Source organism: Chryseobacterium sp. GM_Chr_2 (assembly GCF_026540445.1).
GTDB lineage: Bacteria > Bacteroidota > Bacteroidia > Flavobacteriales > Weeksellaceae > Chryseobacterium.
Genome location: NZ_JALNUD010000009.1, coordinates 57,672 through 115,342, shown reverse-complemented (window position 1 = coordinate 115,342; position 57,671 = coordinate 57,672). Strand labels below are relative to the sequence as shown.

The following is a 57,671-nucleotide window of genomic DNA, read 5'->3' as shown; positions in this document are numbered from 1 at the left end:
TATTGAGCTAATTTCCCTTTTTTAGCTTCAAAATTATAACGGTAATGAGAAGGCGCGATGATTGCCAGTGTTCTTGCGTGATCGATTCCGAAATAAGCCGTTAATTCGTGCCCCATTGTATGAACTGCCCAATCCGTAATAACTCCTTTCTGAATCAGTCCGTTCAAAGCCATGGTACAACACCACATGAAGTTTCCGGCCGCGTCATAATTAAAATCATCTGCCAATACTTTTGGTGCCGTTTCCTGTAAGCTGATCAAAATACTTTCAGCAATTCTTTCTTGCAAATCTGCAGAAGAAGGTGCCGTCATATACTGTTCCAAAACGTGAGTGTAAGCATCTGTAAGGCCATTTACCACTTGGTTTTTAGGAATAGTTCTTACCACTTCAGGGTCTAGTACAGAAAATTCAGGGAAAAGTCCGGGACCGCCTGATGATAATTTTTCATTAGTTTCTCTTCTGGAGATCACATATCCTGAATTCATTTCAGAGCCTGTTGCAGGCAATGTTAAAATACTTCCAAAAGGCATTCCCTCACCTTCAAAAGTTCGTACGGGTTTTTTAAGGATTTCCCAAGGTTCACCGTCATAATTGGCTGCAGCAGAAAGGAATTTCGTTCCGTCGATCACAGAACCGCCACCTACAGCCAGAAGATAGGTGATATTATTTTCTTTAATGAAGTTTAAAGCATTAATTAGCACTTCATATTCCGGATTGGCAGGAACTCCGCCAAATTCATATAAATCGTGATCTTTCAAAGCTTCTTTTACTTGATCATAAACGCCATTGTTCTTGATGCTTCCACCACCATAGATCATTAAAATTTTAGCGTCTGTAGGAATCTCTTTTGAAATTTTAGCAATTTCACCTTTCCCGAAAAGTATTTTTGTTGGATTTTTAAATTCGAAATTAAGCATTGTTCTTAAATTTTTGTAAGCCAAATTTACGGAAAGCTTCATGAAATTTAAGTTAAGAAAGTTTTAAAATTAATATCATTGATTTTTATTAAAACAATTGGCTTTTTAATCAATGCCGACCTATTTATTTTTAGGGAAAATTGCCGTGAAAATTTGTTTTACATTTTAAAGTCGGTTTAAAAAATTAATCAAAATTAATTTTAGGTTGGTTTTTCACAAAGGGCAGAAAGCTATTTAACCAAATAGTACGCTTTAAGGCACAAAGATTTTATCTGAGATAAGATTGATCATCAGTATTATAAAAGAAAATCTTTGATTTTCTCGTTGCGTCTTAAAAACAGCACATTTTTATTAAACCTTGAGCCTTTGCGCTTTTCCAATAAAACTTAAAGAAACTTTTATCTTATTACAAATTTTTTATTGTTACAATCTAAAATTAAGGTTGAATTGATAAAGATTTTATTTCCCAACATTCCTTCCATTCCGGAACTTTTCATCAGGAGCTTCTGAATTTTAGAAGTACCTTCGATATATGTAATTTCTGAAAGTTGTAAAACAGAATTGGCAATTTCAAGTTTTTGGTTTGCAGCCGATGTTTTTATTGTTAAAGTATTTCCCCAGGCATTTCCTTTTTCATGCTTTTCCGGGCTTTTCGGAATTCTGTACTGATTCCAGCCTTCTAAATTAGTGATGAGCTCATAGCCGCTTGTTCCGGAATCATACAGGAGTTTTAGTGTTTTATTTCCAATTTTTGCAGGAAGTAAAATTTTTCGTTTTTTAAATTCAAAGTCAGAAAATCCCTTTTCATTGATGATTTCTGTAAATGAGCAAACTGTATTCTTAAAATCTAAAATCACAATTCTTTTTTCAAGCAAATCACTGCCGATAGTTCCAATGATAGGAATAGCTTTTGGATCTTTAAAATTAATTTCATTTCCATAATTTATCACTGAAAAATCAGAAGACGTAATTTTCATTTTGTTTAAATTAAAATCTGAAAATATTTCATTAAATTTTTTATTCGGAAAGAATTTTTTCTGAATAGATTCTAAGGGTTTCTGATAAAAAACAGTCGTCGGCGTTCCCGTATCGAGCTGCATATAAAATGTATTATCAATGTTTTTTAAATTAACAGGAAGCAGCAAAGCAGAGTAATTATTCTCACCATCCTTAATCCATTTTATAGGAATATTTCCTGAATTTCCTGAAACGGTAAGTGTGTTGATCGGCGGCGTAAATTTTTGATTAAAATAAATATATCCGCCAATGAACAGCAGACTAAAAATAATGAATACAGTAAGAGTAATTTTTTTGAAAGTTTTCATTTCGCTTTTTTATGCAAGATTCGCTTTTCTGAATAGGTTTTGCAGCAAAAAGGATATGACAATCATATGACAGTTCTGTGACTTTAATTATAAGAAGTTGATTTTTAGTTTAATATGTAAGTCGTTTTTCTTGTTCAGGCTTATTCCATTTATCATCACAATCGCGACTTTCAAACATAAAAACAGAAGTAAAGGAATTATAAAAACAGGAATTTTTAACGAAAATAATTTTTGGATAAACGGACTGATGATCATCATAACTGACATTACAATCGCCAGAATAATCTGAACAGCAACAATGTTTTTGCCCAATTCTTTATTTCTGGGTTCCGTCGTTTTATATGTTAAAATCATCGGGAAAATAATGCCGCCAAACGGAATGATTATTCCAGCCAACGCAGAAAAATTAATCAATTTTGCTCTGGAAACATTAATAATTTCTTCTTTTATAAAAATGTGTTCGGTAGATGTTTCTAAAGCTTTTGCCAGAGATTTTAAGGTAAAGCCTTTGGGAATATTTCCAGATTCAATTCGTTGGACGGTTCTTAAGGAAATTCCTGCTTTTTCTGCAAGCTCAGTCTGAGTTAAGTTTTTACTTTCTCTCAACAATTGAACTTGATTTTTCATGGCAAAAATAATTAGTTTTTAATTTAAATTTTTAAACTTATGGTTCTTTTTATCAAACGTCAGCTCGAGTGATTTTTCGTAACAAAGTGAAGAAAAATTGTATCGAGAGCTTTTAATAAATTATGGATTTACACATTCTTCATTTTTGAAATAAATCCCATTGCTTTTACTTTCTAATTTTCCAGTTTTTCTATTGATTTTAATTAAAAAAGATTCTTTGGTCTGAGGACAACTTTTGGCTTTAGATAAATATAGCGTAATATTCTGATTATCTATTTTATAAGAACCTCCCGTTTTATCTGTTGAATCGAAACTGAAGCCATAGGTTTTGGCGACCAGAAGTGCTTCGGGAAGATTATTGATAGTTCCTATAAAATCTCTCAATTGCTGATCGCTGGAAAAATACTTAGATTGACTGTTTTCACAGGCCAAGATGTAAGAAAAACATCTGTTGCCTATACATTCCTGAAAAAAACCTTTTTCGGGTGCAGGGTCATTGAGCGTCATAAAAACAGGCATCTGGCTTTCATAAATAATGGATTTATCGGGATCCGGATCGCTGTCATTACGAAGAACCGACCAATATTCATATTTTTTATCCGGAACAATGAAAGGGTAGAGCAGATCTACATTATCCAGGATTTCCGGAATTTTTTTGAAATCAGAAGGAATCGTTTGCTGCCCGAAAACAAAACCTGATAACAGCAAGGCGATCGGAAAAAATAATTTCATGCTTTTGTTTTTGCAAATATACCCATGTCAAAATTTATTCCAATACGATTTTATAATATCCTTTTTCGTCTGTTACGTCAATGCCCACGCCGGTAAATGTCAGTTTATTGATCTGGTAGCCGTCACAACCGCCTTTAAATTCAGAAGATTGAATGGAGAAATTGAAATTTTTAACGTTAGAATGAAAAGTATAGTTTTTTGTTCCGTTATAAGCACCTACGTTTTCTAAAACAACTTTATCATCAGATGTTTTGGTCAATTGTATTCCCGATTGATTTTCTTCAATGGCGGAAAATGTGGTAAGCGTCCCATTGGTAATTAAGTTTTCATCATTGGCATTCACGAATTCAAAAATGATAGGAAATGGAGCATTGTAGCAAGTTTCGCCACAGGCAGAGAGTAGAAAAGTAGTGATGAAAAATAGGAATATTTTTTTCATTGGAAATGGATTGATGGAATAAAATTAATCATTAAACTTTTGTGAGCAAAATTATAATGTATTTGAATTATAACGATTTCTAAATATTTTTAAAACTTGAGCAAGCTGAAAATCGGTAATATCAAAATCGTCTATATTGAGTTCTATTTTTTTATATTGTGGAAGAAATACAAATAATTAATTTCAGGTCTATAATCATGTTTAGATTCACGACTTACCAAATGCTTTACAATAATTTTTTCAAGTTGGATTTCATTCCATAAATATATTGGGTTGTCTTTTATTTGAATTCCTTTTCCATTAATAGAGATCATAATTTTAGATAATTTTTTTATTTCTAAAATAATTTTAAAAATAAAGTAGCCAATGAATCCGATAAGTACAATTAATATGAATATTGTTGGTCCATTCAATTTGAATCTAAAACCTAAAAGGAAAAATAATCCCAAAATTACAAAGATGCTATAAACGGAAATAGAAATAATTCTGCCTGAACGTGAATATTTAATGATAATTTCATCAGGAAGCGTTAGTTCGTCATATTGAACTGAATCATTTTTGTGAATATTATATTCTTTATGAATGAAAAGCCCATTAATAAAGGCTCCGATAAAAAAGATAATAGAAAGAGGAAAAGAATACTGTAGTAAATATGTCCCTATTAGTAACGCTAAAATACCTAAAATAGCATAAAAAATAATTCCGAATTTCATCTATGTTTAAAGTTTTTAAAAGGTTATCTTTTAAGATGTCGCATGAGAATTTTTAAGATTAATCTTAATTGATCTATTTTCAAATTTATTATTTTTATTTAATACTTTATACTGTAATAGTATAACATTGTCATGTATTTCAATTTTATCGAAAATATTATCAATCGTTAAATAGTTATTTTGTGACATTACCTTTTCCAAAAGCCCTTTTTCTATGTGGTATGGATAAATTTTATTTGTATTTAAATCTGTATATAAAATTGTAGTGAAATTTTGTAAGGTTAATATAAATGGGGTATTGTGTTTAGTTTTATGACGATATAAAAATGATCCAAGTTTTCCAATAATATCTGCATTGTTCTTATTATGCAAAATATATTCGGATGGTTCGCAACATCCTGAAATAGTTCTATATTCTGCCAAAAAAGTACTTTTACATTCTTCTATGTTACTATAACCTAGTCTCGTTGTTAAATCCATGAAATCTTTATCAAGACTGAAAAGGATTTTCTTTATTTTTTTATTCTGAAAAACTAACCATGAAGAATCACAGTTATACTGCCAAAAAATTTGAGCTCCATTTTTTAAAATCTCAGGTTTACAAGAAATAATATTCTTTAATAAAGGTTTTTTATCACAATTGCATTGTTGAGTGAAAAAAGATTGAAATAGAAGGATAAAGGTTAGAATTAAAACTTTTTTCATGATTTTACAAAATTATATTTTTTGAATAATATTTCATATTAAATTACATAATTAATTATTTTTAAACTAAAGTTCATTTGAATTCAAAACAAAATCTCCTACATTTGTTATATGAGACACGACCAACGCGCAGAAAAATTCAGGCAGATTGTGGAAAATAAGTTCCAGATATATAATTCATTATTTATGAGCCTGCCTTATGATAAAATGACGAATATCGGGATGCTTCTCCCGTTTCTTTGTGAGGAAAGTAAACTCGGTTACGAAGCCGGAAAAACGCCCGAAGAAATTGTAGAAGAATTCTTTAAAAACCATACCGATTTACAGACCGAAGAGCAGAAACTCGAACTGCTTTTTAAAATCATACAATATATTGAAAGACAGGTGGTTTTATTTGATAGTATTGAAGATGCCGCTTTCCCTAATCTTCACTCTGAAAGTGATAACGGAACGGTAACCAATCTTTTCGAACGTTCACATCAGGATCATAAACTGGAGAAAGTGCGTGAAAAGCTGAAAGATTTTGCCATCAAAATTGTTTTCACCGCTCACCCGACGCAGTTTTATCCAAATTCTGTACAAAGAATTCTTCATGATCTCAGAAATGCGATCACGACAGATTCCATCACAAGTATCGATATGCTCTTGCAGCAATTGGGAAAAACACCGTTTGTAAACAAAGAAAAACCAACTCCGATCGATGAGGCGTTAAGCATTATCTATTATTTGAGATATGTATATTACGACACAATTGGCGAATTGTTTACCAAAATAAAAACAACATTCGGAAGCGATCATTTTCATCTGCATGAAGATGTGATTCAGCTGGGCTTCTGGCCGGGAGGTGACCGCGATGGAAATCCTTTTGTAACGGCTAATGTTACTAAACGAGTAGCCGAAGAGCTGCATTCCGCGATTTTAAAAGCCTATTATAATAACCTGAAAACAGTCAGAAGAAGGCTGAGTTTCAGAGGAGTTTCAGATGTTCTAAAAAAGCTGAGCGATGAACTGTATGGTGCCATTTTCAGAAATGAAAAGATCACAGCTGAAGATATTATCAAAAGAATTGATGAAGCCGAAAAGATTTTGGTGGAAGAGCACAATTCTTTATTTATTGATTCCTTGGTTAATTTCAGAGACCGTGTGAAGATTTTCGGAACGCACTTTGCGACACTGGATGTTCGTCAGGACAGCAGAATTCATCAGAAAGTGATTGATAATGTTTTTGCCAAAATTAACGGAACTGCTGATGCCACGTATGAGGAAAAATTCAATCAGTTAATTCAAATCTCAGAAAAAGTAAATCCGGATGATTTTGAAGATATTGTAAAAGATACGTTGTTAACAGTTTCTCAGATCACCGAAATCCAGCAATTGAATGGCTTGAGAGGAATGAACCGTTATATTATTTCTAATTCTGATGCGGTAAAAGACGTGATGAATGTGTATGCGTTTTTCAAGGTTTGCGGCTATCAGGATGAAGAAATTAATATGGATATTGTTCCGCTTTTCGAAACGATGGAAGGTCTTGCCAATGCTGAAAATGTAATGAATGAGTTGTATCAGAATCCGGTTTACAAAAAACATCTGGCGAAAAGAGGAAATCAGCAGACCATAATGTTAGGTTTTTCGGACGGAACAAAAGACGGAGGTTATCTGAAAGCCAATTGGGAAATTTATAAAGCGAAGGAAGTTTTAACACAGCTTTCCGAACAAAACGGAATTAAAGTCGTGTTCTTTGACGGTAGAGGCGGACCTCCTGCAAGAGGTGGTGGTAAAACTCATGATTTCTATGCTTCACAAGGGAAAACAATTGCCAATAATAAGATTGAATTAACCATTCAGGGGCAGACGATCACCAGTATTTTCGGAAATAAAGAACAGGCAAAATATAACTTTGAGCAGTTGTTGACCGCGGGAGTTGAAAATGATGTTTTCAAAAATGCAAAGAAAGATTTAACAGAAAAAGAAAGAGCGCTAATCATTGAATTGGCAGAGATCAGTTATAAAAAATATTCGGATTTAAAGGCGCATCCGATGTTTGTTCCTTATTTGCAGGAAATGAGTACGCTGGAATATTATGGAAAAACAAATATCGGGAGCCGACCTTCGAAACGTGGTGGCGACAGCGAGTTGAAGTTTGAAGATTTAAGGGCAATTCCGTTTGTGGGATCTTGGTCACAACTGAAGCAGAACGTTCCGGGATTCTTCGGTTTCGGATTTGCCATGCAGCAGTTGAAAGAGCAGGGAAGATTTGATGAAGTGAGAGAACTATATAAAGGTTCGGACTTCTTTAAAACATTAGTTCTGAACTCTATGATGAGTATGAATAAAACGTACTTTCCGTTGACGTATTATATTAAAAACAATCCGAAATTTGGTGCGTTTTGGAATGTTTTATTTGATGAATATACCTTGTCAAAGGAAATTATGCTGGAACTGACTGGCTTTAAAATGCTTCAGGAAGAAGATCCGCTTTCCAGAAAATCGGTGAAAATCCGTGAGAGAATTGTGTTGCCGCTGCTAAGTATTCAGCAATATGCTTTAATGAAAATTCAGAAAGGAGAAGGCGATCTGGAAGCATATGGAAAGTTGGTGACGCGTTCGCTGTTCGGAAATATTAATGCGAGCAGGAATTCGGCTTAATAGTTATATATGAGAAACTTACTGTATTTACCATTTGTGGCGGCTGGATTATTTTTATCAGTTGCCTGTAAAGATTCAAAGGAAAATAAACTGCCTTCTTCGGCAAAAAACGAAGCTTTGTCTTTAGAGAAGGTAATAGAAGATCATGTTGAAACAGTAAAAACAAATAAGGAGCCCAATAGTTTTATTCCGAAAGGCTTTGTTCTTTTTGAAAAAGTGAACGGTGATCTCAATAATGACGGACTTGAAGACTGTATTTTAATCATCAAAGGAACAGAAAAAAGCGAAATTATTCAAGATGAATATCGTGGAAAATTAGATAGAAACCGCAGAGGAATTATCGTTCTTTTGAAAACTAAAAATGGAGATTATCAGTCGGTTACTGAAAATGACAAATGCTTTTCATCGGAAAATGAAGAGGGTGGTGCCTACTATGCTCCAGAATTGATGGTATATGTGGAAAAAGGAAATTTATTTGTTCATTATGCGCACGGAAGATATGGTTTCTGGAAATATACTTTTAGATTAAAAGGTTCAGATTTTCAGTTGATAGGTTATGACGCAAGTGATAATAACGGACCTGTGGTGAATAATGAAACAAGTATTAATTTTTTAACGGGAAAAAAGCAGGATAAAGTGAATACAGATCCAAATGCTGAAAGTGGAGAAGAAGTTTTTGAAGAAACATGGAGCAAAATTCAAGCTCAGAAGCCCATTATGTTATCAGAAATTAAAGATTTTGATAATTTAGAGTTTTAAAAATATTTTTAAAATAAGAAAACCTCTCAATCCGAGAGGTTTTTCAATTTATTCCTTGATAAATTTTTCATAATACATTTTATCTTTGGTCTGAACTTTCAAATAATAGACTCCATTTTGGAAATAATCTACCTTAACAGATTTTTCATCTTTACTTTTCAGAATAAACCTTCCAAGATTATCATAAATTTCAAGGGAAATAATATCATTTTCGGAAGCGATATTTAAAATATTTTTAACAGGATTCGGAAAAATGCTTAATTTTTCTTTTTTAACTAATTCTGAAGTATTTAAAACACCATTATAAAAATTTCCAAAATTAAGAATTCCGTAGCCCATCTGATTGGTGTGGTTTGGATAAAGAGAAGCGGTTTGCTGTAATCTGGCTCTCATCTGATCTCTGTTCATAGAAGAAAAAGCCTGAAGAAGACAGGCAACGCCACCTGCAGCAATAGGTGTGGCGATGGAAGTTCCGCTTACTGACACCTGAGAATTATTATTTACCGTAGCCGCCGCACTTCCTCGAACGCTTCCGTTGGGTTTAATTATGCCTAAAGAATTTGGTCCGAAAGAAGAAAAATTAGAAGGATTTCCGCTGGAATCTACAGAACCGATGGAAAAAACTTTTGTATTATCTGCCGGAGTTGTAATATAATGCCACGGCTGAGCCCCCGAATTTCCTGCGGCAATAAGCACAAAAATTCCCTTGTTAACTGCAATTTCTGATGCTCTTGCGATAAATGATTTTGTACCATTCATATCAGAATAGGTATAATTATACCTCGAATCATCAAAAGTAGAGTAACCCAACGAAGTTGTTATTAAATCAACCCCTTTCCGGTCGGCTTCTTCCGCAGCTTCAATCCAATACAGCTCTTCTTCTGGAACTTCAACAGTAGCATTTTCGCTTCGGTACAAATAAAAATCGGCATCGGGCGCAGAACCTACGAAAGTATTTTCAAGATAACCGCCAATTGCTCCTAAAACAACGGTTCCATGGTCAAGCAATGTGGGATTGTAGATATTGGAAGATTTAGCTACGAAATCATAACCGCCTTTGATCTGATTATTATTTCTGATTCTTGAAAACGCCGAACCTGTATCTACAGTTGGGAATCCGGCATCAATCACTGCAATGGTAACGCCAGTTCCTGTATAACCTGCCAGATGTAACGGTCTTAAATTAATCTGATCAATTTGTGCCGAACCATTTCCATAATCAAAAAGGGTTTGGGTTTTATTGGTAGCTGAGGTTTCTTGCCATTTATTTTGATGTGCAATTTTGGTTCCTCCATTAGAATTTTTGGCAAAACTTTCAACACTCTGAACATAAGGCTGAGATTGAAGTGTGGTAATTTGAGCAGTGGTTGCATTCACAGCGACTCCATTTAGCCATTTTGAATAATCCGTTACGGTAAAACCTAGATTCTGAATATTTTGAATGTATGATTGTTCAATCGGAGCATCCTGATCATTCAATGAAATTCCTAATGTTGAACGTCTGTTGAGGGATTTTTGAGACAGCTCAGAAAGCGGGTTGGCATAGAACGCAGCCTTGTTTGGTTTATCATTAAAATAAACAAAAACCAGCTGTGTTTGCGCAAAAGAAGTGGAATAACCCGCTAAAAGACAAAAGAGTAAAAGTTTTTTCATATTTTTCTTTTGTATAAAGATAAAACAAAATCAATAAAATTTTTAAAAGGATTTTAAATTCCCTATTTTTACACAAATATTTATTTATGAAAAAAATTCAGATGGTTGACTTACAAAGTCAGTATTACAAAATAAAGAATGATGTAGATAATGCAGTTTTAAATGTAATGGATTCGGCGGCTTTTATTAACGGCCCTGAAGTAAAGTCCTTCCAGAATGAATTGGAGTCTTATTTAGACGTAAAGCACGTTATTCCTTGCGCAAACGGTACCGATGCTCTTCAAATTGCTTTGATGGCTTTGGATCTGCAGGAAGGTGATGAGGTAATCACTGCAGATTTTACATTTGCTGCAACAGTTGAAGTTATTCATTTATTGAAACTTAAGTCTGTTTTGGTGGATGTTGATTATGATACATTTACGATTTCTACTGAAGCGATTAAAAAAGCAATTACTCCAAAAACAAAAGCAATTATTCCTGTTCATATTTTCGGGCAATGCGCCAATATGGAGGAAATTTTAAAAATTGCAGAAGAAAATAATTTATTCGTTATTGAAGATAATGCACAGGCTATTGGTGCAGATTATACTTTCCCGGACGGAACAGTAAAAAAATCAGGAACCATGTCTACAGTTGGTACCACTTCTTTTTTTCCGTCTAAAAACTTAGGCTGCTATGGTGATGGTGGTGCTATTTTCACCAATAATGATGAACTTGCTCACCGTTTGAGAGGAATTGTAAACCACGGAATGTACGAAAGATATTATCATGATGAAGTTGGTGTGAATTCTCGTTTAGACAGCGTTCAGGCGGCAGTTTTAAGAAAGAAACTTCCTCATTTGGATACGTATAACGAATCAAGAGGAAAAGCTGCTGATTTTTATGATGAAGCTTTTGCAAATCATAAAGATATTTTAACTCCGAAAAGAGACGAAAACTCAACGCACGTTTTCCACCAATATACTTTAAGAATTTTGAATGGAAAGCGTAATGATTTGCAGAAATTTTTAGCTGAAAAAGATATTCCGGCAATGATTTATTATCCGGTAGCTTTAAGAAAACAAAAAGCATATTATCAGGAAAGTAATGATGCCGATTTTGTAAATACAGATAAGCTTTTGGATGAGGTAATTTCTCTTCCGATGCATACTGAGCTTGATGAAGAGCAGTTGAAGTATATTACGGATGCTGTACTGGAGTTTATGGGATAAGCTATGCTTCATGACGAGAGAATATTAAAAAATAAATTTGCTTACTTTTTTACAATTATTTTTGTTTTAGGTTGGCTGATTTATTATAGTGCAGCTATCATTAATATATTATTTAAAAATTATGGTATAGTTGAGCAATATAGAATGCTTCAAATTCCAATTTACCTTCTAATTTTTTTAACATTTATATTATTAATAATAACATTCATAAATATTTTTAAGGAGGCTAAAAGAATGTTTTTATGTTTAAATATTTCGATTAGCTTAATATGTATTTTATGGTCAATAAGCTTTTTTAATAACTATAAAGAAGGTATGGATCGTTATTTATATTCTTTTTTAATATTTATAGCTTTGCTTATAGGTTCCGGATTATTAATAAATTACTTTAAGCATTCTCCGTCTAAAAATGAAATAGATTCAATAGGAACACATAATGATTAAAAAAATAATAATTAAAACATGGCAATATTAGTCACAGGAGGGCTTGGATATATTGGTTCTCACACCGTTGTAGAACTTTTGAATAACAATTTTGACGTTGTTATTGTTGATGATTTATCAAATTCAGAAAAATTCATCTTAAAAAATATTGAGGAAGTTGCAGGTAAGAAGCCTGCTTTTTATCCTTTTGATTTAAAGAGAAGAGATTTACTGACTCAGGTTTTTGATGCTTATGAAATTGAAGGCTGTATTAATTTTGCAGCGTCAAAAGCAGTTGGTGAAAGCCAAGTGAAGCCTGTTGATTATTATGAGAATAATTTATTTTCATTAATCAATATTCTTCAGGAATTTAAAGAAAGAGGAATTTCGAATTTTATTTTCAGTTCATCATGTACAGTTTACGGGCAGGCAGATACAATGCCAATTGATGAAAATACACCGTTAAAAATGCCGGAAAGTGTTTACGGAAAGACCAAACAGATGGGTGAAGAGATTTTAATTGATTTTGCGAAAGCATATCAACGTAAAATTTCGTTATTAAGATATTTCAATCCTATTGGGGCGCATCCGTCGGCAAAATTAGGCGAATTACCGATTGGAATTCCAAATAATTTAGTACCTTACGTTACCCAAACGGCTGCGGGCATCAGAGAAAAGCTGAGCATTTGGGGAGATGATTACCCAACGGTTGACGGAACGGCTGTTCGTGATTATATTTATGTGGTTGATTTGGCTAAAGCTCACGTTGCAGCTTTAAAAAAATTAATTGAAAATCAATCAAATGAAACAACCGTTGATATTTATAACTTGGGAACAGGGAAGGGGTCTTCTGTTTTAGAGGTTGTAAAAGCTTTTGAAGTGGCGAATAATGTTGAAGTTCCTTATCAGATTTGTCCGAGAAGGGAAGGTGATATTACCGTAGCTTATGCGAATGCAGACAAAGCAGAAAAAGAGCTTGGATGGAAATCTGAAACAAGCTTGGAAGATGCTTTGAGAACTACTTGGGAGTGGCAGAAATATTTAAAATCCAGAAATTCATAAAATAAAATTATGGCTTGGAATCCGGAAGTTTATGATCAATTTAAAGATGAGCGTTCAGCTCCGTTTTTTGATTTGCTGAATCTTGTTGATGATCTAAAAGATAATATGTCTGTTATTGATTTAGGTTGCGGAACGGGAGAACTGACTTCAAAATTACTGGATCATTTAAGGGATTCTAAAGTTTTAGGTATTGATTCCTCTGCTGAAATGCTGAAAAAAGCCAAGCATTTTGAAACTAATCGTTTAAGCTTTATTCAACGAAATATTGAGGAACAATTAAATTTAAATGATACCTTTGATTTAATTATTTCTAATGCAGCAATTCAATGGTGTAGTAATCATAAAGAATTATTTCCAAGAATTATAAGTAAGATTAATAAGGGCGGACAATTAGCTGTTCAGATACCTTCTAATCATGAATTTATTGTTCATCAACTGCTTAGAAAAGTAGCAGAAACCGAGCCTTATAAAACAGCATATCATTCTTGGACACGAGAATATACTGTTTTAAAGATTGAAGATTATGCAAAGATTTTGTACGAAAATAAAGGAAACGATATTGTTGTGTTCGAAAAGGTATTTCCTCATGTGATGGAAGATGCGGAAGCTATCTATAATTGGGCTTCGGGTACTGCAATGATTCCTTATATTGAAAATTTATCAGATGAAAATCTGAAAGAGAAATTTAAAGAAGATTATAAACAAGAATTAAAAAATATTTTCCCAGAATCGCCGGTCTTTTATCCATTTAAAAGAACATTCATGACGGCGAAATTTTAAAAATACTTATATGAAAACAGAAAGAATAGGCATTACGTTTTCCTCGTTCGATTTATTACACGCAGGGCATATTAAGATGTTGGAAGAAGCAAAAACAATTTGCGATTATCTAATTGTAGGTCTTCAGATTGATCCCTCTCACGACCGTCCTACGAAAAATAAACCGACTCAGACTATCGTTGAAAGATATATTCAGTTGAAAGCGGTAAATGCGGTAGACGAAATCATTCCTTATTATACGGAAGAAGATTTAGAGGATATCTTGAAGTCTTTTGTGATTGATGTAAGAATCATCGGAGACGATTATCTTGACAGAGATTTTACAGGTAAAAAATATTGTGAAGAAAAAGGAATTGAGATCTATTATAATAAAAGAGATCACAGGTTTTCTTCAAGCGACCTGAGAAGGAGAATTTTTGAAGCAGAAAGCAGAAAAATTACTCAGTCTGAAACAATTAAATAATTTCTTTATTTTAAAACAAAAAAATCCCGAAACATCTGTTTCGGGATTTTTGCTTTATTACATTGGACCTCCTTGCTGATCGTCTCCAGCTTCATTGGAGTTGATGTCTTTTTTCCTTTTAGGTTGATCAATTTTTTCTCCTTGCTTAAATCTGTAAGTAAGAGATATTGAGAACTGTCTTGGTTGCCATTGCATATAATTTCTACGGGTGTAATCGCTATTAAAGCTGTATACTTCTCTGCTTCTTGTATTGAAAATATCCTGAATGTTGAAAGCTATGGTTCCGTCACCTTTCCAGATTGTTTTGGATGCTCCTAAATTTAAAGCATACATATCCTGCGTATTTTGGTTGGCAGATTTCTGTGCTCCTCTGTAGAATCCTTGCAACTGAACGCTGAAAGTTTTATCAAGTTTAAATGTAGTATTCAAACGTGCTCTTGTAGAGAAACCATCTCCTGTGAAATCCATAGAACCGATTTTTTCGTTTCCTTCACTATCCTTCGTTTCATAGTAGGCAATTCCGGTTGTTTTATATCCGAATAAATCTACACTACCCATGATTTTTAACCAAGCGAACGGATCATAAGTAAAGTTTAAATCTAAACCATAACGATCATCATTTCCTAAGTTAATAGGTTTTGTGTAGAAAACACTTGCACTCTCATCTGGTCTATAAACAAGCATTTTGGTATCGTCCGTAGCATGTCTATAGTAAAGAGTAGGATTAACGGTAAATCTTTTTCTTGAAATATTATAACCTACTTCATAAGAATCTACGTATGATGGATTTAAATCAATGTTTCCTTCGAAAATATTCTGACTGTTCGTGTAGTTTGGGAAAGGAACCATAAAGAACGATCTAGGTCTGTCAATTCTACGAGAGTAATTAACTAAGATCTGATTATCCTTAGAAACATCATAGCTTAAGAAAACACTAGGAAATAAATTGTTGTAATTCTTAGTTTTATCAATAGGCGGAGAAGAAGGATTTTGATTGATGTAATTAATTCTCACATTAGAATGTTCATCTCTTAAACCAACCTGATATCCGAAGTTTCCAACTTTACTTTTGAACTGAACGTAAGCAGCATTGAAAATTTCTCTGTAATCGGTATTATTGTTATAATTAGCAATAAGAGGATTTGTTGCAGAACTTGTTACTGTATTGTTGTATTCATTGCTGTTTACATCTATTCTGTAACCCGCTTCAATTTTAGATTTTTCACCAATAGGAAGTTCATAATCTGCTTTTCCTACCAATGTTTTGTTGATTGAATTTCTTCTTGTAATGTCTTCTAAAACCGGGATTGCATTTTCAGTTTCAAGAATATTTGAGTCATTATTGCTTCTGTTTCTCTGTAAGCTTAATGATAAGGATAAATTCTGCCCTTTATCATCAAATTTATGATCTAAACCAATATCTCCCTGGAATGCCAAGTTATTATTTCTTCCTACAGAATTTCTTTCAACATTAGATTGCATGAAATTCCACTGTTGAGGAACATTCAAGCTATATCTGTAAAACTCATTATAAGTTTTTAGAGACTCATTATTATCACTTTCGAAAGTTCTTACGACTCCTGATAGATTTAATGAAGTTTTATCTGAAATATCATAGGTAAAACCTGCACTCGCATTATAGTTGTTGTTATAGCTTTTATTTCGTGAATTTTGAAGCTGATATTGTTGAATATCGTTTGGTTGCTTCGTTAGATCTTTTGGGGTGCTAAGATCGATGTTGTTGTAAGTAGTCTCAGTGTCGTTTTTATTTCTATTTTCAGAATAGCCACCGCCACCATTTAAGAACCACGTCCATTTATCTTTTCTCCAACTTAAGTTAGCATTAAGAGCTGTTCTAGGAAAATATCCTAATGTTCCGACCACACTTCCGTTGAAACCTACTTTTTTATTCTTCTTTAAAATGATATTTAAAATACCGGAAGTTCCCGAAGCTTCAAATTTTGAAGAAGGGTTGGTAATTACTTCAATCCTTTCTATCTGGTCAGCAGGAATACTTTGTAATGCATTCGCGCCATCATCAATTCCTAGTAATGCCGAAGGTTTACCATTAATTAAGAATTTTACATTAGTACTTCCTCTCATGGAAACAGTACCATCTGTGTCCACAGAAACCGATGGAACGTTCGTTAAAACATCCTGAAGATTTCCTCCTTTACTTACAATATCTTGAGACGGATCGTATGTTTTTTTATCAAGCTCTACTTTATAAGGCTTTGTTGCCTGAACTGTAATGGTAACTCCCTGGATATCCTGAGTTTTTACATTGGTAGCGCTTGCTTCAGGCTCAATAGATAGAGCTCCGATGTTTCCTGCAGCCGTAATTTGCTTGTTGGTAAGGCTTTTCTTGTAATCGATAGCCTCTACTGTAATGTCATAATTGCCCGGTGCAAGGTCTAGTTTATATTGTCCCTTTTCGTCAGTAAGCGTTGCGTCGCTGAAGAGTTTGTTTTCCTTATTACTGAACGTCACAGATGCGTAAGGCACAGGCTGATTGCTTTTATTGACAACCGATCCCGATACGCCTACTTTCTCCTGACCAAAAGCAAATGCCGCCGCCGATAGTACAAAGGTAAGCCCTAGAGTTTTCTTTGTGAAAAGGTTAATAATTTCCGTCTGATTCATAGATTTGTTTTTGTGTAAAATCGTGAAAGTATTATTCCTAATATTGTGAATTTAATAAAGGTTTAAATTTCAAAATATTACGATAGTTTATGTATTTGTAATGTATATGTCGCTTGTTAAGGCTAAATGTTAATTATTATATTGTTAAATTAAAGTTAAATTTTTCTTCTATTTGATATTCTTTGAATTCAGCCAGTCCTGATACGCTTTTGCATTAATCGCATGTTGTTCAGCACTTGCCGTAAATTTGTGATAACCGAATCTTGCAGGATCAGCACACATAAAGATGTAATTATTGCTTTCCGCGTTCAACACAGCATCTACAGAGTTTTTATCAACGATACAAATCGGTCCCGGAGGAATTCCTTTGTTTGCATACGTATTGTAAGGCGATGGAGTAGACAAATGCTTATAAAAAACCCTTTTTATAGATTCTTTAAAGTTGGTTTGCTGATTGATGGCATAAATTACCGTTGGGTCAGATTGAAGTTTCATTCCTTTTCTGTAACGGTTCAGATACAATCCTGCAATGGTTCTCATTTCATCTTTTTTCCCTCCCGATTCTTTATAAACAATAGAGGCCAACGCGTAGATTTGATCTCTCGTTAATCCCGATTGCTGCTCTTTAGCCTTTCTTTCGCTATTCCAAAAATCATTATACTGATCTTCGAATTTTTTGAAAAACTCTTTAGGTGTTACCGTCCAGAAAAAGTTATACGTATCGATGAAGAAATATTTTTTAAGATCTTCAGCGTTTTTATATCCTTTTTCAGCAGCGATACTGTTCAGATTATCCACAAATTTTAAAGAATCCAGCTCTGTTTTTTTAGTGACTTTACCAACCATCTGGTAAATGTCTCCAAAATCACCAATTCTAAAGCTATTCTCGCTTTGGTTTCCGGCTTTAATCATATTCACCAAATTGGTATTTCCCAACCCTTTCTGAAAATGATAACGCCCCGGTTTGAAATTCTGTTCAAGATCTTTCATTTTAGCAACAGTTTCGAAAGATTCTTTATCTTTCACATATTTTCCGACAGAGTCTAAAATTTGTTTAAAATTCGCTTGATGCGGAATCAAAACATAGCCGTCATTTTCTACGTTGTTGCCGTAATATTTATTATAAAATCTCAAACCAAAAAATCCTCCTACTACAAAAACGAGTAGAATGATGATGAGAATTGCTTTTTTCATAAATGTTGATTAAAAGTTTACTAAATTTTTACAAAAGGTCTACCTTTCCTCTAAAAACTTGCTTCGCCGGACCTTCAAGCCAAATATTCTGGAAGTTGTCTCCATTTTTTTCTGCATAAACTTTTAAGTTTCCACCCAGCGTTTTAACTTTTACAGAGATTAGATTGTTATTTTGTAGAAAAGTTAAAGCTGAAGCCGTAACTCCCGTTCCGCAGCTGTAAGTTTCGTTTTCAACGCCTCGTTCATAGGTTCTTACGAAAATCTCTTCATCAGAAATTTTTTCAACAAAATTCACGTTGATGCCTTTTTCTTTATAATTTTCAGAATTTCTAATGCCGTTTCCGTGTGCAAAAACGTTGTAGTTTACGATATCTTCAACATATTTTACATAATGCGGCGAGCCTGTATCCATTACTTTATCTTCACCATCATTTAAAATAGCATTTACGTCACCCATTTTAAGTTTAATGATTCCGTTGTGTATTTCTGCATCGTGTTCACCGTCGATGGCGATAAACTTACATTTACCTTCAAAAATATCTAAGAAAAAAGCGAAAGCCACTGAACAACGCGCTCCGTTTCCGCAGAAACTTTTAGAACCGTCAGAATTATAATAATCAACCTCAAAATCATAACCTTCTGCATGATTGATTTTAATAAGCCCGTCTGCGCCAATTCCGAAACGTCGGTCGCAAAGTTTTTGAATATTTTCGATGGATAGGTCATTCCATTCTCCGGAACGATTATCTATCATTACAAAATCGTTTCCTGTACCTTGATATTTATAAAATTCCATATATTTTTTTCTCTAATTTGACTAAAAAATTAACTTACAAAATTACTAAATAAAAACAAAAACGAACAGTGTTAGCTGCTCGTTTTCTTATTTAGAATGATTATATTATCTTCTGAAACCACCTGTTCCTGATGAGGAAGAAGAGCTGTTCTGCTGTGTTGTTGGCGAACTGTTTCTGAACCCTCCTGAGTTAGAATTATTCTGCTGCGGCTGCGGACTGGTATTTCTGAAACCACTATTGTTATTCTGTTGTGGTTGTGGAGTACTTTGCTGCTGATTTCTGAATCCGCTGTTGTTCTGTCTCTGGTTGTTATTTTGCTGTTGGTTTCTAAATCCGCTATTATTCGAGTTTGAATTTGAGTTTCTGAAACCGCCGCTGTTGTTATTTCCCTGAGAGTTAGAATTTCTGAAACCTCCAGAATTATTTCTTCCGCTATTATTGGTATTTGAATTTCCGAAACCTCCTTGGTACGTATTCTGTCCCTGCCCTGTAGATCTTCTTTCTACATATACTTTTCTTCTTGAATTATTATAATTGTAGTAATAATAAGGTACACCGTTGTCGTAATAATAATTTACGTCGTTTCTGTAATAATATCCATCGTTACCCCAATATCCACCGTTTCCGTAATATCCGGATGGTGCATAATAATATCCGTCGTTATAATAAGGATCACCATATCCGCCAGTGTTTGCATATCCGTCAGAATACGCGATACAAGATGATAAACTAGCGATAGTGAAAATACTGAATGCTATTTTTAATAAATTTTTCATGACTTTATTGTACTTTTTTTGCTTTAAAACTTTTTTCCCAATTAACGTATCCTGAGATCGCCATTATAGTAAATACCAAATATTGAACCGAAGTGATCCCGAGACCTTTATAAATCATCATCGGAATACAGATAATATCTCCGATGATCCAGAAAATCCAACTATCAATGCGTCTTTTCGCCATTAGCCACATGCCGAGTAAAAAGGTAGAAGTGGTAATTACATCCAGCCAGTTAGCCCAATCTAAATGATAAAGACCAAGATTCACATCTTTCATCGAAAATCGATTGTCAATATATGGTTTAAAATAATATACTACAGTTACTAAGATTAAACTTATGATGAAAAGTAAAATCCCATATACCCATTCTTTTTTTTCTGCCCATTTTACATCTACATGAATATTATCCTCAGAATTTTTAGACCACAAGATCCAGCCATAGATGCTGATGATGGTATAATAGACATTAATCATACAATCGCCAAGCAATCCAAAATTGAAAAGAATGTAAACATAAAGTAGAGTAGAAATGATCCCGGTAGGGTAAACCCAGATATTTTTTTTAATTGAATAATATACGCTCAGAATTCCGAAAAAAGCAGCAGATGCTTCCATGGAAATCTCTAGAGAATTGTAGTCTTCGTAGGGTTTTACGAAAAGATCGTATAAATTCATGGGTTCAAAAATACGCAAAAAATCGCATATTTTAAAATGATTTAAATAATGTGTAAATCAGATTTTTAACCATTTGTATTTAAATTAAATGACGAAAGTTTGTCAATAAACAATATGATTTCTAAAATTTTTATATTTTCGTAAATCTTTAATAAATAAAAAAACATGTCTAAAATTTGGGTTAAGAAGCCGCTAAGTGCCTATGAGGCAGATATGAAAAAGAGCGAGCTGAAAAAAGTCCTTGGTAAATGGAGCTTAACGGCAATTGGGGTAGGAGCGATTATTGGTGGAGGAATTTTTGTACTTACAGGTACCGGAGCTTATTATCACGCAGGGCCGGCATTGGCGATCTCTTTTATTGTGGCAGGTATTGCCTGTGTTTTTGCGGCGTTATGTTATGCGGAGTTTGCCTCTATCATTCCGGTAGAAGGTTCTGCTTACGCATACGCTTACGGAACAGTAGGAGAAATTTTTGCATGGGCAATGGGTTGGTGTCTCATCTTAGAGTATGCCATGGCCAGTATGGCGGTTTCCGTGAGCTGGTCGGGATATTTTAACAAATTTCTCAAGATTTTTGGAGTTCATCTCCCGTCGTATCTTACTTCAGATCCTGCAAGTTATACAGGTGATGGCTTTTCGATGAATTTACCAGCTTTCATTCTTGTTCTTTTAATTACTGCATTATTGGTAAAAGGAACTAAAGAAGCAGCAGGAGCTAATAATTTAATTGTATTGTTAAAAACTACAGCCGTTGTATTTGTTGTGATTGCTGGTGGTTATATCATATTTTCAAGCCCTGAAATGTACACTGCAGCAGAAGGCGTGAAAAACTGGAAGCCATTTATTCCTGATGAAACTTTAATTAAAAACTCCGAAGGAGAGATGGTTTCTGCGTATGGAATTAAAGGAATTATTTCAGGAGCTGCGGCTATTTTCTTTGCTTATATCGGTTTCGATGCCGTTTCTACACAGGCAGGTGAAGCTATTAATCCTAAAAAAGATGTTCCTTTTGCGATCATTACTTCATTATTAATCTGTACAGCTTTATATATTTGTGTATCTCTTGTGTTAACAGGGATGATGCATTATACAGATTTTAATCCTGAAGGTAAATTCCCTGATGCGATTAAGGCGCCTGTGGCTTATGCTTTTGAAATTGCTGGAAAACACTGGGCTAGTAATATCGTAACGATTGCTGCAACAGTAGGTTTAATTTCTGTAGTAATGGTAATGATGATGGGTCAATCAAGAATTTTCATCGGAATGGCAAAAGACGGTTTGATTCCTAAATTCTTTGGAGAACTACACCCAACAACAAGAACGCCCTACAAAGGAATTATTTTATTAGGAGTTGTGGTGGCATTTATAGCAGCATTTACACCAATTTCTACATTGGCGGATATGACGAGTTTCGGAACTTTATTTGCCTTTACATTGGTTTGTATCGCGGTTTGGGTAATGAGAAAAAAACAGCCGGATCTTGCTAGACCATTCAAAGTGCCTGCTTACAAAATCGTAGTGGCATTAGGGGTAATCATTAATGTATATTTGATTTTCAACCTAAGCGCTCACGCATTAGAGCTTTCTGCATGTTGGTTATTCCTTGGAGGACTGGTGTATTTCATTTATGGAAAATCACACAGTAAGCTAAACAATCCTGAAAAATATCAGAATAATGATTAATATATCAACCCGCTTCGGCGGGTTTTTTTATTTTTGCTATCTATGAAAAAATTACTTTTAGTTTTATTGGCTTGTACGGGAACGCTTGCCTTTTCCCAGAAAATAGAAAGTTTTACCACTATTTTTAATGATAAAATAAGCATTCGTGCTATTGAATTATATGACAATAAGGTTTGGTACAGCGGAACAGATTCCAAATTTGGTTTTGTGGATTTAAAAAATCCTAGTAATCAAAAACAGATTGAACTTTCACAAAAAAAACTTCAATTCCGAACGTTGGCTCAGGATAAAAAAAACTTTTACACCATTAATGTAGAAAGTCCTGCAGAATTTTTTAAGATTGATAAAAAGAGCTTAAAATCCGAAGTTATATTTAAAGATACAGCAAAAACTGCTTTTTATGATGCGTTAATCTCTCATAAACAAAAATTCTATACCTACAGTGATCCTGATAGTAATCTTAAACTTAAATTTATTAAATTCGATTACAACAAAAAGCACTTTAATTCTGAATTATACGATAAACTTCTACTGAGAAAAGGAGAAGGTGCTTTTGCGGGAAGTAATACCAATATTAGTGCTTTTGACAATTGGATTTGGATTGCTACATCATGGAAAATTTTAAGATTAAATATAAAAGACAATACCATTGAGCAGTTTTATACCGGAATGGAAACCGGCTATTCTACCGGAATTTTTTCAATTGATTTTTCAGATGAAAATTTTGGTGTTGCAGTAGGCGGAAATTATATGAATCCTGAAAATAACGAAAACAACATTGCCACAACCAATAATGGAGGTAAGAATTGGGAAATCCAGGCTTCCGGTAAGAATGGAGGTTATAAATCTTGCGTAAAAATAAGACCTAACAGTAAGGGAAAGGATATGATTGCGGTTGGATCGAAAAACATTGAATTTTCCAACGACTACGGAAAGACTTGGACAAAAATATCCGAAGAAAAGAGTCTTTTTACATGCGAATGGGTTGATGAAAACACAGTTGTGGTTGCAGGAAAAGATAGAATTGTTGTTTTGAAATTGAAGTTTTAAATTTTTGTCTGAATTTAAATATGCGTTCCGTCAGTTCGAGTGTTTTTCGCAGCGAAGCGGAGAAAAATGTATCGAGAAGCTTATGGTTAAATAAAAATCCTTTCACTATAAAGTTATCGATACGCTGCACTATTCGGTCTGACGGAATGTTCGTTTAATATTCAAGAAATAAAGATTCTCCTTAAATTAATTTTCACTAAATTTTCCCCATGAAAAACTTAAAAATATTCTTCCTTTTATTACTTCCTACTTTATTTTATACTCAAAAAGTTCGGGTTTTTATTTTGGCTGGACAATCGAATATGAATGGTTTTGGCTATAATAAAGACCTTCCGAATGATTTGAAAACTTTTAAAGATGTTTATATTTTTCAGGGAAATTCAGTGCCTGACGGAGAAACGAATGGCGGAATCGGAAAATGGGACGTTTTAAAACCTGGAAACGGAACGGGTTTTAAATCTGATGGAAAAATAAACACGCTTTCCGATAGATTTGGGTTAGAATTATCTTTTGCCAAAAGAATGAAAGAGCTTTTTCCCAATGATAAAATTGCCTTGATAAAATATGCCCGAGAAGGCACTTCCATTGATAGTTTGGCAGCCGCAGGTTTTGGTTGCTGGGATGCTGATTTTAATGGAAAGAATGGAATCAATCAATATGATAACTTTTTAAAAACCGTAAAAAATGCCTTAGCTGAAACAGATATTGATGGAAATGGCCAAAAAGATGAGATTATTCCGTCCGGAATTCTTTGGATGCAGGGGGAAGGCGATGCAAGCTATAATGAAGAAATTGCAAATCGTTATTACAATCATATAAAAGTGTTGATGAATCAGATGAGGGCTACTTTGCTTACCGATGATTTGCCTGTGGTGATCGGAAAAATTTCAGATTCAGGGAAAAACGAAGTCGGAAAAGTATGGCCAATGGGAGAGTTGGTGCAATATGCTCAGGAAAAATTTGTTAAAAATGATAAAAAAGCGGCTATCGTCCGTTCTACAAAGAAATACAATTACGGAAACGATCCCTGGCATTATGATAGCGCCGGATATATCGATTTGGGCAAAAATTTTGCGGAAGAAGTATTTAGATTGATTATAAAATAAACATGATAGATAAAGCCTAATATATTTCATGATTTAAAATTGGTAAGTTATAGTTAATTTTGCATTGTGAAATTCACTTTAGGATTTCCCAGAAAATTTAAAATTTTAATGAATTCTTTAATCGATAAATATAATATTCCGGGACCTCGTTACACGTCTTATCCTACCGTTCCTTATTGGGACGAAAGTAGTTTTTCTCCTGAAAGATGGAAAGAAAGCGTGATCAGGTCATTTAATGAAAGTAATGCAGAAGAAGGAATTTCTATTTATATTCACTTACCTTTCTGTGAAGCATTGTGTACATTTTGTGCCTGCCACAAGCGTATTACAAAACAGCATAGCGTAGAAACACCTTATCTGGAGAGTGTTTTGAAAGAATGGCAACTATATCTTCTGCTTTTTGATGAAAAACCCAAGTTGAAAGAACTGCATTTAGGAGGCGGAACACCCACATTTTTCTCTCCTGAAAACCTTAAAAAAATGCTTTCAGGTATTTTTGAAACAGTTGAGATTGCCGAACATCCGGAATTTTCTTTTGAAGGTCACCCAAACAATACAACAAAAGAGCATCTTCAGACTTTGTACGATCTTGGTTTCAGAAGAGTAAGTTTTGGAGTTCAGGATTATGATCCGAAAGTTCAGAAAGCGATCAACAGAATTCAGCCTTTTGAAAATGTGCAGAGAGTGACGGAATGGGCGAAAGAGATTGGTTACAGAGGAATCAGCCACGACCTTGTTTTCGGACTTCCGCATCAGACCTGGGAAGCAATGGAATATACCATCCGCAAAACAATGGAATTGAAACCGGATCGTCTGGCATTTTATTCTTACGCTCACGTGCCTTGGGTAAAGGGAGTCGGACAAAGAGGTTTTGATGAAAATGACCTTCCGAGTGGTGAAGAAAAGCGTCGTTTGTATGAAGATGGTAAAAAACTATTGGAAGATCTGGGATATATTGAGGTCGGAATGGATCATTTTTCTTTGGAACATGATGATTTGTATCAATCTTTAATTCAGAAAAAACTGCACAGAAATTTCATGGGTTATACTTCCAGCAACACTCAACTGATGGTTGGTTTGGGGATGTCTGCGATTTCAGATTCATGGTATGTTTTTGCTCAGAATGTAAAAACGGTGGAAGAATATCAGAAAATGGTACAAGAAGGTGAAATTCCGGTGGTAAAAGGTCATATTCTGAATCATGAAGATTTAACGGTGCGAAGACATATTTTAAATTTAATGTGTCAGCTTGAAACCACTTTTGATATAGAAAATTCTTTCCCAGAACTTGAAAATGCATTTGAAATGCTTCAGGAAATGGAAAAAGATGAATTGGTAGAAATTAATGGTCATCAGATAAAAATAACAGAGAAAGGAAGGGCGTTTACGAGAAACGTAGCCATGGTCTTTGATTTAAGGATGATGAGAAACAAACCTGAAACAAGGATTTTCTCCATGACGATATAAATAAAAAGCGATTCACTACTGAATCGCTTTTTTGTTTTTAAGATCAATGAATTTTAATGGATTGAAAAGTTCTATTTTTTTAGGAGCAATTTCCCGCTCTCCGCACTCGCTATTTATTTTAGTGATTCGGCTCGGCGGCGAAGCCGCCGAGCCGAATCACTAAAATAAATGAGCTCAAACAAATGCTGCGATCGGGGCTAGCTTGTCAGCCAATTTTTTATGTTAGGTAACCCGTTGGGCATTTTGCAAAAGTTTGGTATTAGATGCGTCAGTTCGAGTATTTTTTCGTAGCAAAGTGGAGAAAAAGGTATCGAGAACAGATTCATCTTTAAAATTACAAACTTCTCGATACGATTTTTTTCAAAAATCTACTTGAAGTGACGAAAACAAATCAAAATCAAAATGCACAACGATTTTTAGATAATAAATACATTATTTATCATCCTATTAAGAATCATTTAACTTAGAGCTTCATAAAATCAACTTGTTGATTCCTGCTTTGCTCACTTAAAATTAAAGATGATTACATTAAACTTGGCGTTAAAAAATACAAATAAACTTTAAACCTAAAGCCTACTGCTACTTAACAATCAATTTCTGACTATAAGAATTCATTTCCCCGGATTTTAAATTAATATAATAAACTCCTGCAGGAACATCTGTAATATCTAAACTCTGTCCGTCTTTTACTCTATCATTTTCCCAAACTTTTCTACCTTCAGTAGTATAAATTTCTGCGGTAATCTTTTTATTTGAAATTCCATCAATAAAAATTTCCTCAGAAGCCGGATTAGGATAAATTCTGATATTACCCAAATTATTAACTTCCTGAGTTCCCAACGTACTTGTCGTGATTTTGTAAATTTTTCCGTTATTCACTGCGGCAACATATAATTCTTTTTGGAAATCCTGTCCGAAGGTGGAAAAATTATTTCCGGAATAAGCAGGCGTCCAGACAACAGAATTGTCTGTATTCATAATTCCTATTTGAGTAGAACAATAATCGGCAAAGAAATATTTCCCGACTAAATCCGGATTTTGCATTCCTCTATAAACATAACCTCCCGTAATGGAACATTTCCCTCCCGAATGATCATAAACTGCCACAGGAAAAGTCATTGTAGATTGAGTCGCGCAACCCGATGTATTATAATCGCTGTTTCCTTCGTAGCATCGCCATCCGTAATTAATTCCTGCTTGGGTAAGCGGCATTCTGTTGATTTCTTCAATTTGCCCTTGTCCAACATCGGCAATCATTGCATTTCCTGTTGTTAGGTCAAAAGACCATTTCCAGGCATTTCGAAGTCCGTATGCCCAAACTTCATCCGCGCCATCGGTTCCTACAAAAGGATTGTTTGTCGGAATATTGTAAGGTGCTGTTTCTGTATTCACATCAATTCTCAGCATTTTTCCGAGTAGAGAATTTTTGTTTTGAGCATTGTTATTAGGATCTCCGCCGCTTCCGCCATCACCGGTAACAATCCAAAGATTGCCGTCTGGAGCAAAATGAATGCTTCCTCCGTTATGGTTATCAAATGGTTTCGGAATATTCAGCAAGATCTTTTCAGAATTGGGATCGGCAACATTCGCGTCTGTACCGCTTACGGTATATCTTGCCACAATAATATTTCCTGCGGTATTGTTATAATACACAAAAAAATACCCATTGGTAGAGTATTGAGGATGAAACGCCAATCCTAAAAGTCCTCTTTCACCGCCATAAAGAACTTTTGAGCTTATATTTAAAAAATTGGTAGCATTTATCGTTCCGTTGGGCTGAATAATTTTAATCATTCCATTCTGTTGTACGACAAACAATCGGCTGTCGTTGGCGTTCGTGATTTCAACGGGTGCGGTAAGCCCGGTAGCAAATTCTTCCAAATTAATACTTTGTGCATTAACGATAAAAGAAGAAAAAATACTTACGCAAAAAAGTAGTTTTTTCATAATATTTTGATATTTAGTGTGTTGAATTTATAAATGAAAATTTTATACCAATCGCTATTGAATTATTAATTAAAATTCATAACAATCATTAGTAAATGTTTAATGTAAATGAGATAGCCGATATATCTGAAAATAAACGATTTCTGTTGTTAATAATTCATAAAATTCAATAAAATGATTATATTTGCCGACTTAATTTAACGTAGTTATAACAAAATGCAAGGAAAAGGACTTATTACAATTGTTGCTATTGTACTAGGGTTAATTTGCTTAAATGAGCTATTACCAACATGGTACGCCAGCAAAATTGAAAAGCAGGCGACTGCTATTGCAGGAGACAATCCGGAGAAGTACCAGAAAGAAATTTTAAAGCTTTCTAAGGATACTTTGAATTTAGGATTTACTAAACTTTATTACTCTAAAGCCAAAGACAAGGAAATGAAACTTGGTTTGGACTTGAAAGGGGGAATCAACGTTCTTTTGGAGATCAACCAGAGAGACTTGGTGAATGATTTAACCAATTATTCTACCAACCCAATCTTGATCGAAGCTTTGAACAAGACCGATGAAGTTCAGAAAAATTCTACAAAATCTTACATCGATAATTTCTTTGATCAATTCGATGCGATCAACAAGGCAAAAGGTACCAACCTGAAACTTGCTGATCCTGAGCTTTTCGGAAACACGAATCTTTCAGAAATTAAATACAATACTTCCGACGAGCAGGTAAAAAGCATCGTAAAAAGAAGAATTGATCTTTCTGTAGGTACAGCTTTCGAGGTTATCAGAACGAGAATCGATAAAATGGGTGCTGTGCAGCCAAATGTTCAGAGAGTACCTGGTACGGCTAGAATTTCTGTAGAAATGCCTGGTATGAAAGATATCGATAAGGTGAAGAAAATGCTTCAGACTTCTGCAAAACTTCAGTTCTGGGAAGTACAGCAGGTTCCTGAAATCGCTCCTTATTTCCAGTCATTAACTACAATGGTTTCTGCAAAAGGTGATTCTATGGGAGTTGCGAAGAATACAAACTTCATGAATCTTCTTAACCTAGACAAATTAAGAACTAATGGTGTTGCGAACGTAAAATTATCTGATACAGCTGCTGTTAACAAAATCTTGAACAGCAAAATTGCTCAGTCTTTGCGTCCTGCAAACATTAAATATACTCAGTTTATGTGGGGTTACAAGCCTGAGGCTACAGACAGCGAAAGCTTAGTATTGTATGCTATCAGAGGTAACATCAACCAGAAGGCTCCTGTAGACGGTGCTGTAGAAACTGCAAACATCAGCTATGACGAGTTGAGCAGAGTGGTGGTAGACATGCAGATGGATTCTAAAGGTGCTAAAGACTGGAAAACTTTAACGGAGAAAAACGTGGGAAAACCAGTTGCTGTAACACTTGATAACAGAGTATACACAGCGCCGAACGTTGTAGGTGCTATTCCTAACGGTAGAACTCAGATCTCTGGTAACTTCTCTCAGGAGGAAGCTAAAGAATTGGTAGACGTTTTAGGAGCGGGTAAATTACCTGCAGGTGCAAAAGTTGTTCAGGCTACTCAGGTAGGTCCGTCATTAGGGCAGGAATCTATTGATGCGGGTGTACTTTCATTCGGGATTGCATTCTTAATCATTATTGTTTATATCATTTTCTATTACGGTGGTGCGGGAGTATACGCTGTAATTGCAATGATCATAAACTTATTCTATATTTTCGGTATCATGGATTCTGGAGACTTTACTCTTACGCTTCCGGGTATCGCAGGTATCGTACTTTCCATGGCCATGGCAGTGGATACGAACGTTATCATTTACGAAAGAACAAAAGAAGAATTATTTGCGGGTAAAAGCATTCTTGAAGCATACAAAGATGGTTTCAAACATGCATTGAACGCGATCATCGATGGTCACTTAACAATGATCTTAACGGCGGTTGTATTATTCTTCTTCGGAACAGGACCTATTAAAGGTTTTGCATTGACGTTATTGATTGGAGCGGTAATGACTCTATTCACGTCAATCCTTCTTTCGAGAGTAATGATCTTCCACAGACTAGAAAAAGGAAAAGGACTTTCTGTTTGGACGGCTCCAACGAAAAACTTATTCAGAAATACTTGGATCGATTTCATTGGAAAAAGAAAATATGCATACATTATTTCTGCGGTTCTTACGTTAGTTTGTATCGGTTCAATCTTCACTCACGGTTTCAAATACGGTATCGATTTTACTGGGGGTAGAAACTATGTGGTAAGATTTGATAAAGATGTAAACGCTGAAGATGTTGAAGCTAATTTGATTAAAATGTTCCAGACTGAAGACGGTAAAAACTCTTCTGTTGAAGCTAAAACTTTCGGAAACGACAGACAATTGAAAATCTCTACAGATTACCTTATTGATGATGAATCATTAAAAGCGGATCAAACTGTTGAGCAAAAATTATTTGAAGGATTAAAAACTCAGCTGCCAGCTGGGATCACAATTCAGGATTTCAAATCTGCAGACAAAGATCACGCAGGAATTATCTCTTCTGAAAAAGTAGGACCTACCGTTGCTGATGATATCAAATTACACGGTACTTTAGCTGTAGTTGCTGCTTTGGCAGGTATATTCATCTATATTTTAGTAAGATTTAGAAAATGGCAGTTCTCTCTTGGTGCGGTTGCGGCATTGTTCCACGATGCGGTGATCATTTTGGGAGCGTATTCATTGCTTCACAAGTACATGCCATTCAACATGGAGATCAACCAGGATTTCATCGCTGCAATCCTTACTGTATTAGGGTATTCAATCAACGATACGGTAATTATCTTCGACAGAATTAGAGAATATTTGAGAGAGAAAAAATCATTAACACTAGCTGGTTTATTCGATGACTCTATTTCAAGTACATTAGGTAGAACATTCAACACTTCATTTACTACTATTTTAGTAATCTTGGCGATCTTCATTTTCGGTGGAGATAACCTAAGAGGATTTATGTTTGCTCTATTAGTGGGTATCGGTTTCGGTACATATTCATCCATCTTCATTGCATCGGCAATTGCCTATGACTTCCTGAAGACCGGAAAAGAAGACGAAGTTCACGGTAAAACGACTTCCAACAAAGAAGTACTTGCTTCAAAATAATTTATACTACAATAAATAAGAAAAAGCCTTTCAATTTGAAAGGCTTTTTTCGTGCTCAAAAGTTTATAATTGTTTACTATTAATGAAATATTTTTTAGAAGCTTTTTCCTGCTTTCCGCACTCGCTATTTCTTTTAAGGATTCGGCTCGGCGGCGAAGCCGCCGAGCCGAATCCTTAAAAGAAATGAGCTCAAACAAATGCTGCAATCAGGGCTAGGGAAGTCGTCATTCATTTAAAAATTTGAAAAAAAAATCAATACTTTCAATCCAAACAAAAATCCTTCGACTATTTCCCGCTCAGAATGACAATTTCCCCAAACTAAAAACCCTAATTAAAAAACTATCAACCAAAAACCATCAACTATCAACTAGGAACTAGAAACTAAAAACGACCAACCAAAAACAAAAACCAATTTAGAATCATTATTTTTCCCAATTTGATTATTTTTGCAGCATTATGGAAAATTCGAAGAAGAAAGCTGCGATGAGCTTCATTTTTATTACGTTATTGATTGACATTACGGGATGGGGAATCATCATTCCGGTGGTTCCGAAATTGATCGAGGAACTGATTCATGCGGACATAAGTGAAGCTGCAAAATATGGCGGCTGGCTGGGTTTTGCCTATGCATTCACACAGTTTATCTTCTCTCCGGTTGTCGGAAATCTGAGTGATAAATACGGACGAAGACCGATTATTCTGATCTCATTGTTCGGTTTCGCAATCGATTATATTTTACTCGCTTTGGCACCAACCATTCTGTGGCTGTTTCTTGGAAGAGTCATTGCTGGAATTACAGGAGCAAGTGTCACCACAGCCAGTGCTTACATTGCCGATATTTCCACAGATGAAGACCGCGCAAAGAACTTCGGACTTATCGGTGCAGCCTTCGGTTTAGGTTTCATAATCGGGCCTGTTTTGGGTGGAGTTTTAGGACATTATGGAGCACGAGTTCCTTTTTATGCGGCGGCAGTTTTATGTTTGTTAAATTTCCTTTACGGGTATTTCATCCTTCCTGAAAGTTTAGATAAAGATAAAAGAAGAGAATTCAACTGGAAAAGAGCAAACCCCATTGGATCATTTAAATTTTTAGGAAAACACCCTGAAATTTCAGGTTTAATTGTTTCATTAATATTAATCTACATCGCGGGGCACGCTGTTCAAAGCAACTGGAGTTTCTTCACGATGTATGAATTCAAATGGGATGAAAGAATGGTCGGGATTTCCCTTGGAGTGGTCGGTTTGTTAGTAGGTTTGGTTCAGGGTGGACTAATTCGTTGGACGACACCAAAATTCGGAGAACAAAAAAGTATTTATTACGGACTTACTTTATATGCCATCGGGATGTTATTATTCGCGTTTGCAACCCAAGGCTGGATGATGTTTGCCTTCCTTATCCCTTATTGTTTAGGCGGAATTTGTGGTCCTGCGCTTCAATCGGTGATCACGAAAAGTGTTCCTTCCAACGAGCAAGGAGAATTACAAGGAGCATTAACGAGTTTAATGAGTGCCACTTCAATTATCGGACCTCCGATGATGACGAATTTATTTTACTTTTTCACACATGATGAAGCACCGTTCAAATTCTCAGGAGCACCATTTTTCCTGGCGTTTATCTTAATGGCGGTAAGTGTGGTGATTACCTATATGGCTTTTCAGAAAAAGAAGATTAAATAGATTGTATATCATTTGAAATGATTTTGAAGGTTTTTTTGTGAGCTTTTATAAGTGAAACAACTTTATGTAACTTAAAAACAGTTAGTATTTAGAAAATCTTTGTATGCTTTGCGCTAAAAGTAAAAAAATCTATAAATGGAATTCAATTTCAAATAAAATAATAAAAAACGGCGAATCAAAATTTGATTCGCCGTTTGCATTGCATTGAAAGAAAGAGTTATTATGGATAAAGTGATTTCGTTCCGTTGCTTACGATGTTGCTTCCCAATCCTGAGAAAGATACCGAAAAATTGCTTGAATTAAAGCTTAAAGAACCTGTTGGAGTACAAAGTCCCAAAGCATATCTGCATTGCCCGTAAGCACCAGTTTTCTTTGTTACTTTGCTTTCACTTTTTGCTTTTCCGAGGCTGATGCTTCCCCAATCGCTTACATCAACATTAGATACCGATGATCCTGTGTAATAAATCGTAATTTTATATCCGATTTCACCACGTTTAGAGCCCCAAAGCCAATTCGCTGTCCACCATTGTTTATACCAAGTTGAAGAAACTTTTGCCTGACTGTTATTTGATTTTTCTTCGTTTCCTCTTGTATCCATCATCATCAATCCGCCTAAAACATTGTCCCAGATAATTCCGGATTCGTTGTAAAAACAAAGTGTGGTGAAGGTATTTCCTTTATAATTCCATGAAATTTCAAGCACATCGGAATTTAATAAGATTTCTTTTCCGACTAAATTTTTTAATTCTGTTTGAATGTTTGTCAATTCGTCTCCTGAGCTTAAAGTTCCAATGGTTCCAATTTTTAATGTTTCAGGTTCTAAAATATTTCCGGAAGCAATGAAAGTGCTTTTTTCTGAAATAAGCTCCTGTGAAATTTCTAATCCTTTTTGTGTTGATATTTTTCCTAAAGCAGAAATTTCTGAGATTTGAAGATCATTTTTCAAATACTTTTCGAGATTAGCTTTGGAATCGTTGATCTGAGTTTGAACAATTTCCGGTAAAGCTGAATTGGAAGCTGTTATTTCTTTTTTTAAATCAGTTATTGAAACTTTTTGGGCAGTATTTTCCTGATTTTGAATTTCGCTGTCTTCGTTTTGACAGCTGGTAAGCAGTAATGCCATTGCAAAAGCAAAAACCTTACCTGGGGTTAGCCATTTTTTCATAGTTAAATTTTTTAAGGGTTGGTGTCTTAAAGATAATAAAATTGTTTTATAAATCTAAATATTGTGAATTAATATTTTGTAATATTGACAAATAATGAATAACAAACCGCCGCCTAGTCCTGATTGAACGGTTACCCCGCAACTGGGTTGGAGAGTTTGGGAGTGGGAGGGATTTAGGAGTGGTGAGCGATGGAAAGTTGGGGGTGAGGAGTATGAGTGAAAGCAGGAAATAGCTTCAAAAATTAAAACAGCATATCACTAATGATTAAAATTACGAATAACTAAAATCCATAAACCAACAACTATCAACCACTAACCATAAACTGACGTCTCCCTTCACATATCTTAAAATTTGTTTAAAATATAAAACAATCGTATTGTATGTGTATAATGTTTCGTAATTTTACAGCATGGAATTAAGTATTGGAGAAATGGCACTGATTGCTGTGGCAATCGTTGTATTATTCGGACCGGATAAACTTCCACAAATTGCACGTGACTTAGGCGCAGGTGTAAGAAAAATGCGTGGTGCCGTAGAAGATATTAAAACGGAAATTATGAAAGAAACAGATAATCCTGTCTCTGAAATAAAGCGCGAAATCGAGAAGGTAAAAGATGCGGCGAAAGATTTCAACCCGATGAAAGATATCCAAAAAGATATTCTTACAGAACCGCAACAGGCTTCTAACGAACCTCCAAAACCAAAACCTGCAGACGACGATTCGTATGAAGGGCCTGTAAGCAGATAAGATGGAGGAAATTATTCAGGAAGATAAAAAGGTCTTTTTGTTTCTCAATAATTTGGGGGATAATTCGTTTGACCAGTTTTGGATGATGATTTCCAGTACGTGGATCTGGGTTCCGCTTTACATTATTTTCTGTTATTTTTTATTTAAAAATTATAAACTAAGATCGTTAGTTTTTATATTAATTTTCGTTGGAATTGCTGTTACTGTTTCTGATCAGTTGGCAAGTGTTTTCAAATTTGGCGTTGCGAGGTTAAGACCTTGTCATGATCCTACTTTAGAACACCACATGAGAATTGTAAAATGCGGCGGGCAGTATGGTTTTTATTCTGCACATGCTTCTAATACCTTTTTATTGGCGACTTATCTAACAATTTTGTTGAGAAAGAAGCTTAAATGGTTTCCTTATGCTATATTTGCCTGGGCGGCAATTGTGTCATACAGCCGTATATATTTAGGAGTGCATTTCCCGGTAGATATTTTGGTGGGGGCGTTTGTTGGAACTTTATTGGGAGTGATTTTTGGTGCACTCGCAAAAAAAGTCATCAACAAACAAAATATAAACCCATGAAAAAACATTTACTACTCTTAGCTTTCGGGCTTTTCTCACTAAATTTTTACGCTCAGGATAAGGCAAAAGCTGAAGAATGCTTCAAAAAGGCAGATTATAAATGTGCCGAGGAGCAATATTCTAAATTAGCCGAAAAAGAACAAATTCAGAAATTTCAATCTGAATATTTGAATTATCTTGGAACTTCGCAGCGAAGATTGGGAAAATCTGCTTTGGCATTGAAATCTTATGAATCTGCTTTAATTGCCAATCCTTTATCGGCTCCGGTTTATGCTAATTTGGCTTCATTACACAGCCAAAAAGGAAATAAAGTAAAAGCACTTGAATATGTCGAAAAAGGACTTCAGGTAGATCCTGAAAATGTAGACTTATATCTTACTCGGTCTAAAATTTATGACGGGCAAGGTAAAAAGGAGCTGGCGATAAAAGATTTAAATCAGATTCTAAGTTTTGCACCGGATAATATTTTTGCGAAAACAGGTTTAGCGACTTTAAAAAAGAATAACGGAGATTTGGAAGGCGCTTTGAAAGATTACAATCAATTAATTTCCGAAAAGCCGGAATCTCTTTTATATAATGGAAGAGCAGATGTTTATCTTAAAATGAAAAAATCTAAAGAAGCGCTGGCTGATATTAATAAAGCCATTTCCATTGATGCAAAATTTCCGCAATCGTACGTGACAAAAGCTTTGATTTTGTTTGATACAGCTAGACCAAAAGAAGCTTGTACAAATCTTGATAAAGCTGTTTCTTTAGGATATGAAAAAGTGGTTTTAGCAGAATATTATACAAAATGCCCCACCTCAACAGTTAAATAAAATTAATCATTTCAACGGTTTCTCTTTAAGGGGGAAGCTATTAAAAATATCATGTTAAATATCGTTCTTGTAGAGCCCGAAATCCCTAATAATACCGGAAATATCGGAAGATTATGTGTTGGCACAGAAAGCAAATTGCATCTCGTTCATCCTTTTGGATTTGTGATTAATGATAAAAATTTAAAACGTTCCGGACTGGATTATTGGGTGCATTTGGACGTAACCGAATATGCCAATGTTGATGAATGGATTCAGCAAATTCCTGATCTTTCCCGTGTTTTCTTAATGAGTTCTCATGCCGAAAAATCTTATCTGGAAACAGAATTTCAGGACGGCGATTGGCTGGTGTTCGGCAAAGAAAGCGTAGGATTAAGCAATGAGGTTTTAGCACGATTCGAAAATCATTTAACCATTCCGATGTCAAAATTAATCCGAAGTTTTAATATTGCGAATTCCGTGGCTTTTGTTGTGGGAGAAGCGAAAAGACAGATTGGTTTAAAGAAATAAACTAACTTTAGTCGTTGTGATAAGGTTTTCCCTGTAAAATCTGGTCGGCGCGATACAACTGTTCAACGATAAACAACCGGATCATCTGGTGCGTAAATGTCATTTTAGATAATGACATTTTTTCGTTGGCTCTGTTGTACATTTCCTCTGAAAAACCATAAGCGCCACCAATCAGGATGTGAATTTTTTTCACTGAAGAATTCATCCAGTTATCGATTTTTTGCGAAAATTCTCTGCTGGTAAATTGTTTTCCTTTTTCATCTAGAATAACAACCAAATCATTCTTATCGATAAGGTTTGAAAATAATTTTGCTTCTTCTTTCTTTAAAAGATCGGGCGTAAGATTTTTCGCATTTTTTACATCTGGGATTTCAATAATTTCGAAATTCCAGTGTTTGGGAAGACGTTTTAAATAATAATTAATTAAAGAAGTAATTTCTTTATCATCTGTTTTACCAATACAAAGCAAGTTGATCTGCATGTTTACGCTTTAAAATAAATTAGGTGGCAAAGGTATTCATTAATTGAAGAAATTCATAATCTGTAGAGTTTTAAGAATGTTCGAATTTTAAAAATTTCAGTACTTTTGTAATCTGCACCAATCGGATGAAAACAAAATTACTCTCCATCATATTTTTAGTTTTTTCATTAATATCTTACAGTCAGGATGTTAATGAAGATTCTGTTAAAATAAAAAAATATGTGGAAGATGATAAAAATAAAATTTCATTGATTGCCGGATTGAGCTATATTGATGATTCTTTAGGACTTCTTTATGAAGATAAAGTCTTTCGTTTAAGACCAAATGATGCTTTTTATACTGAATTTTTCCTGCGCTATCGATGGATTGATGTCACTTTTTCCTTTGCACCCAAACTTACCAAAATCAACAGAGATGATGCTGAAAAAGGGAAAACCAAATATTTTAATTTAGGATTTTCTTTTTTTGTAGCACCTAAAATCAGACAATTTCTTTATTATAGTGAAGTGAAAGGATTGTACTTTCAGGACACCAGAGATTTTATGAGGCTTCTCTACGGATCAGATTATAATGAGGAAGGCTATTTGCAGTTTCCGGATGCGAAATATCGTTCTTACAGAGGCGAAACGAGTTATCTGTGGTTGGGAAATAAGGTTGATTATCGTAGTTTTACCAATATGACTTACAAGCCTTTAAAAGATGTTTTTGTGGTGAGTACGGGTTTGTTTTACCAATATAATACTTTAAGTGATACTAACCGTGCTATTTATCAAGACGCAAATTTTAACGATGATGATGTAGATAATTCGAAAAGTAAAGACTTTAGAATTGCCTTACGAACGGGTGGAGGAGTGCAAAAAACAATAAAAGGTAATTGGTATGTGATTGCAGAAGCCTATCCTGAAGCCTATTATTCGAAATTGATAGATGAAGATGATCTTCACGAGTTTAATATCGGATTTTACTCCAATGCGCGGGTTGGGTATGACAGTGGTAAATGGTTTTTTGGTGGCGGAGCTCAGCTGAATTGGGTGAATAGTTCTAATGAAAATTTTTATTCCAGCACACAATGGTTGTTCAGAATTGGGATTGGTTTTAGATTTACTGCTCCGAAATTGATGAATAAAAATTTTGATAAGATAGATAAAGCTTTAAATTTTTAATTGAAAAAGTATGCGTATAAAAATTCCTGGTTTTGTCATAAAAGTTCAGAAATTCTTTGATGATATTCATATTCCGGTATTGGGGATATCGCTTTGGCAAATGTTCCAGATCTATATTACAGGAATTTTCAAAGGCAAAATAGGGCGAAAAGCGGGAAGTATTTCGTGGAGTTTTACATTAAGTTTATTTCCCTTTTTGCTGTTTTTATTGTCAGTTTTACCTTATATGCCGCATTATGATAAGTTGCAATTCTATATTTTTGAGGTTTTAATTCATAATGTTTTCCCTGCCAATATGGAGACGGAAGTGAGAGGATATATTCAGAACAATATTATCCCGAATATGAAGGGGATAAGCAATTTAACCATCATTATTGCTTTGGTTTTTGCAACCAACGGTACTTTTTCTTTAATCAACGGATTTAATGAAAATTCTGAAGAAAAACTAAGTGATGTAAAGGAATTTATTCTTTCTTTTTTTATTACCATAGGGTTTATAACCATCGTATTTTTAGCGCTTTTCGGTGTATATTATTCAGAAGTTGTTTTAAAACTTTTTACGCCTAATTATGACATCAGCTGGCTGGTAGATAACCTTTCAAAAATTATCGGGTTCGTTTCCTTTCCATTGTTTTATTTTATACTTTTGGCACTTTTTTACTGGCTTGGGACGGTAAAGATTGCGAGATTCAGACAGGCGGTTCCGGGAGCTGTTCTTACGACCGTTTTGTTTGTGGTAACTACTTATGGTTTTGCGATTTATGTTAAGAATATTGCAAGATATAATGTGTTGTACGGGTCAATTGGAAGTATGATTTTGTTGATGGTTTGGGTAAATGTAAATGTTTATCTTCTTCTTTTCGGAAACGAATTGAATATGGCGATCAGAAAACTAAGAATCGAAAAATTATTGTCTGATGAAATTAAAAGAGAAGAGTCAAATGGCGAAATAGAGCCTGATTTTGAAAAATAATCCAATGAAAAATTAACTAAACCATGATGAAAACAATTAAGATATTGACAATTCTGCTTACTTTAAATTTTTTATTCTCTTGTGATGAGATCGAACGCAATAGACAAGAAGATAATTATGTAACACCTTACAAAGGAAAATGGGTAGGAACTTATACAGGCGATCAAAGTGGAACGCTTGTCTTAAATGTAGGTGAAAAAGGCGGAATTGAAGGCGTAAGAAAATCTATGGAGTTTGAAGAAACTTTTTATACCTCAATGCAAGGTGGAGGGAGCGGTGCAATATCTACCATGAGCCCGTCGCCATCTGGATTTCTTTTATATGGAAGTTTAGAAACCAAATCCGGAACCTGGAAAATGGGAGCTTTACAAGGAAAATGGACGGTCGTTAAAAACTAATCTGAAATTTCAATTTGCTTTTTAGAACTGATATTCAAAATAATATATCCTAAAATTGCGGCTAAGAAAGAAGCGATTAAAATCGCAAATTTTGCCTCATCCTGAATTTCAATTTGTTCTTTAAATGATAATAGTGCAATGAAAATTGACATTGTGAAGCCAATTCCTGCCAGTAATCCTACACCCAACATTTGAAACCATGAACTATTTTGTGGCAATGAGCTTATTTTTAGTTTAATAGCGATAAATGAAAATAGGTTGATTCCAATTAATTTGCCTAATATCAAGCCTAAAATAATTCCCAATCCAAGCGTACTTGTTAAGCCTTCAACCATAGAACTGTTGAAAGTTATATTGGTATTGGCTAAAGCAAAAATTGGCATGATGAAAAAGCTTACAGGCAAATGTAGTTGATGTTCCAATTTTTCTAATGGTGAAATTTTTACATTAGAAACATTAGTAGGAATAGAAAAAGCCAATAAAACACCCGCAATTGTTGCATGAATTCCTGAATGATGAAGGAAATACCATAAAAATAATCCAGGAATGATATAAAAGATAAGTTTAGTAACTTTTAAGAAATTCAATAAAAATAAAAGAACTGTAACTCCCAAAGAAAGAAGAAGATATATCCAATGAATTTGATCTGTATAAAAAATAGCAATCACCAAAATAGCTCCCAGATCATCTACGATCGCCAATGCAGCAATAAAAATTTTAATAGAATTCGGGATTTTACTTCCCAACATTGAAATAATAGCCAATGAAAAAGCAATATCTGTAGCCATCGGAATTCCCCAGCCATTGCTATATTCAGTTCCCGAATTGAAAATAGTAAAAATAACAGCAGGAACGAGCATTCCGCCAACGGCAGCAAAAATAGGCAATGAAGCATTTTTGAATGATGAAAGTTCACCTTCTACCATTTCTCGTTTGATCTCAAGACCAACCAAAAGGAAGAAAATAGCCATTAAACCATCATTAATCCAAGTGCTTACGGAATAATTAAGATGAAAAAAGTGAGTTCCAATTTCTTTATCTAAAATATTTTGAAAACCATCAGCAGCAGCCGAATTCGCAATCAAAAGCGAAATCAATACACAAAAAATTAGAATAATTCCTGATGACTGACTGTTGCTGAAAAATTTTTTAAAGTAAATCGATAAATTCATTAGATATTCTATACACGTCGAACTCTGGAAACTCCGTTGATTTCCTTTAATTTTTTAAACGTTTGCTCGAGTTGGCTTTTATTTTTTACCTCTAAATTGATATTTCCTGTAAAAACTCCATTGTTAGATTCAATCGACATACTCTTCATATCCATTCCCATAGCGCCACTGATGACCGTTGTGATATCATTGATCATTCCCATCCTATCAAGCCCTTCAATCTCGATTTTCACACGGTTTTTGAAGCTTTCAGCATTTACCCATTTTGCAGGAATTACTCGATAATCATATTGAGCTCTCAAGTTAATGGCATTCGGACAATTGTCGCTATGTACTTTAATTCCTTCAGAAATTGTGATAAAACCAAAAATTTTATCCCCAGGAATCACATTACAACATTTAGCAAAAGTATAATTCAGTTTTTCCTCATCTTTCCCGAAGATGATCATGTCTAAATTCTGATGCTTTGGTTCATCAAAAACTCCCGTACTATTTTTTGAAGGAGATTTTCGGAATCTTGAAAGCAAATTGTTAAATACATTTTTACTTTCAATATATTTTCTTAAACTACTCGCATCGAGTTCGTTAGTTTGGAATTTTAAAAATAATTCCTGCGACGTTTTTAAATTAAAGAATTTTTGAAGTTTATTAACTTCATCTTCGCTAAATGCAATTTTAGCATGACGAAGTTTTCTCTGCAAGATTTCTTTTCCTTCTTCAACGATCTGATTTTTTTGCGAGTTTAAATAACTTTTAATCTTAGACTTAGCCTTTGAAGTAACAACGAATTCCAGCCAATCCGATTTTGGTTTCTGATTTTGTGAAGATAAAATATCAATTTGATCTCCATTTTGAAGAACATAGGAAATTGGGACCAATTTTCCATTGATTTTTGCTCCCAAACATTTCATTCCCAAATCGGAGTGAACGGAAAAAGCAAAATCTAATGCCGTCGCATTTGTTGGTAAAATTTTAATCTCACCTTTAGGTGTAAATACAAAAACTTCTTTTGAATAAAGATTTAGCTTAATATTATCCAAAAGTTCAGAAGTGGAAAGATTTTGTTGCTGTTCCAGAACCTCGCGAATTTCCGTAACCCATCTTTCGAAATTTCGGTCGTCAGAACTTTGTTTATAACCTTCTTTATATTTATAATGTGCGGCAACACCTTTTTCGGCGATTTCGTCCATTCTTTCAGAACGAATTTGCACTTCAATCCATTTTCTATCTGGCCCCAAAACGGTTAAATGTAAACTTTCGTAACCTGTAGAACGTGGTTGAGTAATCCAATCGCGCATTCTCGACGGATTACTGTGGTAAACATCCGTTACAATAGAATAAATCTTCCAAGCAAGGAATTTTTCATTCTTGGCATCAGACTTATAAATGATTCTAATCGCATAGTTATCAAATACTTCCTCGAACGAAACGCCTTGTTTTAGCATTTTTCGGTAGATGGAAGAAATTGCTTTTGCGCGACCTTTTATCGTGAAATTTAATCCTTCTTCTTTGATTCTCTCCGAAACTTCATTCTTGAACTCTTCAATATATCGTTCTCTGCTTTCCTTTTCGAGCTCTAGTTTTTCGGTAATTTCCGTATAAATTTCAGGATTATTATACTTTAAAGATAGATCTTCAAGTTCAGATTTAATATTATATAAACCTAAACGGTGCGCGAGTGGAGCGTAAATATAAACCGTTTCAGAAGCAATTTTCTTTTGCTTATCCGGAGCCATACTTTCCAGCGTACGCATATTATGAAGACGGTCGGCTATTTTAATTAAAATTACCCTAAAATCCTCAGAAAGAGTAAGTAACAGTTTTCTGTAATTTTCAGACTGCACCGAAATATTCTGATGATTCATGATGGAAATCTTCGTCAAACCATTAACAATGTTGGCGATTTTTTCCCCGAAGATCTTTTTTAAGTCTTCATAAGTATAATCAGAATCTTCAATCACGTCATGCAAAAGCGCACAGGCAATAGAAGTTGCACCCAGCCCAATCTCTGTCGCTACAATTTTTGCAACGGCAATAGGATGGTAGATGTAGGGTTCGCCCGTTTTTCTTCTCTGGTCTTTGTGGGCATCCAGCGCAATATCGAATGCCTTTCGGATAAGTTTATTATTTTCCTCATCCAAAGTTCTGTAGGTGTTCGAAATTAGATCCTTATATCTAGCAAGGATCTCCTTATTTTCTTGTTCTAAGTCGTAACTCATTTGTGTAGAAAGCCTATATTTAACGAAAATACGAAATTTTTTCCGGTTTTCAAACACAAAAAATCCGTAGAACGCTCTACGGATTTCCGGTTATCAGCTTTTTTATATAATATTAAAATTTGACTTCAGAATCCATTCCATTGCTGGAAGCTTTGATTCTTACATATGGACTGTTGTGTATTTCTGCTTTTGATCGTGCGTCGATATAGCTTTTCAGTTTTTGATAATGAGCCTGTTCTAAGCTCATATTTTCAAATAAAAAGGTTTTAACAACGGCATTTTGTGAAAAAATATTTTTTGCTCCATCGATCTGTTCATTATTTTTTACCGAGACACTCGCAAGATATTGAGCGTTGATATGACTCTCATCAAGATATACGATGTAATCTGAACTTTCGAAGCCCACCTTTTCCAAATCGGCTTCAAGTTTTTTATAATCGCTGTGATGTTCAAATAATCCAGCTAATATATTTGACATAAGCAATAGTTTTAAAATTGTAGTTTAAAGATAATAAAATAATTTGAAATAAATTGATAATTATTTAGTTAAATTTGATATTAATTATTTTATCTATAACATAATGTTTGAATTGATGGAAATGTCTATTGAACAATTGTTTAATTATTCAATTATTAAAAATAAAAAAACGAACCTCAAAGAGGTTCGCTTGCCTGATTTCTCAGATCATATAGCTTAGTTAATTCGTTCGTTTTTAATTTCTTCAACAATTTCCGGATTCAACAATGTTGTAATGTCTCCGAAATTATTAAAATCACCTTCCGCAATTTTTCTTAAAATTCTACGCATGATTTTTCCTGAACGTGTTTTCGGAAGTCCGGAAACAAATTGAATTTTGTCCAGTTTTGCAATCGGTCCGATCTGGTCTGAAATCAGCTGATTGATCTCTTTTACAAGATTTTCCTGCTTTCTGTCGGCTCCTGAATCTTTTAAAATAACAAATCCGTACAAAGCGCTTCCTTTAATGTCGTGAGGGAAGCCTACAATAGCAGATTCGGCTACAGCAGGGTGTTCGTTGATGCTGTCTTCAATAGGAGCGGTTCCTAAATTATGTCCTGAAACAATAACGACATCATCCACACGACCTGTAATTCTGTAATAGCCCACTTCATCTCTCAAAGCCCCATCGCCCGTGAAATATTTCCCTGGAAAAGCTGAAAAATAAGTCTCCTTATATCGTTGATGATCGCCCCAAATTGTTCTTGCAATTCCCGGCCACGGAAAACGGATGCAAAGATTTCCTGTTACCTGATTTCCAGAAATTTCGTTACGCTTATCATCCATCAAAACAGGCTGAATACCGGGTAACGGAAGGGTAGCGTATGTTGGTTTGGTAGGAGTAACAAATGGAAGCGGTGAAATCATAATTCCTCCCGTTTCAGTTTGCCACCAAGTGTCAACAATCGGGCATTTTTTCTTTCCAACATGATCGTTGAACCAATGCCAAGCTTCATCATTAATAGGTTCACCTACTGAACCGATCACTTTTAATGAACTTAAATCATGTTTATCAACCCATTCTGTGCTTTCTTTAGCTAAAGAACGAATTGCGGTCGGCGCGGTGTAGAATTGGGTAACTTTATGCTTTTCAATGACTTCCCAGAATCTATCTGGTTCAGGATAAGTTGGAACGCCTTCAAAAATAACAGTTGTTGCGCCATTTAAAAGTGGTCCGTACAAAATGTAAGAATGCCCTGTAATCCAGCCAATATCGGCAGTACACCAATAAATATCGTTCTCTTTATAATTGAATACGTTTTTGAAGGTATAAGCGGTGTAAACCATGTAGCCCGCCGAAGTGTGAAGCATTCCTTTTGGCTTTCCAGTAGAACCGGAAGTGTACAAAATGAACAAAGGATCTTCTGCATCCATAATAATAGTCACGAAATCGGAAGATGCTTTTTCATACAAATCAGCCATCCAATGATCTCTGCCTTCCTTCATTTTCACCTCGTTGTTTGTTCTTTTTACCACTAAAACTTTTTCAACAGAAGGTGTTTTTTCAAGGGCTTCATCGACGATACTTTTTAAGTCTAAAACTTTGCTTCCACGGTAACTTCCATCGGATGTAATCACCATTTTTGCCCCGCAGTCGTTTACTCTTGAAGAAACGGCAGAAGCAGAAAATCCTGCAAAAATAACAGAGTGAACCGCCCCTAATTTCGCACAAGCCAACATTGTAACTGCCAATTCGGGAATCATCGGAAGATAAATGCAAACTCTGTCGCCTTTTTCGATGCCCATGTCTTTCAAAACATTGGCTGTTTTATTAACTCTTGTGTATAATTCGTTATAAGAAATATGCTGTGCTTCTTCTTTCGGATCGTTTGGTTCCCAGATGATTGCGGTTTTTTCTCCTCTTACGGCTAAATGCCTGTCCAGACAGTTTTTTGTGATATTTAATTTAGCATTTTTAAACCAAGTGATTTTCGCTTCATTCATATCATATTTTACGACCTTGCTCCATCTTTGATACCACACAAAGTTCTGATCGGCAATCTTATCCCAGAATTTTTTAGGATTTTTGATAGACTTTTTATACTCCTCAAAATAATGTGGCAAATCTTCTATTAGGTAATTTCTCATATCCTTTTTATTTTATATTTAATATATCATTAATTGTTTTTTGTATATTGTTTTCTAACAAAATTTCATTTAAATTTCTTTCAAATATTATCCATCTTTTTTCATTTCCAAAAGAACTGTAAAGTTGTTGGATGAATTTTTTTAAATCTTTTTTATTATTGCTTAATAATAGAAATTCAAATAATTCTCTGTAATTCTCCAAACCATTTTTATCAATCATTAAATCTGTTAAGTCGTTGATCGATTGTATTTCATCAAACATATGTACAGCTGAGTTCAAATCTGAGGTGATAATATTAGACAAATTCTCAATGTTTGTTTCCTGTGTGATATAGTAATATTCTGTCTGTGATTGTATAATAGATGAGATTCTACATCTAAAATGACATTCATATTCTTTAGGGTGAGTTGTTTCATTTTCTCCAATTACTTTATTAATAAGATTTGAATGTATTCCACAATTTATGTAAAATTTTGTCTGATGAGAAGTATTTCCCTGACTTTTTTGAAAATTTATGACGAACATTAAATCATTGTTAGATTTATAAAAATTCATTCCTTTTTTTACAAATCCATTTAATTTTAGATATGGTTTAATGTTTTCATTAATTATTTTGTTGAATTTTTCTTGCATTATATTGTAAGAAATTTGATTATATATTTCTATACTCTAAGATTTTTTGTTGAATTTCTTCAATGATTTTTTCATCATCAATTGTCGATGGAATCTGAAATTCTTTCCCGTCTAATAAAGTTCTTATCAATTTTCTTAAAATTTTTCCTGATCGTGTTTTTGGTAAACGTTTTACAATCATTACATTTTTAAGACAGGCCACAGCGCCTATTTTTTTACGCACTGTTTTTACAATGTCTTTTTCAACTTCCTTTTCTGAAATTGTTGAACCATTTTTTAAAACAACCGACGCAAAAGGGATTTGACCTTTAAGCTCATCATCAATTCCGACAACGGCACATTCTGCAACATCGGGATGTGATGAAACAATTTCCTCCATTTCAGAAGTCGAAAGCCGATGTCCTGCAACATTTATCACATCATCAACTCTTCCTGTAATAAAAATATAGCCATCTTCATCTTTTATAGCGCCATCCCCTGAAAAATAATAACCATTGTACTGCGACAAATAACTGTCTTGAAAACGATCATTATCATTCCAAATTCCCAGCAAAGCTCCTGGTGGAAGCGGAAGTTTGATAATTAAATAACCTTCCTGGTGCGCATCCAATTCATATCCATTTTCATCGAAAATTTTAATATCATAACCCGGAATTGGTTTTCCGGCTGAAGCTCTTTTAATCTTATAATTATCATCAAAAGTCATTAAGCCCAACATCGGCCAACCCGATTCTGTCTGCCACCAATGATCAATCGCAGGAACTCCGATGTGTTCTGCAAACCAATCTAAAGTCGCAACATCACATCTTTCGCCTGCCAAAAACTGTTTTTTGAAATAACTTAAATCGTATTTTCTAACCAATTCTCCATTCGGATCTTCTTTTTTAATCGCACGAATAGCAGTCGGAGCGGTAAACATCACTGAAACTTTATATTCCGAAATAATTCTCCAAAATGTTCCCGCATCAGGAGTCATAATAGGTTTTCCTTCGAAAATAATAGTGGTATTTCGATTAATTAAAGGCCCATAAACCGAAAAACTATGACCAACCGCCCAACCAAAATCGGAAGCCGCCCAATATGTTTCTCCCTGTTTAACGCCGTAAATAAATTTCATCGAAAATTTCAAAGCAGTAGCGTATCCACCTGTGTCGCGTGTGATACCTTTCGGTTTTCCAGTCGTTCCTGAAGTGTACAATAAATAAAGTGGGTGAGTGGATTCAACGGAAACGCAATCTGCCGGTTCTGATTTTTGAACTAATTCTTCATAATCAATTAATCCATCAAACATTTCATGTTGATTATCTACTAATTTTCTGTTGTAAACAATGATATTGTCAACTTTATCCTGAGCTAATTCAATTGCTTTTTCTACCAAAGGCAAATAGGGAATTCTCTTTGCGATTTCTACTCCGGCGGTTGCGGTAATCAAAGCTTTAGGTTTGCAATCATCTATTCTCACTACTAATTCATGGGGTGCAAAACCTCCGAAAACCACATTGTGAATCACTCCGATTCTTGCACAAGCCAACATTGCAAACAAAGTCTGCGGAATCATCGGCATGTAAATAACGGCTGTATCGCCTTTTTCCAAACCTAAAGAAAGCAGACCTCCCGCCAATTTTGAAATCTCTTCTTTCGCCTGATTGAAAGTATATGTTTTCTTTTGATTCGTAACCGGAGAGTCGTAAACAATCGCAATCTGCTCTCCAAAACCGTCTTCAATATGTTTATCAATACATAGATAACACATATTAAGTTTTCCGTCGGAAAACCATTGGGTGTAATTTTTTTCGTCTTTTGATAGAATAGTAGTAGGAAATTCGAACCAGTCGATTTGCTGAGCCTGTTCTTTCCAGAAATTCTCTTTGTCTTCTATGCTTTGTTTAAATAAATCGTCTGTATTCATATTTTTTTGTGTTTGATGTCATTGCGAGGAACGCAGTGACGAAGCAATCTTTTTCGAGATTGTTTCACTTCGTTCACAATGACGGTGCGTAAAAGTCTATTGCCTTTTCTCTATTATCTCAAAGTCTATAAAAACATTTCCTCAATCTGCTGCATTAATTTCTTAATAGAATAAGGTTTTGTAACATACGCATCAGCTCCCATTTCTAAGCCTTTTTCAATATCTCTCGGGTTGTTTTTTGCACTCAGGAAAATGACTTTTGTATCTTTTAATTTTTCATCTTGGTTAATGATTTCTAATGTGCTGTAACCGTCAAGATTCGGCATCATGATATCCAATAGAATCACATCAGGAACCATTGTTTTTAAAAATTCCAGAACCTCAGTTCCGTCTCTTGCAATGAAAACATCATAACCGTTTTTTTTGAAACTGTATTCCAATGACATTAATATTTTGTGTTCGTCATCCGCGATAATTATTTTTTTCATAAGGTGTGTTTTGTGTGTTTAGCTGTGTTCAACTTCATTGTTTTTTTATTATTTACTGGAGAATCCGAAGGATTCAATCTCAATAGCCGTAGGTGAAAACCTATGGAATATAGATTATGATTTGCATTAAATCAACCCGTAAGGGTTGAATTTCATTAATTTACTGTTTCTCTGGTTCGATTCCATGCTCGTGTAAAAGCTTTTTAAATTCATCTTCAAAAGTTTCCTTTTTATGATGTTCTTTTTGATTTTTTATGTAATTTATAATTCTTTCTTTATCTCTCATTGAATTGGTAAATGCTCCATATCCTTCCTGCCATCCAATAAATTCTGGAAATAATCCTGATTCTTTCATCCATAAATTGGTTGCAACCTTTATATCTTTTACCAAATTACTGAGATTTATATTTGGATGCAGATCACAAAAAATATGAATGTGGTCTGGCATTCCATTAATTCTATATAATTTACATTTTTTATTCTTTAAAATACCCCAAATATATTTGTATAGCTCTGATTCATTATTTTCATTAATTGTTGGTTCCCAATGTTTTGTTCCGAAAACGATATGATAAAATATTTGTCGATATGTTCCCATTTTTCATTTGTGTTTTTTATTATTGAACCCTATCGGGTTCTGGTTGTGTTTATTTATCCTTTTCCATAGGTTTTACCTACGGCTACTGTTATTGAACCCTTCGGGTTCTCTGTCCTGAATTCCATTTCCTCTAGGTAAAGTAACCGTAAAAGTCACGCCCAATCCGCTATTTTCTGCCTTTATCGTTCCGCCTTGAGCTTGTACAATTTTCTTTGAAATTGCCAATCCGAGTCCGCTTCCTGTAGGTTTTAAAATATTCTGATTTTTCGATTGATAAAATTTGTCAAAGATCATTTCCAAATCTTCTTCAGGAATATGCTTTCCGGTGTTGAAAATTTTAATAACTAAATTGTTTTCTTTTTCAGATAATTTAGCCTGAATTGTTCCCTGTTCATCTGTAAATTTTAAAGCATTTCCTAAAATATTCTGAAATAATTGAATCATCCTTGCTTCATCATATTCAAACAAAAATTGATTGAGAAGATTCACTTCGCTTAAATGAATATTTTTCTGCTGAATCAAGTGCAGAAGCGGATTTAATGCTTTTTTATAAGTTTCAATAATATTATTTTCCTGAATATTCAAAACAATTTCGCCATGTTGAAGTTTGTCTAAATAAAGAATATCATTAATAATTTCACTTAATCGGTCGGATTCGGAGATGATATTATTTAAAAATTCTCTTTTGATATCTAATGGAATATCGTCGTCATCTGCTAAAATTTCTCCTGCCGAACGAATTGCGGTAATCGGAGTTCTCAATTCATGAGCGACAGAATCCAGGAAATCGTCTTTTTGATGATCTTTGATGATTAAACTTTCATTGGCTTTTCTTAAATCATCGGATAATTTTTGAAGTTCTTCCGATTGTTCGGTCAGTTTTTTATTAAGTGTAATATTTTCTTTAGATTCTTCTAAAATGTTTAAAACTTCCTTTAAAGATATTTTATCTTCTTTGGTTACGCCTTCGATTAAAATTTTCGCAGAAGCAGTCCCAATTCTTCCTGCTAAAAGGTTTTCCGAGAATTTAATAAATCTTGAATCGGCAGTTTCTGTCTGAGAATCAATATTATATTTTAAATTGAAAATTCTTAATGCTTGTTCGGTTTTATTTTTGCCTAAAAATCTTTCAAGAATATTTTTAATATCTGAAACATAAGCAGTTCCACGCCAAATGAAAGCATTTTCGTGGTTTTGGATATATTTATCGATATCAACATACAATTCAGCAAAATTTCTTTCGCGATAATTACCCTTGCTGCTCACGGAAAGAATCGCAAATAAACCCGTATTCACTAAAATTGACCAAAAGAAAATCTGTGGAATTCTACCTAAAAAAGATATTTTAAAGAAATCAAAAGCGTCGTACATTTCTCTCAAAATGCCTTTTAATTCTTGGTTGTAAGAGAAATAATATTGAGGAATAATTAATCCAAAATAACAGATGATCAAGCCTGCCAACAATCCGATCACGGCGCCTTTGTAACTTCCTCTTCTCCAAAAAATAGCGCCGAAAAAAGCAGGTGCTAATTGTGCAATCACAACAAATGAAATCAAACCAACCGAATCCAGCGAAGTTTTTAAAATAAAATATTTGTAAAACGCAAACGCCATGATTATCAGAGCAAAAATGCTGAATTTTCTGATATTGGTAATGAGTTTGTTGTTTTGGGTTTCGTTTTCAGATTTTAGCTTTCCCAATAAACCGTAAGGAATAATTAAATTGTTGGAAAGCATTATGGATAAAGTAATTGCCGAAATAATAATCATTGAAATACAAGAACTTAATCCTCCCAAAAAGACCAGGACGGTAATCAAAGTATTGTCAAAATGTTGCGGAATCAGAATAGAGTAGAACTCTGGATTTACTTTTTGTCCGTCGAAAACTAACCTTCCGCCCCAAGCGATCGGAAAGATAAATACAGTGAAAATCAATAAGTAAAGTGGAAAAAACCAAATGGCTGTTTTGATGTGCTTCTCTTGCCTGTTCTCAACAATTGCTGTGTGAAATTGTCTTGGAAGAATGCAAATTGCTGTTCCTGAAATCAGGCAAAGAACCATCCAATTCATAGCGCCTTCAACTCCGTTGAATGTATTTTTTGTCTTAAAATCTTCAAACTGACTTGCCTTTTGATAAATATCTGAAAATCCATCAAACACAAAATAAATAACGAATAATCCTAAAATAATGATAAAGAATAGTTTAAGGAAACTTTCCAAGGCGATTGCTGAAATAATTCCCAAACGTTTTTCTGAAGCATCAACATATTTTGTTCCGTAATAAGAAGAAAATAAGGCAATTAATACCACGACAAAAGTGGCATTATCAGTTAAAATATTTTTTGACATCGGAGTTTCTGTCACCAGGTGAAAAGTTTCAGAAATAGCTTTGATTTGTAAACCGATGTAAGGGACAATTGCTAAAAGACAAACGATCGTAATAATCGCGCTGAAACTTCTGCTGTTACCGTATCTCAGCGAAATGAAGTCCGCCAAACTACTGATTTTATTCACTCTTGAAATCCGAACAATTCGGGTGTTAATGTAAATCCATGCAGGAATTACCATGATGGGACCAATGTAAATCGGGAGGTAGTTGAGTCCGCTTGTTGCTGCAACTCCAATGCTTCCGTAATACGTCCATGCGGTGCAGTATACCGCCAAAGAAAGCGCGTAGATGTAGGGATTGTTGATCCAAATCTTGCTTTTTTTCTTCTCCGCCAAATGAGCGACTAAGAACAAAAGTGCAAGATAGAACAAAACCACCGTAAATAACGCGAAACTACTCATCATATTTTTTTACGATTACAAAAGAAATAATGATGGAAACCATCCAGACAGCGAAAATATAAATCAGCATCATCGGGTAGCCAAAAACGTCTCTGTCACTGTTAAACAACAATGAAACAGGAATGCTAAAGGCGATCAGAAGTCCGATGCTTAGAATGATTAGCTTTTGTTCGTGTCTCTTTTTCATAAATGATAATTGATAAAAGATAATTGATGAACAGATGCGGGATCATTCATCAATTATCATTCATCGTTTATAAATTAAACTTTATCGTCAGAATATTCTCCCGTTAAGGCATAATATCCGAAAATTCCCATTCCGCCTGAGATAATCGGCATCAAAACAAATAGAATAATGATTCCGAAAACCAAGTCTTCTTGTTTTCCTGATGTGATTTTTGGAATTCCCAAAACCGTAATTCCGAAATATCCCACCACCAGCGCGATGGCTATCCAGAGTATGCCTAATATTTTTTTTAGTCCGTTCATTTTAGTTGATTTAAAATTAATAAAAATTTGAGTGATTCAGTGCTTAATCGTGAATATTATTGTTCTTATTTTTAAGATAAAATAATCCGATCAATAAACAGACGGCGGCAACTCCGATCGGGTACCAAAGTCCTTCCAGATACCATGTGGCGTGTCCTGCTTCTTTTCCTGTTGTTACCAAATACGTTGCCACCGCCGGAAGCAATCCTCCAAATACACCATTTCCAATGTGATAAGGAAGCGACATTGATGTATAACGGATTCTCACAGGGAACATTTCCACTAAAAATGCTGCAATCGGACCATAAACCATCGTCACAAAAATCACCTGAATGAATACTAAAAATATCAAGTACCATTTTGTATTGTCTGCTAATTTCACGGTTTGTGAAACTTTTGCTTCTTCGGCTTTTCCGTCTTTTATAACGGCTCCGTTTGGCGACCAATGTACAACGCTGTCTTTTTTAATTAACGTTCCGTCTGTGAAAAGGGTTTCTTTATGGAAAGTCACTAAGCTGTCGGTTGCAATATCTTTATGGATTTTGGCGATTCTTTTTTCTGTAATTCCGTTGGCGGCTACTGTTTTAGTCTCTAGATTTACACTTTTAAACATTGCGTCATAAATAGGTCTGTAAGCTAAAATAGCAACAAGCATTCCGGTCATCATGATGGCTTTTCGTCCGATTTTATCAGACAGCCATCCGAAAAACACGAAGAATGGTGTTCCTAAAAGTAAAGCCGTTGCCATTAATGAATCCACCTGTGCAGATTCTACATTCATTACCTTTTGAAGGAAGCTCATGGCATAGAACTGTCCTGTATACCAGATTACTCCTTGTCCCATCGCGGCTCCGAATAACGCCAGTAAGACAAATTTGAAGTTGTATTTATTTCCGAAACTTTCTTTTAAAGGATTTTTGGAAGTTTTTCCTTCACTTTTAGCCTTAGCAAAAAGCGGAGATTCTTTCATGTTTTTTCTGATTACGTAAGAAACACCGACCATTAAAATAGAAATCCAAAATGGAACTCTCCATCCCCAGCCGTCGAACTCTTCTGCAGAAAGGGTGTTTTTTGTAATTAAAATCACAATTAATGAAATGAAAAGTCCTGCCGTTGCTGTTGTTTGAATCCATGAAGTCCAATAACCTCTTCGGTGCGGTTGTGCATATTCTGCAACATAAGTCGCGGCACCTCCGTATTCTCCTCCCAAAGCCAATCCTTGTAGTAATCTTAAAATTAAAACTAAAACAGGCGCCATAAATCCTATGGTTTCATAGCTTGGAATACAGCCGATCAGGAATGTTGAGAAGCCCATGATTAATAAAGTAACCAAAAAGGTATATTTTCTTCCGATGATATCTCCCAATCTTCCGAAGAATAACGCTCCGAAAGGTCTTACCACAAATCCTGCTGCAAAAGTGGCAAGCGTAGATAAAAATGCTGCGGTCGGGTTATCTGCTGGGAAAAATTTAGTTGCTAAAACCATGGCTAAACTTCCGAAAATATAGAAGTCGTACCATTCTATCAATGTGCCGAGTGATGAGGCAGTGATAACGCTCCAAATCGTGCGGTTTTTCTGCTTGTCGGTCATATTTTCGTAGGCATCGTGATGATTTTCGCTCATATTGTTGGATTTAATGTTAGTTTGAATTGATATATCTGATTTACTTTATAAGGCGCAAAGATTTTATCTTCGATAAAATTTGAACGTTATATTTTTTTTATATTCTCCTGCCACACTGAGCTTGTCGAAGTGTTTTTTAATTTGAAAACTTTTACGTGTAAAAAAATGTCTTGTTATTATGAAAATTTAGTTGAATAGTATTTTTATAAATAAATATGCAACTGCACAATAAATTCTCCCTTGGATTTTGGGCTCTCTGTAGGGCTTGTATAAACAGGCCTTGTTGAATATTGTGTTGTAATTTTTGCGTGATGTCCATCTATGAGCCAGTTTGCACCCGCATCAAATTGTGATGAAGATTTATCAAACGCTTCAAAACTTTTATGCGTATAGGCTGCAAACGGCTGAATTCTGATTTTCGGTTTTTCCGCTTGACTTGGCAGAAGTAAACCCGCCTGCGCGTAGATAATATTACCTGTTCCGATGGTTGGTTGTAAATTTCCTGGCCCGGCTATGGCTCTGTCGCCGATAAAATTAGGATCGTTGGAGGCAATATTCATGATTCCTAAATTTCTGATGTAATTGGGACCAAATTGATAGTTGTAATAGCCTGCATACGCTGAAACTGCCATTTTATTTTTAGCATTTCCCAAAGGAATATCAGCGAAAGCATCCACGGCAACCAACGTTATGTCGTGTTTTTCAATATTGGAGTTTACCGAAGTTCTCGTTCCGTCTTTTTGATGATAAAAACCAGCGCCTACATTGAAAACTTTTTTCGTTCCTAAGTAAGAACCTACTTTGAAAGGTAATAAATTAGATTCTTCATCCAAAAATTGATATTCAACATAACCAGCTTTGGAAAAATTCGGATTTCCGTTGTTGTCAACTGCCACGGCTTTCGATGGATCGGTCACGTTTGCTGGCGTTAAATCGGTTGCAAAGGGTTTATTTAAGCTAAAACGATACTCAAATTTACCATATTTTCCTTTCGCAAACATTCCTAATTGTCTTGCAAACTGATCAGAGTTGTCAATTAAAGGCCAGGAGAAAATAGGGGAGTCAACTGTCAGGAAATTTAAGGTAGAAGCCATCGTCATACGGGAAAGTCCCATGTAGTAGTGTAATCCACCTCCTAAAGTTAAACTGAATTTACCCGCTTCTCCCGGCATGATTACGGCATATTCATTCCAGGCATCATGGAAAAAAAGCTGAGGTTTTTTGCCGTTTCCGTTTCCTCCTGTTCCGGTGGTTCCAGGTGCGCCGCCGTTGATAAAGGTTTGATTATTAATTCCAAAATGCCCCAAAATCATATATCTTTTGGTGATTTGGGCGTAGGCTAATAAGCGTAATCTACGGTTTCCTAGGCTCCAGGAATTATCAGTAGCTTCTCCGCCAACCATACTTCCGGGGTTCATTTGGGTATTTCTTAACCAAAACTGATCCCATAAAATAAATCTGACATATTTATCGCCTTCTTGGTTGAGATTAATTTTTAATCCGCTACCATAATCAGGAGAACCTTGAGCATATAAAGAATTGCTGATTAAAGCCAATCCAATAAAAGTGAGTAATTTCTTCATAAATTATCAATTTTTGGCGTTTTTTTTATGAAAGCCAAATTGTAATTAATAATTTAGTTATTAAAATTTAATATATATTAGTGGTAACAATATATATAATCTTCTTTTAGTTTAAGGTTTGTCGTTTTGTGGTTGTGGTTAAAATTCACAATTCATTTATTGACAATTGATTTATAATATCACTTCTTAAATCTTTCCCATTTAATCAGCATATATTTATCAGCAAATTGAGTAATAATTAAACCTGAATTTTTAAGATTCTCTTCTTTGCTCATGTATTCCACGAGTTCATGTTGTTTTAAAATTTTATACACCGGATGGAATTCTGAATGGGGTGGTCTTGTAATATTGTATTTCTTAATCCATGAACTAATCGTAACGTGGGAAACGCCGATAATTCTTTCTATTTCACGGAAGCTTAATCCCTCTAGATATAGTTGTAATGCTTTTGTTACATAGTAGTCGTCAATTTGTTTACCCAGTTTTTTTACCGTGAAATAATAGTTGCAGTCTTTGCACAGAAAGCGTTGTTTTTCATTAATGATTCCGCTTTTTACAACTTTATTACCGTTACATTTAGGACATTGATTTTCCATATATATATCTTTTTAGCAAATATATAATAATTTAGCAAAATGTTAATTTAGTGTAAAGATAATTTTACCTGCATATTTATTTTAAACAAAAATATTATCTTTTTTATTTGGTTTTTAAAGTTATTATGTTTTAAATTTGCCAAAAAATTTAGATAAATAAATGGAAATAGAAATTTCCTCATCCATACATCTGATGTATGTGAGTGAAATACAGCAGGAAATGTACGATTCTGCACAGCGAAGAGGGACGGGTATTGCGAAACGTTCCATAGAATATTTAAGTAAGAAGATTTCAGATGGCAATGCTGTGGTAGCTACTGAAAATGGGGAGTGGGTAGGTTTCTGCTATATAGAAACTTGGTCGCACGGTCAGTTTGTGGCCAACTCCGGACTGATTGTTTCACCGAAATTCAGGGAGAGGGGTGCTGCGACTTTAATCAAAAATAAAGTTTTCCAATTATCTAGAGACAAATATCCGAATGCGAAAGTTTTTGGATTAACAACGGGGCTTGCCGTGATGAAAATCAACAGCGATTTGGGCTACAAACCAGTAATTTATTCTGAATTAACTCAGGATGATGAATTCTGGAATGGCTGTAAAAGCTGTGTGAATTATGATATTTTAATGAAAAAAGAACGAAAAAACTGCCTTTGTACGGCCATGCTTTTCGTTCCTGAGAATATAACAAAAAATGGAGCTGCCCATACGCAGCCGGAAATTAAATATAGCAATGAACAAGAAAGTCATCTTAGCGTTTAGCGGAGGTTTAGATACCTCTTACTGTGCTAAATATCTTAGTGAAACACTAGGGTATGATGTGTATGCAGTTACTGTAAATACCGGAGGTTTTTCAAAAGAAGAGGAAAAAGAACTGGAGAAAAAAGCCTTAAATCTTGGGGTAAAAGAGTACAGGTGCGTAGATGCTCAGGAAGATTATTATAATTCTTGCGTGAAATATTTGATTTTTGGTAATGTGTTGAAAAACAATACTTATCCTTTGTCTGTGAGCGCAGAACGTACGATTCAGGCGCAGGAAATTGCAAAATTTGCGATTGAAGTTGGAGCTGATGCCATTGCTCACGGAAGTACAGGAGCTGGAAACGATCAGGTTCGTTTTGATCTGATTTTTCAGGTAATGTGCCCGAATGTTGAAATTATTACGCCGATTCGTGATATGGCTTTGTCTCGTGAAGAAGAAATCGAGTTTTTGAAAAGTCACGGTTACGAAATGGAATTCCATAAAGCACAATATTCTGTAAATAAAGGACTTTGGGGAACTTCAGTTGGTGGAAAAGAAACTTTGACATCAAGAAATTACCTTCCCGAAGAAGCTTTTCCTTCTCAAATTAAAGAAACTCAGCCTGCAGAATTGGAAATTGAGTTTAAAAATGGTGAAGTTGTAGCGGTAAACGGTGAAAATTTTGAACACTCGGTTTATGCCATTCAAAAAATTGAAGAGTTGGCTTCGGCTTACGGAATTGGTCGTGATATTCACGTTGGAGATACGATTGTAGGGATTAAAGGAAGAGTTGGTTTTGAAGCGG

51 protein-coding genes and 1 pseudogene (2 of these 52 cut by a window edge) are annotated in these 57,671 nt (G+C 34.6%); 22 read left to right on the top strand and 30 right to left on the bottom strand.

The window, feature by feature from the left end:
- The 7 genes from OXQ85_RS14475 to OXQ85_RS14445 form a co-directional block, all read right to left on the bottom strand.
- Window positions 1-917: the 5' portion of an iron-containing alcohol dehydrogenase gene (locus tag OXQ85_RS14475; RefSeq protein WP_267405391.1), read on the bottom strand. Its footprint begins 247 nt before the window's first position; 917 of the gene's 1,164 nt are visible here — the first part of the coding sequence; the start codon lies at window positions 915-917; its stop codon lies beyond the left edge, outside the window.
- A gap of 398 nt (window positions 918-1,315) precedes the next feature.
- Window positions 1,316-2,242 carry a hypothetical protein gene (locus OXQ85_RS14470; protein WP_267405390.1) on the bottom strand — a complete coding sequence of 309 codons (927 nt, stop codon included), beginning with the start codon at window positions 2,240-2,242 and terminating at the stop codon, window positions 1,316-1,318.
- Window positions 2,243-2,329: 87 nt separating this feature from the next.
- Window positions 2,330-2,869, bottom strand: coding sequence for a helix-turn-helix transcriptional regulator (locus OXQ85_RS14465; RefSeq protein WP_267405389.1), 540 nt, complete (start codon window positions 2,867-2,869; stop codon window positions 2,330-2,332).
- Window positions 2,870-2,989: 120 nt separating this feature from the next.
- On the bottom strand, window positions 2,990-3,601 hold the full coding sequence (locus OXQ85_RS14460; RefSeq protein ID WP_267405388.1) for a hypothetical protein: 612 nt from the start codon (window positions 3,599-3,601) through the stop codon (window positions 2,990-2,992).
- Window positions 3,602-3,635: 34 nt separating this feature from the next.
- Complete coding sequence (locus tag OXQ85_RS14455; protein WP_267405387.1) at window positions 3,636-4,040, bottom strand: hypothetical protein; 405 nt, start codon at window positions 4,038-4,040, stop codon at window positions 3,636-3,638.
- 143 nt (window positions 4,041-4,183) lie between these two features.
- Complete coding sequence (locus OXQ85_RS14450; protein WP_267405386.1) at window positions 4,184-4,753, bottom strand: hypothetical protein; 570 nt, start codon at window positions 4,751-4,753, stop codon at window positions 4,184-4,186.
- 30 nt (window positions 4,754-4,783) lie between these two features.
- Complete coding sequence (locus OXQ85_RS14445) at window positions 4,784-5,458, bottom strand: hypothetical protein (protein ID WP_267405385.1); 675 nt, start codon at window positions 5,456-5,458, stop codon at window positions 4,784-4,786.
- 111 nt (window positions 5,459-5,569) lie between these two features.
- Here OXQ85_RS14445 and OXQ85_RS14440 point away from each other — a divergent pair, with 111 nt between their 5' ends.
- On the top strand, window positions 5,570-8,104 hold the full coding sequence (locus OXQ85_RS14440; RefSeq protein WP_267405384.1) for a phosphoenolpyruvate carboxylase: 2,535 nt from the start codon (window positions 5,570-5,572) through the stop codon (window positions 8,102-8,104).
- A gap of 9 nt (window positions 8,105-8,113) precedes the next feature.
- A complete protein-coding gene (locus OXQ85_RS14435) occupies window positions 8,114-8,863 on the top strand; it encodes a hypothetical protein (RefSeq protein WP_267405383.1) in 750 nt (249 codons plus the stop codon).
- Window positions 8,864-8,911: 48 nt separating this feature from the next.
- On the opposite strand, the gene OXQ85_RS14430 is transcribed toward OXQ85_RS14435, so the two are convergent.
- Window positions 8,912-10,516, bottom strand: a complete 1,605-nt coding sequence (locus OXQ85_RS14430) for a S8 family peptidase (RefSeq protein ID WP_267405382.1) — start codon at window positions 10,514-10,516, stop codon at window positions 8,912-8,914.
- Window positions 10,517-10,602: 86 nt separating this feature from the next.
- On the opposite strand from OXQ85_RS14430, the gene OXQ85_RS14425 reads away from it, so the two are divergent.
- Genes OXQ85_RS14425 through OXQ85_RS14405 form a run of 5 tightly spaced genes read left to right on the top strand, consistent with a single transcriptional unit; the run spans window position 10,603 to window position 14,455 of the window.
- Window positions 10,603-11,727 carry a DegT/DnrJ/EryC1/StrS family aminotransferase gene (locus OXQ85_RS14425; RefSeq protein ID WP_267405381.1) on the top strand — a complete coding sequence of 375 codons (1,125 nt, stop codon included), beginning with the start codon at window positions 10,603-10,605 and terminating at the stop codon, window positions 11,725-11,727.
- Window positions 11,728-11,730: 3 nt separating this feature from the next.
- Complete coding sequence (locus OXQ85_RS14420) at window positions 11,731-12,171, top strand: hypothetical protein (protein WP_267405380.1); 441 nt, start codon at window positions 11,731-11,733, stop codon at window positions 12,169-12,171.
- Between the two features lie 18 nt (window positions 12,172-12,189).
- Entirely contained in the window at window positions 12,190-13,212 is a 1,023-nt protein-coding gene (gene galE, locus OXQ85_RS14415; protein ID WP_267405379.1) for a UDP-glucose 4-epimerase GalE, read from the top strand.
- Between the two features lie 9 nt (window positions 13,213-13,221).
- Window positions 13,222-13,992, top strand: a complete 771-nt coding sequence (locus OXQ85_RS14410) for a methyltransferase domain-containing protein (protein ID WP_267405378.1) — start codon at window positions 13,222-13,224, stop codon at window positions 13,990-13,992.
- 10 nt (window positions 13,993-14,002) lie between these two features.
- Window positions 14,003-14,455 carry an adenylyltransferase/cytidyltransferase family protein gene (locus tag OXQ85_RS14405; RefSeq protein ID WP_267405377.1) on the top strand — a complete coding sequence of 151 codons (453 nt, stop codon included), beginning with the start codon at window positions 14,003-14,005 and terminating at the stop codon, window positions 14,453-14,455.
- Window positions 14,456-14,512: 57 nt separating this feature from the next.
- On the opposite strand, the gene OXQ85_RS14400 is transcribed toward OXQ85_RS14405, so the two are convergent.
- The 5 genes from OXQ85_RS14400 to pnuC all read right to left on the bottom strand — a co-directional run bounded on the left by OXQ85_RS14400 (window position 14,513) and on the right by pnuC (window position 20,541).
- Window positions 14,513-17,098, bottom strand: coding sequence for a TonB-dependent receptor (locus tag OXQ85_RS14400; protein ID WP_267405376.1), 2,586 nt, complete (start codon window positions 17,096-17,098; stop codon window positions 14,513-14,515).
- A gap of 168 nt (window positions 17,099-17,266) precedes the next feature.
- Window positions 17,267-18,292 (bottom strand): endolytic transglycosylase MltG, encoded by a 1,026-nt coding sequence (gene mltG, locus OXQ85_RS14395; RefSeq protein WP_267405375.1) that lies wholly within the window; start codon window positions 18,290-18,292, stop codon window positions 17,267-17,269.
- A gap of 28 nt (window positions 18,293-18,320) precedes the next feature.
- The gene (gene dapF / locus OXQ85_RS14390) at window positions 18,321-19,088 is read right to left on the bottom strand and encodes a diaminopimelate epimerase (RefSeq protein ID WP_267405374.1); all 768 of its coding nucleotides are present in this window, start codon (window positions 19,086-19,088) and stop codon (window positions 18,321-18,323) included.
- A gap of 105 nt (window positions 19,089-19,193) precedes the next feature.
- On the bottom strand, window positions 19,194-19,865 hold the full coding sequence (locus tag OXQ85_RS14385; RefSeq protein WP_267405373.1) for a hypothetical protein: 672 nt from the start codon (window positions 19,863-19,865) through the stop codon (window positions 19,194-19,196).
- A 4-nt stretch (window positions 19,866-19,869) separates the two neighbouring features.
- Entirely contained in the window at window positions 19,870-20,541 is a 672-nt protein-coding gene (gene pnuC / locus OXQ85_RS14380; protein WP_267405372.1) for a nicotinamide riboside transporter PnuC, read from the bottom strand.
- 165 nt (window positions 20,542-20,706) lie between these two features.
- Between pnuC and OXQ85_RS14375 the strand changes: the two genes are divergently transcribed.
- From OXQ85_RS14375 to hemN, 4 genes are all read left to right on the top strand, one after another.
- A complete protein-coding gene (locus tag OXQ85_RS14375; protein ID WP_267405371.1) occupies window positions 20,707-22,224 on the top strand; it encodes an amino acid permease in 1,518 nt (505 codons plus the stop codon).
- A 42-nt stretch (window positions 22,225-22,266) separates the two neighbouring features.
- On the top strand, window positions 22,267-23,274 hold the full coding sequence (locus OXQ85_RS14370; protein WP_267405370.1) for a glycosyl hydrolase: 1,008 nt from the start codon (window positions 22,267-22,269) through the stop codon (window positions 23,272-23,274).
- A 209-nt stretch (window positions 23,275-23,483) separates the two neighbouring features.
- Window positions 23,484-24,380 carry a sialate O-acetylesterase gene (locus OXQ85_RS14365; RefSeq protein ID WP_267405369.1) on the top strand — a complete coding sequence of 299 codons (897 nt, stop codon included), beginning with the start codon at window positions 23,484-23,486 and terminating at the stop codon, window positions 24,378-24,380.
- Window positions 24,381-24,488: 108 nt separating this feature from the next.
- Window positions 24,489-25,847: an oxygen-independent coproporphyrinogen III oxidase gene (gene hemN / locus OXQ85_RS14360; RefSeq protein WP_267405368.1), complete on the top strand. Its 1,359-nt coding sequence runs from the start codon at window positions 24,489-24,491 to the stop codon at window positions 25,845-25,847.
- 579 nt (window positions 25,848-26,426) lie between these two features.
- Here the strand turns inward: hemN and OXQ85_RS14355 are convergent.
- Window positions 26,427-27,794, bottom strand: a complete 1,368-nt coding sequence (locus OXQ85_RS14355) for a PQQ-dependent sugar dehydrogenase (RefSeq protein WP_267405367.1) — start codon at window positions 27,792-27,794, stop codon at window positions 26,427-26,429.
- Window positions 27,795-28,010: 216 nt separating this feature from the next.
- On the opposite strand from OXQ85_RS14355, the gene secD reads away from it, so the two are divergent.
- Window positions 28,011-30,920: a protein translocase subunit SecD gene (gene secD, locus OXQ85_RS14350; protein ID WP_267405366.1), complete on the top strand. Its 2,910-nt coding sequence runs from the start codon at window positions 28,011-28,013 to the stop codon at window positions 30,918-30,920.
- A gap of 441 nt (window positions 30,921-31,361) precedes the next feature.
- Window positions 31,362-32,597: pseudogene (locus OXQ85_RS14345) on the top strand (TCR/Tet family MFS transporter); the annotation flags it as partial.
- A 220-nt stretch (window positions 32,598-32,817) separates the two neighbouring features.
- Here OXQ85_RS14345 and OXQ85_RS14340 read toward each other — a convergent pair.
- Window positions 32,818-33,762 carry a hypothetical protein gene (locus OXQ85_RS14340; protein ID WP_267405365.1) on the bottom strand — a complete coding sequence of 315 codons (945 nt, stop codon included), beginning with the start codon at window positions 33,760-33,762 and terminating at the stop codon, window positions 32,818-32,820.
- 410 nt (window positions 33,763-34,172) lie between these two features.
- On the opposite strand from OXQ85_RS14340, the gene OXQ85_RS14335 reads away from it, so the two are divergent.
- From OXQ85_RS14335 to OXQ85_RS14320, 4 genes are read left to right on the top strand one after another with little or no spacing between them, the layout of a single operon-like run.
- Window positions 34,173-34,511: a twin-arginine translocase TatA/TatE family subunit gene (locus tag OXQ85_RS14335; protein ID WP_267405364.1), complete on the top strand. Its 339-nt coding sequence runs from the start codon at window positions 34,173-34,175 to the stop codon at window positions 34,509-34,511.
- A gap of 1 nt (window position 34,512) precedes the next feature.
- Window positions 34,513-35,079 carry a phosphatase PAP2 family protein gene (locus tag OXQ85_RS14330; RefSeq protein ID WP_267405363.1) on the top strand — a complete coding sequence of 189 codons (567 nt, stop codon included), beginning with the start codon at window positions 34,513-34,515 and terminating at the stop codon, window positions 35,077-35,079.
- Window positions 35,076-35,897 (top strand): tetratricopeptide repeat protein, encoded by an 822-nt coding sequence (locus OXQ85_RS14325; RefSeq protein ID WP_267405362.1) that lies wholly within the window; start codon window positions 35,076-35,078, stop codon window positions 35,895-35,897. Before OXQ85_RS14330 ends, OXQ85_RS14325 begins: the two co-directional genes overlap by 4 nt.
- Window positions 35,898-35,948: 51 nt before the next feature.
- Window positions 35,949-36,404, top strand: coding sequence for a tRNA (cytidine(34)-2'-O)-methyltransferase (locus OXQ85_RS14320; RefSeq protein WP_267405361.1), 456 nt, complete (start codon window positions 35,949-35,951; stop codon window positions 36,402-36,404).
- A gap of 7 nt (window positions 36,405-36,411) precedes the next feature.
- Here the strand turns inward: OXQ85_RS14320 and OXQ85_RS14315 are convergent, their stop codons facing one another.
- Window positions 36,412-36,885 (bottom strand): 23S rRNA (pseudouridine(1915)-N(3))-methyltransferase RlmH, encoded by a 474-nt coding sequence (locus OXQ85_RS14315; protein ID WP_267405360.1) that lies wholly within the window; start codon window positions 36,883-36,885, stop codon window positions 36,412-36,414.
- A gap of 125 nt (window positions 36,886-37,010) precedes the next feature.
- Here OXQ85_RS14315 and OXQ85_RS14310 point away from each other — a divergent pair, with 125 nt between their 5' ends.
- Genes OXQ85_RS14310 through OXQ85_RS14300 form a run of 3 tightly spaced genes read left to right on the top strand, consistent with a single transcriptional unit; the run spans window position 37,011 to window position 39,419 of the window.
- Window positions 37,011-38,048 carry a DUF4421 family protein gene (locus OXQ85_RS14310; protein WP_267405359.1) on the top strand — a complete coding sequence of 346 codons (1,038 nt, stop codon included), beginning with the start codon at window positions 37,011-37,013 and terminating at the stop codon, window positions 38,046-38,048.
- A gap of 10 nt (window positions 38,049-38,058) precedes the next feature.
- Window positions 38,059-39,021 (top strand): YihY/virulence factor BrkB family protein, encoded by a 963-nt coding sequence (locus OXQ85_RS14305; RefSeq protein WP_267405358.1) that lies wholly within the window; start codon window positions 38,059-38,061, stop codon window positions 39,019-39,021.
- A gap of 23 nt (window positions 39,022-39,044) precedes the next feature.
- Window positions 39,045-39,419, top strand: a complete 375-nt coding sequence (locus OXQ85_RS14300) for a hypothetical protein (RefSeq protein WP_267405357.1) — start codon at window positions 39,045-39,047, stop codon at window positions 39,417-39,419.
- Here the strand turns inward: OXQ85_RS14300 and nhaA are convergent.
- From nhaA to OXQ85_RS14230, 14 genes are all read right to left on the bottom strand, one after another.
- Window positions 39,416-40,591 carry a Na+/H+ antiporter NhaA gene (nhaA, locus tag OXQ85_RS14295; RefSeq protein WP_267405356.1) on the bottom strand — a complete coding sequence of 392 codons (1,176 nt, stop codon included), beginning with the start codon at window positions 40,589-40,591 and terminating at the stop codon, window positions 39,416-39,418. The genes OXQ85_RS14300 and nhaA overlap by 4 nt on opposite strands.
- Window positions 40,592-40,599: 8 nt before the next feature.
- Window positions 40,600-42,810: a RelA/SpoT family protein gene (locus OXQ85_RS14290; protein WP_267405355.1), complete on the bottom strand. Its 2,211-nt coding sequence runs from the start codon at window positions 42,808-42,810 to the stop codon at window positions 40,600-40,602.
- Window positions 42,811-42,922: 112 nt separating this feature from the next.
- Window positions 42,923-43,288, bottom strand: coding sequence for a hypothetical protein (locus tag OXQ85_RS14285; protein ID WP_267405354.1), 366 nt, complete (start codon window positions 43,286-43,288; stop codon window positions 42,923-42,925).
- A 216-nt stretch (window positions 43,289-43,504) separates the two neighbouring features.
- Complete coding sequence (gene acs / locus OXQ85_RS14280; RefSeq protein WP_267405353.1) at window positions 43,505-45,415, bottom strand: acetate--CoA ligase; 1,911 nt, start codon at window positions 45,413-45,415, stop codon at window positions 43,505-43,507.
- A gap of 7 nt (window positions 45,416-45,422) precedes the next feature.
- Window positions 45,423-46,049, bottom strand: coding sequence for a DUF4304 domain-containing protein (locus tag OXQ85_RS14275; protein WP_267405352.1), 627 nt, complete (start codon window positions 46,047-46,049; stop codon window positions 45,423-45,425).
- Between the two features lie 19 nt (window positions 46,050-46,068).
- Entirely contained in the window at window positions 46,069-47,958 is a 1,890-nt protein-coding gene (locus tag OXQ85_RS14270) for an AMP-binding protein (RefSeq protein WP_267405351.1), read from the bottom strand.
- Window positions 47,959-48,083: 125 nt separating this feature from the next.
- Window positions 48,084-48,446, bottom strand: a complete 363-nt coding sequence (locus tag OXQ85_RS14265; RefSeq protein ID WP_267405350.1) for a response regulator — start codon at window positions 48,444-48,446, stop codon at window positions 48,084-48,086.
- A gap of 160 nt (window positions 48,447-48,606) precedes the next feature.
- Window positions 48,607-49,044 carry an IS200/IS605 family transposase gene (tnpA, locus tag OXQ85_RS14260; protein ID WP_267405349.1) on the bottom strand — a complete coding sequence of 146 codons (438 nt, stop codon included), beginning with the start codon at window positions 49,042-49,044 and terminating at the stop codon, window positions 48,607-48,609.
- Window positions 49,045-49,116: 72 nt separating this feature from the next.
- Window positions 49,117-51,834, bottom strand: a complete 2,718-nt coding sequence (locus OXQ85_RS14255) for an ATP-binding protein (RefSeq protein ID WP_267405479.1) — start codon at window positions 51,832-51,834, stop codon at window positions 49,117-49,119.
- A complete protein-coding gene (locus tag OXQ85_RS14250; protein WP_267405348.1) occupies window positions 51,827-52,021 on the bottom strand; it encodes a hypothetical protein in 195 nt (64 codons plus the stop codon). The genes OXQ85_RS14255 and OXQ85_RS14250 overlap by 8 nt, the downstream gene beginning before the upstream one ends.
- 74 nt (window positions 52,022-52,095) lie before the next feature.
- A complete protein-coding gene (locus OXQ85_RS14245; RefSeq protein WP_267405347.1) occupies window positions 52,096-52,323 on the bottom strand; it encodes a DUF6814 family protein in 228 nt (75 codons plus the stop codon).
- 43 nt (window positions 52,324-52,366) lie between these two features.
- Window positions 52,367-53,947, bottom strand: a complete 1,581-nt coding sequence (locus tag OXQ85_RS14240; RefSeq protein ID WP_267405346.1) for an MFS transporter — start codon at window positions 53,945-53,947, stop codon at window positions 52,367-52,369.
- 203 nt (window positions 53,948-54,150) lie between these two features.
- Window positions 54,151-55,530, bottom strand: a complete 1,380-nt coding sequence (locus OXQ85_RS14235; RefSeq protein ID WP_267405345.1) for a porin — start codon at window positions 55,528-55,530, stop codon at window positions 54,151-54,153.
- Between the two features lie 179 nt (window positions 55,531-55,709).
- Window positions 55,710-56,126 carry a helix-turn-helix domain-containing protein gene (locus tag OXQ85_RS14230; protein WP_267405344.1) on the bottom strand — a complete coding sequence of 139 codons (417 nt, stop codon included), beginning with the start codon at window positions 56,124-56,126 and terminating at the stop codon, window positions 55,710-55,712.
- A gap of 160 nt (window positions 56,127-56,286) precedes the next feature.
- On the opposite strand from OXQ85_RS14230, the gene OXQ85_RS14225 reads away from it, so the two are divergent.
- Together OXQ85_RS14225 and argG are read left to right on the top strand one after the other, a co-directional pair.
- Window positions 56,287-56,886 (top strand): GNAT family N-acetyltransferase, encoded by a 600-nt coding sequence (locus OXQ85_RS14225; RefSeq protein ID WP_267405343.1) that lies wholly within the window; start codon window positions 56,287-56,289, stop codon window positions 56,884-56,886.
- On the top strand, window positions 56,858-57,671 hold the 5' portion of the coding sequence (argG, locus tag OXQ85_RS14220; RefSeq protein WP_267405342.1) for an argininosuccinate synthase. Its footprint extends 380 nt past the window's final position; the window shows 814 of its 1,194 coding nt (coding positions 1-814); its start codon is at window positions 56,858-56,860; the stop codon falls past the right edge of the window. The genes OXQ85_RS14225 and argG overlap by 29 nt, the downstream gene beginning before the upstream one ends.

Coding starts and splice junctions, on each gene's coding strand:
- OXQ85_RS14375 (WP_267405371.1), top strand. CDS start 20,707: ATGTCTAAAATTTGGGTTAAGAAGCCGCTAAGTGCCTATGAGGCAGAT.
- OXQ85_RS14255 (WP_267405479.1), bottom strand. CDS start 51,834: ATGAGTAGTTTCGCGTTATTTACGGTGGTTTTGTTCTATCTTGCACTT.
- OXQ85_RS14325 (WP_267405362.1), top strand. CDS start 35,076: ATGAAAAAACATTTACTACTCTTAGCTTTCGGGCTTTTCTCACTAAAT.
- OXQ85_RS14285 (WP_267405354.1), bottom strand. CDS start 43,288: ATGTCAAATATATTAGCTGGATTATTTGAACATCACAGCGATTATAAA.
- dapF (WP_267405374.1), bottom strand. CDS start 19,088: ATGGAATTTTATAAATATCAAGGTACAGGAAACGATTTTGTAATGATA.
- OXQ85_RS14400 (WP_267405376.1), bottom strand. CDS start 17,098: ATGAATCAGACGGAAATTATTAACCTTTTCACAAAGAAAACTCTAGGG.
- OXQ85_RS14310 (WP_267405359.1), top strand. CDS start 37,011: ATGAAAACAAAATTACTCTCCATCATATTTTTAGTTTTTTCATTAATA.
- nhaA (WP_267405356.1), bottom strand. CDS start 40,591: ATGAATTTATCGATTTACTTTAAAAAATTTTTCAGCAACAGTCAGTCA.
- secD (WP_267405366.1), top strand. CDS start 28,011: ATGCAAGGAAAAGGACTTATTACAATTGTTGCTATTGTACTAGGGTTA.
- tnpA (WP_267405349.1), bottom strand. CDS start 49,044: ATGGGAACATATCGACAAATATTTTATCATATCGTTTTCGGAACAAAA.
- OXQ85_RS14290 (WP_267405355.1), bottom strand. CDS start 42,810: ATGAGTTACGACTTAGAACAAGAAAATAAGGAGATCCTTGCTAGATAT.
- OXQ85_RS14235 (WP_267405345.1), bottom strand. CDS start 55,530: ATGAAGAAATTACTCACTTTTATTGGATTGGCTTTAATCAGCAATTCT.
- OXQ85_RS14225 (WP_267405343.1), top strand. CDS start 56,287: ATGGAAATAGAAATTTCCTCATCCATACATCTGATGTATGTGAGTGAA.
- OXQ85_RS14425 (WP_267405381.1), top strand. CDS start 10,603: ATGAAAAAAATTCAGATGGTTGACTTACAAAGTCAGTATTACAAAATA.
- OXQ85_RS14250 (WP_267405348.1), bottom strand. CDS start 52,021: ATGAAAAAGAGACACGAACAAAAGCTAATCATTCTAAGCATCGGACTT.
- OXQ85_RS14315 (WP_267405360.1), bottom strand. CDS start 36,885: ATGCAGATCAACTTGCTTTGTATTGGTAAAACAGATGATAAAGAAATT.
- OXQ85_RS14465 (WP_267405389.1), bottom strand. CDS start 2,869: ATGAAAAATCAAGTTCAATTGTTGAGAGAAAGTAAAAACTTAACTCAG.
- OXQ85_RS14440 (WP_267405384.1), top strand. CDS start 5,570: ATGAGACACGACCAACGCGCAGAAAAATTCAGGCAGATTGTGGAAAAT.
- OXQ85_RS14460 (WP_267405388.1), bottom strand. CDS start 3,601: ATGAAATTATTTTTTCCGATCGCCTTGCTGTTATCAGGTTTTGTTTTC.
- OXQ85_RS14320 (WP_267405361.1), top strand. CDS start 35,949: ATGTTAAATATCGTTCTTGTAGAGCCCGAAATCCCTAATAATACCGGA.
- OXQ85_RS14365 (WP_267405369.1), top strand. CDS start 23,484: ATGAAAAACTTAAAAATATTCTTCCTTTTATTACTTCCTACTTTATTT.
- OXQ85_RS14445 (WP_267405385.1), bottom strand. CDS start 5,458: ATGAAAAAAGTTTTAATTCTAACCTTTATCCTTCTATTTCAATCTTTT.
- OXQ85_RS14385 (WP_267405373.1), bottom strand. CDS start 19,865: ATGAAAAATTTATTAAAAATAGCATTCAGTATTTTCACTATCGCTAGT.
- mltG (WP_267405375.1), bottom strand. CDS start 18,292: ATGAAAAAAGCAATTCTCATCATCATTCTACTCGTTTTTGTAGTAGGA.
- OXQ85_RS14455 (WP_267405387.1), bottom strand. CDS start 4,040: ATGAAAAAAATATTCCTATTTTTCATCACTACTTTTCTACTCTCTGCC.
- OXQ85_RS14265 (WP_267405350.1), bottom strand. CDS start 48,446: ATGAAAAAAATAATTATCGCGGATGACGAACACAAAATATTAATGTCA.
- OXQ85_RS14430 (WP_267405382.1), bottom strand. CDS start 10,516: ATGAAAAAACTTTTACTCTTTTGTCTTTTAGCGGGTTATTCCACTTCT.
- OXQ85_RS14435 (WP_267405383.1), top strand. CDS start 8,114: ATGAGAAACTTACTGTATTTACCATTTGTGGCGGCTGGATTATTTTTA.
- OXQ85_RS14240 (WP_267405346.1), bottom strand. CDS start 53,947: ATGAGCGAAAATCATCACGATGCCTACGAAAATATGACCGACAAGCAG.
- OXQ85_RS14300 (WP_267405357.1), top strand. CDS start 39,045: ATGATGAAAACAATTAAGATATTGACAATTCTGCTTACTTTAAATTTT.
- OXQ85_RS14450 (WP_267405386.1), bottom strand. CDS start 4,753: ATGAAATTCGGAATTATTTTTTATGCTATTTTAGGTATTTTAGCGTTA.
- hemN (WP_267405368.1), top strand. CDS start 24,489: ATGAATTCTTTAATCGATAAATATAATATTCCGGGACCTCGTTACACG.
- OXQ85_RS14305 (WP_267405358.1), top strand. CDS start 38,059: ATGCGTATAAAAATTCCTGGTTTTGTCATAAAAGTTCAGAAATTCTTT.
- OXQ85_RS14355 (WP_267405367.1), bottom strand. CDS start 27,794: ATGAAAAAACTACTTTTTTGCGTAAGTATTTTTTCTTCTTTTATCGTT.
- OXQ85_RS14405 (WP_267405377.1), top strand. CDS start 14,003: ATGAAAACAGAAAGAATAGGCATTACGTTTTCCTCGTTCGATTTATTA.
- OXQ85_RS14370 (WP_267405370.1), top strand. CDS start 22,267: ATGAAAAAATTACTTTTAGTTTTATTGGCTTGTACGGGAACGCTTGCC.
- OXQ85_RS14420 (WP_267405380.1), top strand. CDS start 11,731: ATGCTTCATGACGAGAGAATATTAAAAAATAAATTTGCTTACTTTTTT.
- OXQ85_RS14270 (WP_267405351.1), bottom strand. CDS start 47,958: ATGAATACAGACGATTTATTTAAACAAAGCATAGAAGACAAAGAGAAT.
- OXQ85_RS14340 (WP_267405365.1), bottom strand. CDS start 33,762: ATGAAAAAATGGCTAACCCCAGGTAAGGTTTTTGCTTTTGCAATGGCA.
- OXQ85_RS14330 (WP_267405363.1), top strand. CDS start 34,513: ATGGAGGAAATTATTCAGGAAGATAAAAAGGTCTTTTTGTTTCTCAAT.
- OXQ85_RS14245 (WP_267405347.1), bottom strand. CDS start 52,323: ATGAACGGACTAAAAAAAATATTAGGCATACTCTGGATAGCCATCGCG.
- OXQ85_RS14275 (WP_267405352.1), bottom strand. CDS start 46,049: ATGCAAGAAAAATTCAACAAAATAATTAATGAAAACATTAAACCATAT.
- galE (WP_267405379.1), top strand. CDS start 12,190: ATGGCAATATTAGTCACAGGAGGGCTTGGATATATTGGTTCTCACACC.
- OXQ85_RS14470 (WP_267405390.1), bottom strand. CDS start 2,242: ATGAAAACTTTCAAAAAAATTACTCTTACTGTATTCATTATTTTTAGT.
- OXQ85_RS14230 (WP_267405344.1), bottom strand. CDS start 56,126: ATGGAAAATCAATGTCCTAAATGTAACGGTAATAAAGTTGTAAAAAGC.
- OXQ85_RS14335 (WP_267405364.1), top strand. CDS start 34,173: ATGGAATTAAGTATTGGAGAAATGGCACTGATTGCTGTGGCAATCGTT.
- pnuC (WP_267405372.1), bottom strand. CDS start 20,541: ATGAATTTATACGATCTTTTCGTAAAACCCTACGAAGACTACAATTCT.
- acs (WP_267405353.1), bottom strand. CDS start 45,415: ATGAGAAATTACCTAATAGAAGATTTGCCACATTATTTTGAGGAGTAT.
- OXQ85_RS14410 (WP_267405378.1), top strand. CDS start 13,222: ATGGCTTGGAATCCGGAAGTTTATGATCAATTTAAAGATGAGCGTTCA.